The following is a 57671-nucleotide window of genomic DNA, read 5'->3' on the forward strand; positions in this document are numbered from 1 at the left end:
GCTAAATGGAATGAGCCCGGTACAATACCGAGCTCATTATGAAGAGAATTTATAAAGTTATAATTTAACGTCCAACTTTCGGGGGGCACTTCAAAGTGACACATCTCCTTTTTGGTAGGGATATTCAGTAAATGTCCCTGTAATAGAAGATGATATAAAATCTACATAATATCATCATTTTATTATCTTATCTCTGAACACGAAGTTGCCAGAACGCTACCGCCGCCGCGGCCGCCACATTGAGCGAATCAATCCCGTGCGACATCGGGATACGGACTACGTAGTCGGCTTCGGCAATCGTTTCGTGCGGAAGCCCGTCGCCTTCGGTGCCCATCACGATGGCCAGTCGGGGTTCGGTGGCTAAGACGGGGTTATCAATAGAGATGGAATCGTCCGTGAGCGCCATGGCGGCGGTGCGGAAGCCGTAGCGCGACAAAGTGGTGAGAGGGCCATCCAGCCAAGTCCACGGCACAAAGAAAACCGAACCCATGGACACCCGGACCGCACGGCGGTTCAAAGGGTCGCAAGAGTTACGTGTCAGCAATACGGCGTCCATCCCCAGTGCCGCCGCCGAGCGGAAGATGGCGCCAATGTTGGTGGAATCTACCACGCCGTCGATGACCACAATGCGCCGGGCATCCCGGCAGATTTCTTCCACGCTCCGAAGCACGGGGCGGCGCATGGCACAGAGCACGCCGCGCGTCAGAACGTAGCCGGTGAGCGTGGCAAGCAGTTCCCTGTCGCCCGTATAGACGGGCACGTTGCCGCAACGCCTGATTATATCGGCCGCATCACCGGTGATGTGTTTCTGCTCGCACAAGAGGGCCAGAGGTTCATATCCGGCATTCAAAGCTACGTTGATGACCTTCGGGCTTTCGGCTATAAAGAGTCCCTTGTCGGGCTCAAGGCGGTTGCGCAACTGGGCTTCGGTGAGGGTGCTGAACACTTCTACTCCGGGATGCGTCAAAGAGGATATTTCAATAATAGACATTCTTTTTAAATTTCAAATATTAATTATTATCTTTCCCACTCCCTCCAACTTGTTTTCAAAGATGCGGTAAGCCTCTTCTATTTCATTCAACGGGAATCGGTGCGTGATGAGCGGGGTGGTATCAATCTTTCCCTCTTCAATGAGGCGAAGGATTTCGGCGCAATCGCAACCATCCACTCCGCCGGTCTTGAATGTCAGGTTCTTTCCGTACATGTCGGGCAGGGGAAATATCTGAGGGCGGTCGTAAAGGGCCACGATAGTGACAATGGCGTTGGGGCGGGCACACTCCCATGCCAGACGAAAAGTATCTTCGGTTCCGGCCACTTCCAGCACCACGTCCGCTCCGCCGTGGTCGCTATTTCTACGGACAAACTCTCGGCAATCTTCCGGGGCGGTCACCAGCACGTGCGGATAGTGTTGGCGGACAAAACGAATCCGTTCAGGGGATTTTTCGCAGATAATCAAGCGTTTGGGGTGTTTCAAGAGGGCGCAGAGCAAGGTGCAGATTCCCGTAGGCCCGGCGCCGATGATGAGCACCGTGTCTTCTTCGGTAATCTCCGAGATACGGGTAGCCCAAAAGCCCGTGGCAAGCACATCGCCTACAAACAAGGCCTGTTCGTCGCTCACCGTGTCCGGTATGCGGTTCAGGCCTTGGTTGGCATAGGGCACGCGCACGTATTCCGCCTGACCGCCGTCGATGCGGCATCCCAAGGCCCAACCGCCGTGGGGGTCGGTGCAATTGTTCACATAGCCGTGCCGGCAAAAGAAGCACTTGCCGCAAAAGGTCTCCACGTTCACCGTGACCCTGTCGCCGGGGCGGACGGAGGTGACGTCGGGGCCTACTTGCTCTACAATGCCCACCATTTCGTGGCCAACCGTTGTTCCGGGCACAGCGCGAGGCACGCTACCGTGCTTGATGTGCAGGTCGCTGGTGCAGATGCTACCGAGCGTCACGCGGACGATGGCGTCACGAGTGTCTTTCAGCTCGGGTTTCGGCTTCTCTATAAGTTCAAATTTTCCGTGTTCAATATAAGTATATGCTAACATAGTTTTATTCTTAATGCGAATAAGGGTTTAATTCAACTCATTACTACGCGGTTATGAATTAATTCACCACAGATTAACACAGATTTCCACAGAATTTTATTTCTCTGATTTTAAATTGATTAAACTCTGTGAGAATCTGTGTTAATCTGTGGTGGGTAAATTCATTTCTATACAGTTATGAATTATTCGTTTCAATATTTTTCCTTCCTTTCAAACTCCCCTTCTTCCGTATAATATTTCCATGTCCCTTTAGGTTGGTTTTTGGAATACTTGCCGCGGAGTTTCAATTTACCATTCTCATAATATTCGCGATAGCGCCCGTGACGCTTCCCTTCCTTCACTTCCGCTTCACTCTTCAACGCGCCCTCCGGATAGAATTCCCTCAGGACATTGCCTTCAAACTTCTCGACGTAGAAACGCTCCAGTTCGCTCATCATTTCCTTCTCGGTATCAGCTTCTTCATTCAGTATGGAGTCTTCCCCCGTTGCTTCATCTTCTTCATCGGCATCAACCGCCGTAACCGCTTGGGGGGTGTACGGACTATAATCCATCACATATCGCAGGGAGGCTGACCGGCCCTCTCCCGTAATCTGCATGGTCCAGTAGGGAAACGAATACAAAATCTCCTTATCAGCCTGCATTTGCTTCCAAGTGAGCGCATTCACCATCGGCTTCAACTGAGAGTAAAACTTCTGCACATCCGTATACAAGAAAACCGTGGAACTTGAATTCAAATACGAAAACGCTTTCTTAAATCCCGGATTGTCCTTCAACAAATTCTTCTGCTCATAATCTTCCACAAACGAGAGCAGGGATGAAGCCTTATTGCTAAACACCACATAATCGTCCACATACGTATAGTATGGCTTCTCGAATTTATCAAACAACCCTCCGAAGAACAAACGGAAGAAGCCTTTCATCTCTACATAATTGATATCGAAGCCTTTATAATCAACCGTTTTAATCCGGAGCGGGGTGCGGCGCCTGATTTTCTTTTCAATAAACTCCATGTTTTCACGGGCATCTTTCATGTTCTTAGCCCCAATAGCCAGGATAAGTTCGGGGTCATGCCCCAGCAAGCCGGGCTCAGATTGCGTGATGGCAAACTCTCCCGACATCCAACTCAGGAAATTCTCTTCCAGAGATATGCCGAACAGCCCTTCAATCTTCTTCCGTGAGCTTTCATAAGAATCATACAATTGCTTGTCATGGAGGGAAAGTGCATTTTCCAGCTCCTTCATGAAAGTCACCGGATTACTAAAGCCGATATTGGTGTAAAGGGCGGTTCGTGCGGAGAGAATTTCGTGCGCTTTCATTTTATGTTTACCCGAATTCAACAAAGCCGCCACATACGGGTCGGCGGTGTCCTTGCACAAGGTGTAGCCTTTCACCTCCATCCGGTGTCTGTCCGTATCGAAATAAAGTCCGCCAAAGCTCATGGACTTACTAAACAGATCCAAATATTCGTTCCCGGCTCCCAGATAAATAGTCATGAACTGGGGCAGATATTCGTAGTTGACAAATACCTGGACAAGTCCTTTGCCGGAAACCAACTTCCGGGCTTCCATAAAAGAATGGTCGAGCCCTATTTTAGGCGTATTGCGCGAATTGATGGCAGACTCCACCAACCAAGAGGTATAGGAACCTATAAAGTGATTGTCCACAAAGGCACAATAAAAAATATCCTGCGTATCGGGATTATGCATCTCAAGGATATTTATGCCACTATGCATGCGGTTCGTCACCTGATTACCAGCCATCACCAGCACCGTTTCAAGCTGGCTTTTCAATAAATCCAACTTGGAGGCTTTCTGCATATCCATCACAATCAGGAAATCCCAGTCGGTGGCACGCACCTTATGGATTGAAATCAGCATATCCCGCTTGCCAACCAGCGACAATAACATTTTATTACTACGGACCACCTCGTCAAGCGTCTCGACGTTCTTTGCAACCTCTTCAAAGGCTTTCGCATTCTTCAAGCATTGCCACGTGGCGCTCCTGCTGAACTTTCCCCAATCATCAATCGGAGCCGACGATTGAATGATGAATGCCGCATCTTCGGGCACCAGGTAGATTTGCTGAATGTTGCGGTCGGGCAAGATGAACACACAAAACATGGAGTACACAAAGTAGACCGCCAAGGCCAAGCCAGCCCCTACGAAAGTTCTTTTTACTATTTTCCCGGTGCTTTTCTTCTTCCCGGTCTGGCCGCCAATTTCGTTCTTCCCGGGTTCAGGTGGTAGCTCCTGAAATTGTTCTTGTTGCCCATTGACTAATTCGTCCATCCCTATCCTTTTTTCAATATGCTATTCACCACGCGCACCGAAGATACCAGTTTAGCCGTCGAAGTGAACACATCTACATTCCAGACGTGTGAGGAACGGCCTTTATGCACGATAGTCGCCACCGCTCTTACCGTGTCTCCTTCGTGAGCCGAAGAAATATGGTTTCCGCTGACTTGCATGCCGACCACTATTTCGTCCGGCTTGCAAAGTATCATCGAGCCCAGTCCGGCAACCGTCTCCGCCAGTGCCAGGCTGGCTCCTCCGTGCAGGATGCCGAAAGGTTGGCGGGTGCGTTCGTCCACGGGCATGGTGGCCTCTACCCTGTCTTCGGAAGCATAAGTATATTGTATGCCCAGATTTCCCATCAGAGCATGGCGTGCACGCTGGTTGAGTTGTTCCAGGGGTACGTCGGCGGGACGGATTTCGGCAAGGATGGCCTTCTCTACCGCCTCCGCCACTCCGTCTTCGTCATTGGATGCGGTAATCCGGTCGGCACAAACCTTTACAGAGTCTTGTGCGTTTCCCATGGCAATGCCCAGCCCGGCGGATTGTATCATGGAGACATCGCAAACTCCGTCGCCAATGGCGATGACTTCTTCCGGACTGACATCCAGTTTCTCAAGCAAAGCGCCCAGCGTATTGGATTTATCAATGGAGCAGGGCACCACTTCGAGGAAATAGGGTTCTGAGCGAAACACGTCGAGCGCTCCGTTCAATCTCCGGCGCCAGTGGTTTTCCAAGCCCACCAGCGCTTCTTCGTCATCGCTGACCAGCATGCACTTGCATGGGGCAAAGTCCACCGCTATCGAGAACTCCGTTTCCGTCACAATCTTCAGTCCATTCAGTTCTGCTTCGCGGCGTATGTGCTCATTTTCGGGTGTATCGGTGATAAGGGTGTCTTCGTGATAAGTAAAGATGGCAAATCCGTTTTTGCGGGATTTCTTTTCAAGATAAGGCAACATTTCGGGGTTTATCCGGCGCTCAAACAGGAGTTCGCCGTTTTGGGCATTGATAATCTGCCCGCCGTTATAGGAGAGGATGAAGCCTCCGTAGTTGCCCAGTTCCAGAGTTTTGGCAATAGGCATAAGGCCATACGTCGGTCTGCCGGAAGCCAGCACGATACGCACGCCCATCTGTTGCACCTTCAACAAGGCGGCCAACGTGCGCTTACTGATTTTCTTTTCACTATCAAGCAGGGTTCCGTCCACATCAAGAACTAATAATTTGTATTTCATGACTTACCGGTTTTGAGTTAATGAAACAAAGGTAAAGTTATTCGAGAGAAAACACAATAAGTGACGGGGTTTTTCTTATTTTTAGAGAATTCTTTTATACCTTTGTCACACAATCAAGTTATAACATATTCTTCACAAAAATAGAAAGCCCATGAAAACTAACAAATCCGAAATGCAAGAAATTATGGAAAGAATCGTCTCATTCACACAAGAAAGAGATTGGGATCAATTCCATAATGGAAAAGATTTAGCCTTAGCACTTTCGATAGAAGCTTCGGAACTAAATGAGGCTTTTCTTTGGAAAAATGCCCAAGAAGTCAATATTGATAAAGTAAAAGAGGAACTGGCCGATATAATGAATTATGCATTTCTTATAGCACATAAATATGATTTAGACCTTAAAGAAATCATATTGACAAAACTTGCAAAGAATGCGGAGAAATATCCAGTAGACAAGTCAAAAGGAAACGCTAAAAAATATACTGAACTATGATTGTTTACCATGCTTCTAAAAAAGGATTCATAAGAGATGTCTTCAACGGAAACATTGCAGATGAAATAGATCATGCATTTATGGCACATCTCGGAAGACATACTTCTCCAAACGAGGTGAGGTCATGGAGAAATTCAATGATGTATATGTATAAGGTCATTGATACGCCAGACATACCGGACACTTCCAGCATTGCAATTGAATACCAGATACCATTAACTTCTAAACGAGTCGATTTTATTATTTCCGGATTAGATGAGAATCAGAAAGGAAACATAGTCATCATTGAACTTAAGCAATGGGAACAGGCCAAATTATCAAGTAAGTCCGGAGTGGTTCAAACCCGGTTCCAACACGGAGAAAGCGAAGTTACCCACCCATCATATCAGGCATGGTCTTATGCTTATATGCTGACAAACTATAATGAGACAATCAGAGAACAACAAATAGAACTTTCTCCATGTGCCTTCTTGCACAATTATCAATCAGATAATATCATAGCCAATGCATGCTATCGGGAATACATTGAAAAGGCACCTGTGTTCTTTAAATCTGATGCCCAGAAGTTACAAGATTTCATTAAGAAACGCATCAAATTCGGAGCTAAAGACGATATCATCTGGCTTATTGATAAAGGGAAGTTGAGACCTTCCAAGCAATTAGCAGACACTTTACTCTCCATGCTACATGGCAATCAGGAGTTTGTGTTATTGGACGATCAAAAGATTGTTTACGAAACGGCATTAGAACTGGCACGGAATACCGCAAGCGGGAAGAAACATGTTTTAATTGTGGAAGGAGGACCCGGCACAGGTAAAAGTGTTGTGGCCGTAAATCTTCTGATACAACTGACCAAAGAAGGGTTGGTAGCCCAGTATGTATCCAAAAATGCAGCACCGAGAGATGTATACACCGTAAAACTCAGCGGTAGTTATCAAAAGAGTTTTATCAATAATTTATTTGTTGGAAGCGGGAGCTTTATAGATGCGCCGGCAAATGTTTTCGATGCTCTAATTATTGATGAAGCCCATCGGTTAAACCTTAAAAGTGGTCTATACGGCAACCTTGGCGAGAACCAGATTCTTGAAATCATACGTGCCGCTAAATTCTCTGTATTCTTTGTTGACGACAGGCAAAGAGTACATATTAAAGACATCGGTTCCAAAAAGGCTATTGAGAAAGTTGCGGAAAGTTGTGGCGCCATTGCACATTATGCCAAATTAAGTTCTCAATTCCGTTGTAACGGGTCGGACGGATACCTCAGTTGGCTGGACAACACGTTGCAAATAAAAGAGACCGCTAACATTCACCTTTCATCAGAAGATTATGATTTCAAAATTTTTTCTGACCCCAATGAATTACTCGACACAATAAAAGTAAAAAATAAAATAAACAATCGTGCAAGAGTCGTAGCGGGTTATTGCTGGGACTGGAATAGTAAAAAAGACCCTGATGCTTTTGACATAGTAATACCAGAGTTCAATTTCAAGAAAAGATGGAATCTCAGTTCTGATAAAAATCTCTGGATTATCGGGAGCAATTCGGTCAATGAAATCGGATGTATCCATACCTGCCAAGGATTAGAACTGGATTATATCGGGGTCATTGTTGGCAAAGATATGAGATATGAAAATAACAAGGTAAGCACAGATGTAACCCAGCGTTCCAAACATGACCAATCTGTAAAAGGTTTCAAGTCTCTGCTAAAAGAAAATAAGAAACAGGCTTTACAAGATGCTGATGAGATTATAAAAAACACTTATAGAACCTTAATGACAAGAGGTATGAAAGGTTGCTACGTGTATTTTTGCGATTCTGCGTTATCCCAACATTTCATGAACCAACTACAACCTCTGCATGAAGAGAGGAAAGAAATACGCATAGAACCGGAAATTAATGATGACGTCAAGTATATAGATTTCCTTCCTCTTTATTCCATAAAAGCAGCCTGCGGCTATTTTGGAGAAGGGGAAATTGTAGATGAACTTGGCTGGATAAGAGTGGAAGGCATAGGGAAGCTGAACCGAAATATGTATATAGTGCAGGCCACAGGGCATTCTATGGAACCAATCATAAATGATGGGGACTACTGTGTCTTCAGAGCTAACCCCGCAGGTAGTCGGCAAGGCAAAATAGTACTGGCACAACATTACAACTTTTATGATGCTGACTATACAGGAGGCTATTCGATCAAAACATACCATAGTAAAAAGAAACAAGAAGGGCCAGAAAATTGGACACACGAAGAAATTGTACTTGAACCCAAAAATGCTAATTATAACCCTATAATCATCAATGAAGAAAACTCTGAAGAATTCAGAATTGTCGGTGAATTCGTTGGAACAATAAAACCTTGAGTATTGCTAAAATCAAGTTTAAGCTAAATCAATCAAAATATTAAGAAGCCGCACTTCAGCAAACAAAATTTTATCCATACCTTTACAGAGTTCTAATGCGCATATACATACTAAATAGGATTTTGATATGAAGAAACTGATTAGCATGCATTTTATAGGGATATTGGCATTAGCCATATTGTGTAGCGGATGTAGCACCAACCGCATGGCGGCGGGTGACCCGGGCGCCGTATTGGCGGGAGCCGCCATCGGAGGCAATGTAGGAGGCGCCATCGGCGGGCTGATAGGCGAGAACAACCGAGGATGGAGAGGAGGTTACCGTGGTTCTGCCATCGGCACTATTGTGGGAACCATTGCCGGAGCCGCCATTGCCAATGCCGCCACCGCCCCCAAACAAACGGAAGAATACAGCTACCGGGTAGAGAGAACCCAGCCCACCTATAATTCCCGACCGGAAGCGCGCCCCTCCGCCATCAACAACCTGAAGATACGCAATATACGTTTCATTGACGATAGCCGCGACCACGTAATCAATGCGGGTGAGAATTGCAAAGTCATCTTCGAAATTATGAACGAGGGAAACAGGACCGCCTTCAACGTGGTGCCGGTAGTGGCGGAAGTCACGGGCATGAAGCACGTCTATATCTCGCCATCCGTCATGATAGAACAAATCGCTCCCCGCGAAGGCGTGAAATACACCGCCAGCATCAGCGCCGGAGAACGGATAAAGACGGGAGAAGTCATCTTCCGCATTGCCGTAGCCGACGAAAACGGAGAGGAATATGACTGGCAAGAGTTTTCATTGCCCACCCAACGATGAACAATCTCTAATTAAAACAATAAAATCATGGCCGACAACTATTTAGAAAAGCAATACGAAGCATACGAAGCAAGAAAAGCCGCTTGGGAAAAAGAACGCAAATACGGGAAGAAGCCCTCCCCTGCCAAGCGCCCGAAAACGGAGGAAAAGTCAAAAGGGAGTGAAGAAACACCCCCTATCACGTCCCATCCGGAAAGTACTATTTAAATCCCGGAGGCGGCAAATGCATTCCCGCCATTGTCAATCCATTTTCCTTGGCATACCGGAGGAAGTGTTTACGTGACTTCACCGCCGCATCCTTATCCATATCGTAGGAGGCACAGATTTCGGGATGTTCCAATTGAAGAGCGGCTCCGTGAATCAAATCGGCTATCACCAATAGCTTGCCCGCCTGGTACACCGTATGGCCGGGAGTGTGCCCTTCCGCATTCATGGTAACCACATTCCCCGGCAAGGTTTCACCAAATTCAAACAGGTGTAAACGATCCTTATAAGCGTTCATGGTCTTCACCACTTGCGCATTCCTATCGGAAGGCATCTTGAGCCAGGCATCATACTCCACTTTCGATGCATACACCTCGGCATTAGGGAAGACAATGCTATCTCCCTTCATCATCCCTCCGATGTGGTCACCGTGGAAGTGGGTGAGATACAGATACTTGATATCAGCGGGGGTTACTCCCAAAGAGGCCAACCCCGACAATAAACGGCTATCCGGTGCTCCCATTCCCGTATCAAACAAAATCCGGACACCATCCGTTTCTACCAGAAAAGTGCTCATGGACGAAGGTATCCCATCCGCCAACTTCAAGCTATCTATCAGCTCATCACTGGCATCGGCGAAAAGCGTCCTCTCCATAAGACGCTCTTTTGCATTATCCTGTATCCAGGTGACCTTCACTCCATCCAGTTGTAAGGTTTTCAAACCGTCACATGCCATAGTTGTACTATCCATACTTACTTCCTCATTAGTTTGTTTCTTTGCACCGCCGCCACAACCTACCAGCAACAATGCAATTGATGCAACAACCCAATATTTCCATGTTTTGTTCTTCATTGGTCTACTAATTTTTTAGTTCATGAATAATAGTTTTGATTATGCCGACTCGGCACAAGGATGCGTAAACCAGAAACGGCTACCGACGCCTACCTCAGACTCAAGCCCGATAGTGCCGCCAAGATGCTCGATAATACTCCGGCAGATGGATAATCCCAGACCGGTGCCTTTGGAAAAAGTATTAAGTTTCACAAAGCGGTCGAACACCTGCCCCACCGCATCCGGAGCAATACCGATGCCCGTATCTGTTACGGAGAATTCTATCTCATTGGTATCCTCCTTAAAGTGATACTCAAGAGTGATTTGCCCTTCGCTCGTAAACTTAAGGGCGTTATTGATAAAGTTGGTGACAACCTGCATCAAACGCTTCTTATCTGTATAAATACGATAATCGGGCAAATTAGAAGCCAGCAATACGGGCACGGGTTTATCTTCCTTGATTTCATAACCGCGAAGTATGTCTTCACAAAAGTCTTTGATGTTCAGATACCCCATATTGAAGTCGAGCGTCCCCGCCTCTATCTTCGACAAATCCAGAATATCGGATATCAATTGCAAGAGCAACTCTGTGTTCTCCTGCATGATTTCAATATACCCCTGACGTTCTTTCTTGTCATCTTCCTCAACGAGCATACTTGCAAAACCGACAATCGCATTCAACGGAGTACGGATTTCATGACTCATATTGGCCAGGAAAGCCGACTTCAGGCGGTCCAGATTCTCCGCCTTCTCCTTGGCTATCCTTAATTCTTCTTCTATCTTTTTCTGATGGTCGATGTCGACACTGGTGATGACGTGCGCCATTTGTCCGTCTATCCAGGGGAATGCGGCACTGAACACGCGAAACCAGCATTTGTCGAACGGGCGTTGATAGTCCCAGGAGTAAACCCTGGTGGGCTGGCCATTTTCATCAATCAAGTGCCTTTTAGGGCAGAACTCACACTCGCCCGTTTTATCGGTGTAGAGCGCTTGCCAGCATTTCTTCCCTTCGAAATGCCTGATGCCGCCATACGGGGCGGCCATAGACGCATTGGCATATAGCATGTCATGAGAATCGAAAGAGTTCACATAAATGTCCACTCCCATATTGTTCATAATGCTACCCAGCGTGTTGCTTGCCCGCACTTCTCTTTCCTTATATTCCCTGACCGCTATCTCCTTGGAGAGCGAGCCCAATATCAGATGAATCATCTGGAGCTCGTCTTCCGCGAAAGGTATCGAGGCTTCTTCCCTATCCGCAAACCCGATAAATCCGATAATCTTGCCTTCGGAATCTTCGAATTGCCTGATTAGCAAAGAATCCACTCCATAAAAATCCAAAATATCCATATCGGACAAAGATATATTCCCACCCTTACGTGTATAAAAGGGTTTCTTTCCAGCCTCTATACGATCAGAATGTTGTGTGGTCATCTCTCCCATTTCAAAACGAGACCTCAGGGTGCCACCTTCATTTCCGATGGTTTCCTTCAAAAAGAAATAGCGAAAGCCATCCGTTTGATAAACAAACCCTTTCTTGAATCCATAGTAATTACAAATGTCTATCAACGACTTCGTGATTTTCCTTTCAATAGATTCATGGCCATTCAACCGTTCTAAAAACTGAAGTAGAAATACACTTAAACTTTCCTTGCTTTTGGTCATATAGTCTTTAGTTCCTTAAGTTTAGACTACTCGGAACGAATTCTCGTTTTTTCCTCCAAGCATTCAAGCCGCTAATATACAAACTTTTAAAGACAATAGAGCATTTTTTACCAAGTTTTTAAATATTAAATATTTTCCTTTTCACACAAAGCAAGATAAAGGGAAGCCTATTTTATTTTACAAGTACTTCAAAAGCATATACAACTTTCAATCATAGTTTTCGTAGCGCGAACGCAACTTTGCCGGACTTTTGGATGACGGCTCCGGCTTCCCGGAACCCGACTTCTTTTGCCCGGATTGCTGGACAGGTCGAGGTCTTTCGGGACGGTTATTATTCCGCTTGGGCTTTTCGGCAGATACCACCGCCTTTTGAGTGCTTCCGGTTGGTTCGACCGGTCTCTTTCTGTCCTCCCGCCTCCTATTGTTCTGAGGTCTTCCTCCCTGAGTGCGGCTTTGCGATTTCGATGCAATGTTTTGGGTAGAAGAAGTAGTAGGAGAAGCGGCAGGCTCTCCCAAAGAAGGCAAATTGTGCTTTTGTTGCACCAGCTTTATACCCGTAAGTTTCTCTATTTCACGTAGCATGGGGGCTTCTTCGCTTGAGCAAAAAGCAATGGCACGTCCTTCGCAACCCGCACGTCCGGTACGTCCGATACGGTGCACGTAGGTCTCCGGAACATCAGGCAAATCAAAATTGAGAACCAGGTCCAGCCCTTTTATGTCGATACCGCGTGCGGCAATATCCGTAGCAATAATCACATTGGAGCGCCCTTCCTTAAAGTTGCTCAACGCACGTTGGCGGGCATTTTGTGACTTGTCTCCATGTATGCTTTCGCAAGCAATGCCACGACGAGACAGGTAGCGGGCAATGTTATCCGCCCCATGCTTGGTACGGGAGAAAACCAGCACCTGATGGCCTGCCTCTCCGAGCAACAATTGAGCCAACAATTCTTTCTTCTGAGGTTTCTCTACCCGGTAGACGGACTGGCTGATAATCTCCACAACACTGGATGCCGGAGTTACTTCCACACGCGCTGGATTGTGCAACAAACTCTTGGCAAGACGGTCGATACTATCGGGCATGGTGGCCGAGAAGAAAAGGGTTTGCTTCTTGGGCGGGAGCTTGGGCAAGAGGCGTTTGACGTCATGGATAAATCCCATGTCGAGCATACGGTCGGCCTCATCAAGAACGAAGTGGCGAACATCGTCGAGGCGGATAAAGCCTTGCGACATCAGGTCGAGCAAACGTCCGGGAGTAGCCGTCAGGATGTCCGTCCCGGCACGAAGCTCATCGGTTTGAGACTTTTGTTTCACTCCGCCGAAGATAACCGTGTGGCGCAAGGTCGTATAGCGTGTATAGTCCGCCAACGATTCATCAATCTGAATCGCCAACTCCCGGGTTGGGGTCAGGATAAGCGCACGGATGCTACGCGGAGCACCTTTGCGTTGGGGCATAGGGGCGGCAAGCAATTGCTCGATGATGGGTACGGCGAAAGCGGCGGTTTTGCCGGTTCCGGTTTGCGCCAGTCCCAACAAATCACGCCCGGTCAGGGCTTCGGGTATAGCTTGTTCTTGGATAAGTGTAGGGGTAGAATAGTTTTTTTCGAGGAGCGCACGGCACACCGGCTCCGAAATATTCATCTGTTTAAATGTCATCATTTCTTTTTATTACGGCACAAAGGTACGATTTTACAGGGAATTATCACTATATTTGCATGAAAAAGGAATCATGAGAGTACATCACATCGCTATCTGGACCTTCCGCCTGGAGGAATTAAGGAACTTCTATATCCGGTATTTTAGCGGAAAGAGCAACGAAAAATATATCAACCTTAAGAAAGGTTTCGAATCATACTTCATCTACTTTGATGAAGGTCCGTCATTAGAATTAATGAGCCGCACGGACGTGCAAAACACTCTGATAGAAGAAAACAGGTTAGGGCTCACCCACTTCGCCCTTGCCTTTCAAAGCAAAGAAGATGTACTCAAGACTACTGAACAACTCCGGGCAGACGGTTATACCATAGCCGGAGAACCGCGCACTTCAGGCGATGGTTATTTCGAAAGCGTCATACTTGATCCTGACGGAAACCGCGTAGAATGTGTCTATCGGAAAGAAGAAACTTCGGAAGAACCCGACGCCCCAATTGAAACGGAACGGTTGCTACTACGCCCCTTCGTGGAGAGCGATGCAGAGGCCCTCTTTGCCTGTTGCCGAAACCCCAACATAGGAAACAATGCGGGTTGGCAACCTCACGCAAGCCTGGAGGAATCACGGGAAGTACTTCGTTCCGTATTCTTATCCCAGAAAGGGGTATGGGCCATTACCCTGAAAGACAACGGGCAATTGATTGGCTCCATCGGCATCATCGCCGACCCCAGACGCGAAAACCCGCAAGTACGTATGCTGGGATATTGGCTCGACGAGGCTCAATGGGGAAAAGGCTATATGACGGAGGCGGTAAAAGCGGTACTAAACTACGGTTTCGGCACGCTAAAACTAAGTCTTATCACCGCTAACTGTTACCCCCATAACGAGCGCTCTCAACAAGTATTGAAACGCCAGGGCTTTGTGCATGAGGGTACGCTTCATCAGGCCGAAGTGACTTATGACGGACATGTATATGACCATCAATGCTATTACCTGACAAATCCGAAACATCAAAAATGAGTCTATAAAAGGGAAAAATAAGATTTACATTCATATAGTCTTTTTTTAAGACATCATAAATTCAGCGTTACGATACAAACGAAGTTAATTCTCACATTTTTATCCATTTGTGTGGGAATTCAAAATAATCGTGTAACTTTGCGAATGAGATTTTCTTTAGAATCTCCACTGGTAACGGATATAGGCGCGTGCTTTTATGACAAATAATATAGTTCAAAAAAATGACTCTATGAAAAAACGATATCGGATACTCAAAAGGGTATCTGTCATTTTAATTCTCCTTGCTCTATTTACAAAGATGCATGCGCAAAAAGTGCAATATACCCAATACCACCACATCCTCACACACTCTTACGAACAGTTGTTACCCGTTTACAAGAACCTTAATAAGATTCTGAATACAGAAATCAATGCAGAAGAGACTTCGCAGGAGGACTACACCATAATCAAAATACCTTTCCGCATCGAGCATCACAAAACTCTACTTATCGGTATTTTTACCCTGGGCGCCTTTGCCATTTGTTTTTTCATCCTATATCCGTTGTTCCTCTATTTCAGGGAGTCAAAACGGAAACGTGCCACCCAAAGGGAATTAATCAGGGAAAAGGAATTGCTATCATTATCACTTGAAAAGAGCGATATCTATGCCTGGAAATATGTGGAATCCACCAACACCTTCTCATGCGATAAAGAATTCTTTGAGCATCTGGACATGCCTTTCCGCACGTTCACTCTACAAGAGATGACCGAGGCCATACACCCGGAAGACCGAACGGATGTGCTGACCACCTTCTTCCGGGTAAAGAGCCAGGAAGATTCAAAAGCACATACTCAATGCCGGTGCAACTTCAATGGCAAAGGGTACATCTGGTACGAACTTCGCTATGTCAACCCCACGAAAGCCATGGCAGAAACCGCCTCCATCATAGGGTTGGTGACCAATGTGCAACACTTCAAAGATAAAGAAGAAGAGTTGATGAAAGCCAAAGACCTGGCGATAGAGGCAGAGCTTAAGCAATCATTCCTCGCCAATATGAGCCATGAGATACGCACACCGCTCAATGCAATCGTAGGCTTCTCCAACCTGTTGGTCAGTGAAGATGACTTGTCCGATGACGAGAAAGCGGACTTTATAAATACCATCAATAGCAATTGCGAACTTCTTCTAAAACTCATAAACGACATATTGGAATTATCCCGTATCGAATCCGGCAAAATGGCTTTCTCCTTTTCAACTTGCAACCTGAATAGCTGGATTGACAATATGTACATGACTCATTCCTTATTGATACCCAAGGAGATTGAGTTCATAAAAGAAGTGCCCGATGCCACCTTCTTCATCCATACGGACGTGAACCGGCTTAGTCAGATCATTACCAATTTCCTGAACAATGCTGCCAAATTCACCAAGTCGGGATTCATAAAACTGGGATATGAGATAGACTTCTCGAACTATGAAATTTCCATCTATGTGGAAGATACCGGAAAAGGCATTCCGAAAGAAGAACAGCGGATGATATTCGAACGTTTCTACAAGCAAGACGAATTTGTTCAGGGCACCGGCCTGGGGCTTTCCATAAGCATGGTCATAGCTGAAAAACTGGGTGGAAAAATCTCCGTTAGCTCCGAGGCCGGAAAGGGAAGCCGATTCACCTTCACCCTACCCTATCATAATGAGAGTGAAGAACTTTTCTCCGTGGGATAATATATAATCAGAAAGCACGGCACCATGATACGCTTATTATAAGAAATGAGTATCTTTGCGCCATTATGTTGCACCGTTTCAAGACTTCCATAGCAAATATTCCACTTCCGGAAAGGTTTACTTATCCTTTCTGCTACACTCCCCATCCATTATGCGTGATGGCGGCGGAAGAGGTGCAACACTATCTCAACCGGCAACATGAATGGAAAGAAGAACTAAGTCGGGGGAAAATGTTCGGAGTGCTGGTGGTGCAGACCGGAAATGGGGAGATTGGTTACCTGGCCGCGTTTTCGGGCATATTGGCGGGGAAGAACCAACACTCCTACTTCGTTCCGCCCGTATATGACTTGTTGCAACCGCAAGGTTTCTTTAAAGTCGAAGAGGAAAATATCTCCGCCATCAACCGGCGCATCAAGCAATTGGAAGAGGACAAGGAATACACTTCTTTGTTGTCCGAGCTCACCCGGACCCACCAACAAGCCCGGGAAGCACTGGACATAGCCAAACAACAATTAAAAGAAGCGAAAGAGAAAAGAGAATTGCGTAGAAAGGAAGCCGGACTCACTACCGAAGAAGAAGCTGGTCTGATACGCGAAAGCCAATTTCAAAAAGCGGAATACAAACGGCTGGAACGTTCCTGGAAAGAAAAGATAGCCGCTTTGCAAGTGGAAATCAATAACCGGGAAGAACAAATTCAAGAGTTGAAGGTGGAACGCAAAAGCCGTTCCGCCGCCCTGCAACAACAATTATTCGGGCAATTCAGAATGTTGAACTACCGGAAGGAGGTGAAAACCTTGTGTGATATATTCAGCCAAACCGTGCACAAAACTCCTCCCGCCGGTGCCGGAGAATGTGCCGCCCCCAAATTGTTGCAACAAGCCTATCTGCATGGCTGGAAACCCATTGCTATGGCAGAGTTCTGGTGGGGCAACTCTCCCAAAGCCGAAATCCGCCATCATGGTTATTATTATCCCGCTTGTAAAGGTAAGTGCGAGCCTATCTTGCAACACATGCTTCAAGGGTTGGAAGTAGAAGAAAATCCTATGCTACAACTTCCGGAACAGGGCTACGGGAAATTAAAAATAGTCTATGAGGACAAATGGTTATTGGTAGTCAACAAGCCTTCCGGAATGCTCTCCGTGCCCGGTAAGGGTGAAAAGGAGTCCGTATATAGTCTGGCAAGGCAACTCTATCCGGAAGCCGACGGGCCGATGATTGTGCACCGGCTGGACATGGCTACATCGGGACTTTTAATCGTTGCCAAGAATAAAAAGGTGCATCAACACCTGCAAGCCCAGTTCAAGAATCACACCATCCGAAAGATGTATATAGCCCTGCTCGACGGCATCATTCCCCAAGACGAGGGAACCATCGAGCTTCCCATTTGCCCGGATCCGCTGGATCGTCCCCGGCAGGTGGTAGACATGGAGTATGGCAAACCCGCCATCACTCATTATCAGGTTCTTGAGCGGAGGGACAAATGCACACGCATAGCTTTTCATCCGCATACAGGGCGCACTCATCAGCTCCGTGTACATGCCGCACATCCGTCAGGTCTGCATTGTCCTATCATAGGTGACGAGCTTTACGGGAGAAAGGATAAACGCCTCTATCTGCATGCCGAGTCCATCGAATTTACCCATCCCGCCGACGGACGGATCATCCGTATCACGGAAAAGGCTGACTTCTGATGATTGCTTCTTCTCTTTTTCTCCTTCACAAGAGAGAGTCAAAAAGCCTATATAAACTGACAAATAGCTTAGGAATTGAGCCTTTTCATTCCCATCATATCCGGATTTTAATCCCTATTTTTGCAAACGGATAAATCTATCCGATCAAGCACTATTAACCAACTAATGATTAAAACCATGAAATTCGTAACTTTAGCATGTAGTTTACTTTTCTGCCTGTCCTCTTTCGCACAAGAGAATTTTCCTGACGGAACTCCTATTCCCGACTGGTTCAGACAAAACGAAATCGTAAATATTGAAACACTGGGTGACAAGTACAAGATTACAGATTATAGCGTTGTAAATGATAGCACCCTGATTCAAACAGAAAAGATTCAGGCCGTCATCGATCAGGCTTCATCCAAAGGAGGTGGCGTGGTCATCATTCCGAAAGGTACTTACCTGAGCGGTGCGCTTTTCTTCAAACCGAAAACCCATCTTTATCTGGAAGAAGGAGCCGTACTGAAAGGTAGCGATGATATCAGCAACTTCCCTATAATCAATACCCGCATAGAAGGGCAATCACTGAAGTATTTCGCCGCACTGGTGAATGCTGACGGAGTCAATGGTTTCACCATCTCCGGCAAAGGCACAATCAACGGTAACGGTCTGCGCTATTGGAAATCTTTCTGGTTGCGCCGTTCCGTCATTCCTAAATGTACCAATATGGATGAGTTGCGTCCGCGCCTAGTACACATTTCCAATAGCAATGATGTACAGATTTCAGGAGTACGTCTCATCAATTCTCCGTTCTGGACAACGCATATTTATAAATGTAATAATGTGAAATTGCTGAATTTATACATCTTCTCTCCGGCAGCTCCGGTCAAGGCTCCCAGCACGGACGCTATTGATATTGATGTATGTAGCAATGTATTGGTTAAGAATTGCTATCTCTCGGTTAACGATGATGCCATTGCTCTGAAAGGTGGAAAAGGCCCGTGGGCTGATAAGGATTCCAACAACGGAAGTAACACTAACATTATTATAGAAGATTGTACGTATGGTTTCTGCCATAGTGCATTGACTTGTGGTAGCGAATCTATTCATAACCGCAATATTATCCTCCGTCGTTGCACAATCAATCAGGCAAGCCGCTTGCTATGGTTGAAAATGCGTGCCGACACTCCTCAGAATTACGAGTATATCCTTGTTGAAGACATCAAAGGAAATGCCAAGAGCTTCCTCTACGTCAAGCCGTGGACACAATTCTTTGACCTCAAAGACCGGAAGGATGTTCCGATGTCCTACTCAGACCACGTGACGATGCGTAATATTGACTTCGATTGTGATGTATTCTTCAACGTAAGTGCATCCGAACAATACAAATTGTCGAATTTCAAGTTCGAGAATCTGAATATCAAGGCGAAGAATGGAGATTGCGATAAGTCAGTGATCTCATCGTTTGAATGGGATAATGTGAAGGTGAATCAATAAAATTAAGAAATAGCTATAGACAATAATTCCTGCAAAGTTTCCGAGAGAATCGAATTTTGCAGGAATTATTGTTTTTATATAGCATACAAATAACTATTCAAAGCTACGCAACAACTTTATTTCTTCCGCCCAGAGCGTTTCATCCGGTGTTTCCAGAATGACAGGCATGTTGTCGAAACGTTCGTCTTTCATAAAACGCTTGAAGAAATCAATTCCCAACAAGCCTTTCCCGATGCTATCATGGCGGTCTACATGGCTACCCAACGCTTTCTTCGTATCATTCAAATGAATGCCCCGCAAATAATTGAAGCCAACTACCTCGTCGAACTCACGGAACACTTTATCATATTCCCCTACAATATCATAACCTGCCGAATAGGTGTGGCAAGTATCCAGGCATACCCCTACACGTGATTTATCTTCTACCCGGTCGATGATATGCTTCAATTGCCAAAACTCATTGCCTACATTGCTACCCTGCCCTGCCGTATTTTCAATAACGGCCGTTACCCCTTTCGTTTTATTCAATGTAATGTTGATGGACTCGGCAACCTTATCCAGACATTCCTCCACCGAAATCTTATTAAGATGGCTTCCCGGATGGAAGTTCAGGAGTTGCAAACCTAATTGCTCACAACGTTGCATCTCATCCAGAAATGCGGCACGGCTTTTCTCCAATCCTTCTTCTTCCGGATGCCCCAGATTAATCAGATAGCTATCATGAGGCAGGATATAGCGGGCATCAAAAGAGAATTTCTCACAATTGCCCTTGAACTCGCGGATGCTTTCCTCCGTCAACGGTTTGGCCACCCATTGCCGTTGATTCTTTGTGAACAAGGCGAATGCATTCGCACCTATCTCATGGGCATTAACGGGAGCTATTTCTACTCCACCACTTGCACTCACGTGCGCTCCAATATATTTTTTCATATCTGTTCTTTATATGATGATTAAAAACGGAAGCAAGATAGAGAAAAATCCGAAGATGGCAAAATCAATTTAGAGTGCACACGTCCCTTCTCCGGCATAATCCTTTCCTGTTTTTCCATTATATTCGGGATGCCTTTCCAGCCAAACCACGGCATAAGAGCAGGTTGCCACCGGCACCAATCCATTAGCCAAAGCATAGTCATAGGCCGCCTTTACCAAAGCAGAAGCAATGCCTCTCCCGCTGATTTCATCGGGAACAATCGTATGGCGCACATCCAGCGCACCATCAGTGACATGATACATCAGACGGGCAGTTTCCCCATCCACCGTTGTCTGAAAAACTTTTTTCTCGGGATAATGTTCTATATTCATAATCTGTTTCTTTTATTGGGTGAATAAATTAAATAACAAGACTCTCTATATTAAATAACAGATTTCAGTAACTTTGTATCGAACACTTCTAAAAAAAATCTTATGGACAATCATCTTCTCTCTCACGCCATCGCCCTCGCCACCGAGGCTCATAAAGGACAAAAAGATAAATACGGACAGGAGTACCTGCACCACCCCATCCGCGTCATGAATATGGGACGTGACCTGAAAGAAAAGATTGTCGGCATCCTCCACGATGTGGTGGAAGACACGGAATGGACGTGCGAAGACCTGAAGAAAGAAGGTTTCCCGGATGAAATCATCGAAGCCGTGCGGTGCGTCACCAAGCTATCCGATGAAGAAGACTACGAGGAATACATCGGAAGATGCGCCACCAATCCCCTCGCTATTGCCGTTAAGATTCACGACCTGACGGATAATATGGACGTCCGTCGTATGCCCTGCATAGGGGAAAAAGAAATCAGCAGATTGAAGAAATACCTGAAAGCCTATCACCGCCTGATGCCTTTCTATATGAATCATTGATAATATATGCGTTCGTTTTTCATGAAATAGTTACCTTTGCGGCATGAAACAGGAACTAAAGGAAAATCAGGGAATACCGTCGTCCTTACTTTGGACACTCGCCATCATTTCAGGAGTAACGGTGGCTAATATATACTACAATCAACCCTTACTGAACCGTATCAGCCGTGATCTGAACATCAGCGAGTTCACCGCCAATCTGATAGCCATGTTCTCGCAGATAGGCTATGCGCTCGGATTGCTTTTCATCATTCCATTGGGCGACTTATACCGCCGGAGGAACATCATCCTTGTGAATATCTCCGTGCTGGTGGTCTCCCTGCTCACCATTGCCCTGGCTCCCAACATCCACCTGATACTTTTTGCCTCCCTGCTGACAGGTGCATGTTCCGTCATTCCGCAAGTGTTCATGCCTCTTGCGGCGCAATACTCCACTCCCGAAACCAAAGGGAAGAATGTGGGCATCATCCTTTCGGGATTGCTGACCGGTATTCTGGCTTCGCGCGTAGTGAGCGGTATCGTAGGCGAATACATGGGTTGGCGTTTCATCTACTTCGTTGCCGCCGGACTGATGATTGTCTGCCTCATCGTCATCATCAGGATACTTCCGGACCTCCCTTCCAACTTCCAGGGGACATACTTCGGCTTAATGAAATCCCTGTTCTCCTTAGTCAGGAAATACCCCCAACTACGCATCGTTTCGCTACGTGCAGGTTTTTCATTCGGTTCCTTCCTTGCCATGTGGAGTTGTCTGGCCTTCAAAATGGAGCAGGCACCTTTCTTTGCGGGAAACAATATCATAGGTATGTTAGGCCTTTGCGGCATAGCCGGAGCACTGACGGCATCGTCCATCGGCAGATATATACATATTCTCGGAGTGAAACGGCTTACTTACATAGGTTGTACGCTGATTATCAGTGCATGGATCACCCTGTATGTGGGGCAATACAGCTATGTAGGCATCATAGCCGGTATATTATTGATAGATATAGGGATGCAATGCATTCAGCTTAGCAACCAGACAAGTGCATTCGCCCTTTGTCCGCAAGCCTCCAACCGCATCAATACGATTTTTATGACTACTTACTTCATCGGAGGTTCCACGGGGACTTTCCTTGCCGGAACTTCGTGGCAATATTTCGGCTGGATGGGAGTGATAGGGACAGGTATTTTGCTGACGAGTTGCTCGTTGGTTATCAATATCTTTGCTAAGAAATAGATTCTTTCAAGATTTCCCAGCCACATGCCTTGAGGTCGACACATCCGTTTTTTCTGAAAGCGACACCTTCCTTTTCCAATAGTTCGCGCTGTTCCGGCCAGAAAGGTGCCAGTCGTCCCTGGCTGTTTACCACCCGGTGGCAAGGAAGGTTCCGCTCTTCGGAAGCATTGTGCATAGCCTGTCCCACCATGCGCGAGCACTGGGGACGGCCTACAAGATAGGCGATTTGCCCGTACGTCAGTACGCGCCCCGAAGGGATGGAGGCGACTACGCTATACACTTCATTTCGGAATGATACCTGATCCATAACGGCTGATTAAATAACTTCTTCGCACACCCGCATTTCCATACCTTTATATACTACCACAATCTTGTGCAACTGGGTGTTGCCGATGGCACGCTTCACCGTATCTGTATCGGCGTAGCGGTTGGCTTGGGTGATGGCTTCCTGACGGAGTTTTTCCACAAGGGTTTCGGGGTCTTTGTACTTGGCATATTTCAGTTCCACGATGTAGCTGTGCGTCATGTCAGAGTAGATGTCCAGCATCGGGCAGAGGAAGATGTCTACATAGCCCGCTTGCGTGTCCTGTTCGGAGACGGGGCGGTAGAAGCGGTTCTGCGCGGTCATGGCAAGGGTGAAGCCGTGAACAAAGAACTCGCCCTTCTGCTTGTCGCGTTGCGAGGCATACGTCTTCAGGCAGTCGGCAATGTAGCCGAAGTAGGCTTGCCAGTCGCCATCATAAGCGAGTTGGCTTGCCAGTTCACTCTTTTCATAGCTGCTGAAACTCAGGTCTGCATCGTTGTAAGTATTCAACAGATAGGTATAGAGTTGCTCCTGAACCACCAGGTTGGGGATGGTCAGTTTGGTTTTTCCTCTATGCATTCCGCTGATGGTGAGCATGCCGAAATAGTAGAGCAAGCTCACGAAGTTGTCGGGGTTGGTAATGCTGGAGGCGGGGAAGCCACTCTTCAGTTCACCGGTGATATAGCTCTGACTCACCAGCGTCTGAATGACGGAAGCATCGTGGGCAAACTCCTTGTCCTTGCGAATGAGCATGCGCAGTTTCTCGTAGTCGATGCGAATGTTATCTTCCACCATATTTTGTGGTGCCTTGCCACGCATTATATAATTTTTGACGAAGTAGAGCACCATGTTTGAATTATACATCGTGGTTTCACCGTAACACTCCTGTGCGAAGCAATAGTTGTCATACCACGGCTTCATGATTTCTATCAACTCGTCAACGGTGTGATTGAAGGGGCTGGTGGTTGAATAGTAGGTCAACATCTCCCGCACTTCCTCTTCCGTGAATCCCATCATCTGGTTGAACTCCGGCGTGAGGGAATAGTTGGTTCCGATGTTGAATCCACTGGTGAGGTCGTCCATCGTCACGGGGCTTACACCGGTGATGAAGCAACGCTTGATGCTGGAGTAAGTTCCCGCTTTCACTTTGTTGAAGAAAGCACGCAAGTAACCTTCGCCATGCGTTTCGTTGGTATAGCGGTGCAGGCTTTCGGGGTCGGCGAGGATGGCGTTGGTGAAGTGGTCGTACTCGTCGATGAAGAGATAAATATCCCGCCCGGCACGCTCGCACTCATGATAAAGGAAGTCGAACTGGTTGACAGCTCCTTCTATTGCGTCCAACTTTTCTTTGATGCCTTGCGGCAGAAGGTCGGCATACACCTCACAGAAGAAGTCGAAACAGATTTGGCAATGCGCATCCAGTCCTTTGCGGTAATTGTTCAACTCGCCGGTGATGCCGGAGAAGTTGAGGTATAGCACCAGATAGCTGTTGCGGTCCGGTGTGGGATGCTGCCCGATGTAGAGGTCACCAAAGAGTGCCTCAAACTGGTCGCGGGTGCGCACGTCGTAGTAGTGTTGCAGTAGGTTCAGCGTCAAGCTCTTGCCGAAGCGGCGGGGGCGGATGAAGAAGAAGAAGCGGTCCGCCTCCTCTATCATGGGGATGAAGCGGGTTTTATCCACATAATAATAATTGTCGAGGCGAATATCCGCGAAGTTCATCATGCCGTAAGGGAGACGTTTTCTGCCGGGTACTATGTATTTCATTGGGTCCATAATCTGTCCTCCTGCTTTGTTTTTTTATTTAAGCTGTTGCTTTATGATACTTAATGTAACAAAGATACAGGTTTATCCCCAATATACAACAAACCCGATATAAAATAGTTATTCATGCCAATCAGTAGTTGAAATTCATATTAACCTGGTTAATTGCAGTTTGTTTTGGTTACCTTTGCGGCCGCAATATCAATCACTAAAAAAATGATAACAAGAACAATGAATCCCTTCGCACTTAGAAGGGAGATGCAAAACGATATATTTGAAAATATAGTTCCTTATCTCAAAAGAAATTATGATTCTAAAATACGCAGGGCGATTATTAAAAGCCTTCATTTGCCGATGATATTTAATCCGATTCACTATTTCAGCAAGACAACAAATAACGATTGGTTCATATTCTATTATGCAATAACCAAAAAGCTGGCCGAGGATGCCGCATGTATCGCTATATCCCAGGTGCAAACCGAAGAAGGAACTTATGTTTACGAATATATTGTTGCACGCGAGCACAACATTTATATTTTTCCTCCTCATTTTTTCTCCCGCTATCATTCAAGGTTTTTAAAAGGAGCCGCGATTGGCAAACAAGAGCTTATTAACCAATATATAAAAAATAGTTATATAGGCATTATTTTTATCTCAGAAACAGGGCGGGAAAAATGTGCATTAAGCTTTCAAGACGGATATGCGATCGGAGACATTATTAGTCGGAAAGAACGTATTTTTATGTTCAAGACGTTTATCTCTAAAGATTTACTGAGAAAAGATCAAAAGTTTGCGAAGGCATACGACCAACTTCAGGAACAAAATCTAATGAATTACATTATGAGCTTAGAGAACCCTAATGAATTTTTGCTTAACAAATACAGCTCTTACCTGAACTCAAAGCTATAAATGCAAATTGACACATTAATCACATTAGCACATTTGGTTCATAACTGCGTAAAAATGAATCAAACAAATAATCGCTTCCCTACGGCGTTGGAAACAGAAATTATGCTTACCTTTGTACGTAAGCAGAAAAAAAACATAAGTTATGGTACAGAAAGACAGATATATACGATTTGACTGGGCGGTGAAGCGTTTGCTACGCAACAAAGCCAACTTCGGCGTGCTCGAAGGCTTCCTCACCGTGTTGCTGGGCGAGCCTATCCGCATCGTTGAGATACTGGAAAGCGAGGGCAACCAGCAACGTGAAAACGACAAATTCAACCGTGTGGACATCAAGGCACGCAATAGCAAGGACGAAATCATCATCGTCGAGGTGCAGAACACGCGCGAGATATACTACTTGGAGCGCATCCTCTTCGGCGTTGCCAAGGCCATCACGGAGCATATTGAGCTGGGAGAACTTTACTCTCAAGTGAAGAAAGTGTACTCCATCAGCATCCTCTATTTCGACATCGGCAAGGGGAACGATTACCTGTACCACGGTCAGAACTCCTTTGTGGGCGTGCATACGGGCGATTTTCTGGAGGTCACCACCAAAGAAAAGGATGCCATCGTGCGCAAACTTCCTGCCGAAATCTTTCCCGAATATTTCCTGATTCGTGTGAATGAGTTCAACAAGGTGGCCGTCACCCCGCTTGAGGAGTGGATAGAGTATCTGAAGACCGGCATCATCCGCCCCGATACGAAAGCTCCCGGACTGGAAGAAGCACGCCGCAAACTGATTTATTACAATATGGACAGGGCGGAACAACTGGCGTATGACGAACATATCAATGCCGTAATGATTCAGAATGATGTGCTGAGTACGGCGGCAGAGGAAGGTAGACAAGAAGGAAGACAGGAAGGAAGACAAGAAGGGCTTGCAGAAGGGCTTGAGCAAGGAAAGCAGGAGAAAAACATAGAGAATGCCCGTACGATGAAAGCCTTGAATATCTCCTCCGAAGTCATCCAGCAGGTGACGGGTTTAGCCATCAAAGACATAGAAGAATTATAAATAGCAAGATATTATTCATTTTCGTCTCGCCCGATTTTCGTTTTTTGAGAAGCAGGCGGGACGTTCTGTTTTCCAGCGTAGTTTTTTTTGCAAATGCCCCCTGAATGCCACCCCCCGATTCCCATTATTCTTAAACCTGTGTTCATAAAATAAGTCCGGTGACCGCTCCGGACTTTTTCTCATCCCAGCGGATTTTCTTCAATCCCGCCATCGCCGCCATGCGACGGGTCCTGGTCTTCGGTGGTGGCTGAAAGTTCAATCCATTCCAGTTGTTCGCTGTCCACCAGGGCGCGGGTGTAGGCGCCGCTGCTGAGGCGGGTGCGTTCAGGGACGAACTCCACGCGGACGGCTTTCACCTGCTTTTCGAAGTCGAAGTCCTTGAGGTCCTTCACGCCGGTGGTGTCGAGCACGTAGCGGAAGTAGCCCAGTCCTTTGATGTGGACGCTCTTGCCCTGGCTCATGCGGGTGTGCATCACGCCTGCAATGTCGCCCAGCACGGCTTGAACGTCGGAGTTACTCACTGTGGAGATTTTTGCCAGGTCCTTGGCAATGGTCTCCGTTTCCACGGGTTTGCCCTGCACTATCGCGCGGGGGTAGTAAACCGCTTGTTTCTGATTAAGCATCTTTTTCCAAAATGGCATAATTCTGATTGTTTTAAGTGTTAATAAATGAATAAATAAATGAACCGGAACCCGGTTTCCCGTGTCGCCGACTCGACGCGCTCTTGTCGCCGACTCGGGGCGGTCATGTCGCCGACTCGAGAATGCCTTGTCGGAGACACGGGAAAACCGGGGTACCGGATAGAAATAGAAGAAGAAAACAGGATTTAAAAATCCTTATACGCAATGACCACCGGATGAAAAACATCCGGAGTGGCGCGGACTTCCTCACTATAGTTCGATACAGCTTTGCAGTTCTTCTTTTATCATCGGCAAGCAATCATCCGTAGAAGTCAATTTGGCAATTTCTATAAATCGAGGTGTAATCTTAATTTTACAGCCGCCGTTTTCTTCCACCAATTCCAAATCAATGATATTGAGACGTGGCTCATCAATAGAACAGGCACAGCGATAACCGGAATATTCTGTTTTGTTGGCCGGGTCCTTACGATCTCCGATATAAAGTGTCTGCTTCTCTATAGAACGAACGTGCTCATGGCCGAAGAAAGCCGTCACGATTTTTATTGGAGCTTTATCTAAAACATCTTTTAAAGCCTTTTTGTCGGCGTATGTCCACCATCTCTCCGGATTACCATACGTATCACCGTTCACATCACATCCATAGTTGATATGGAACATGGGGATGCCCACCATGTAATCATAACCTGGCTTGCATGCCATCGTCTGCATGCTTGCATTGAGATAGTCCAAGGCGCCGAATGCATAGGTTCCCTCATCATGACCGTGTCCCGTATCTCCCGGATCAGTGCGGTTTGCATTGCCCGGCAAATTGTTTAGCATAAAAAATGCAACCAGCACTTTCTTTCCGTTCTTTTTCAGAGGAAAAAACCATGTGTAGTGATAACCTTTGTTCCCATAATTAGCTGCATTATCCGCAGTACTAATGCCGTATGGAAGAAACAAGCTGCCTTCCGCTATCCGCTTTTTGTTTCTTTGTTGAATATCGCCTTTCACATTCTCACCGCCAAACCCTGTCCATAAGTCGTGGTTGCCCAGTCCGTCGGCAACGGGTATAGACTGTTCTTCCAGTCCGTCAATCAGATTTCCCCATATATCACGCACGGCAGGAAAATGTAGCGGATTAACATCCCCGGCAGGCGCAGTAGGGCAATCCAACAAATCGCCCGGCATGACGATAAATTCAGGACGTTTCTGTAAATTGATCAGCTTATCTACAACAGACGCTTGACTCCCACAATTAGTATCACCGAAATGATAATCGTTCATCACGCCAAACCGACGGGCGGAGAGGCGGAAGAATTCAAATTTGTAACATCCTTTATCATTGACGAAGCCACTCTCTTTCTTGGCATTCTTCGACAATTGCAGATATTTCCCGCGTGATACAAGCACGGCATAATCCATGCCGGAAGATGATGACGGGTAAATGAAAGACCGATAAACAGCACCGGAATGCCGTCCGTCTTCAAGGTCGAAGTCTTGTTGTAACTGTTCCTTTTCCCCGTCAATCGAGATAGTGACACGAAAATGTCCGTGAGCCGTCAACACATGAATACCTTTGGGGGTCATTTCATATTCATCGAGTCTGTAATAGTCATTATCAGAAAGATTGTAAGTTGTTTTATTCATAGCCGGCTTTCCCCATTCTTTCTTGTCCGTAGGTTCAACAGTGATTTCAATCTTATTGAAAGCTCTGTTTATCAATTCTAAGTAACATCCGTAACTCATAATATTCTTTTTTTAATGGTTTATATTTTATTCTTTAGCACCTGCATTAACCTCCTTTCTGATGATGGCAGGTACTGACTTTATTGATTAATCTACTTATAACCAGGTTTATCACACCGTCCTGTAGCTGTGTGTCCTCCTTTCTTTGGCGGGACGGGGGTTAATAAATCGTTTTATCTCGCAGCTTCCGCACGCAGGCCGCTAAAAGGCCAGCACGGCACGGACTTTATAGGTATCGGTTTTGGGCTTTACGCCATAGTCGGGGATGTTAAGATCTACATACCAGACAATTTCTTTAAATTCTTTGCTGCTCCAATACGCCCCGGTAAGCTCATCACCGGACGCCTTATCAATCTGGGGCTTGATTTTATTGAGCATCTGAAGATTCTTGTAATAGTAGGTGGAGCTCTCCTTAGCATAACTGTCAGGCCCACCGAAAAACAGCGTGGCAAGCTCATGCCTGCCCGGTAAGAACCACCCGCTGCTACCTGCGGGCGCAGGGTACGTGGCTGCATAAGTGGCTATCGCATCAAGGGCAGGAAAGGTGGTGTCGCTGTGCCGAGAGCCGTAAAGTGCCATTAAACGGGAACTGCAATAACCGAAATATATATCGGATGCCCGTATTTCTTCCCAATCGGCCTGCTCTCCGAGTGTGAAGCCTTTGAATTCGTTGGCCCAAACATAAGTAGACTTAGTCGCCCCCTGTCCGGTGGCCCACTTCTCCCTCTGAGGGGTATCGCGCATCGCAACGACCATGCCGTGCACACACTCCGGGTGGTCGCGCATCAGCAGGCGGTCGCCTGCTAGGGTGCCGGTCTGCGTCCAGTGTTTCCCCTCGATTTCGCCCACCCAGAAGACTACGCCGAGACAACTCTTCCGTAGTTCATCACGGAACGGCTTGACATCTTCATCCCCGGGCAGGATGCTGCCGTCCTGCATATAGTAGTCACCCGCCTTTAACGGCCGGAACTTTTCTGTCACCTTACTGTCGCCAAGCGTGTGGACGGTGTATTTTCCGGGCTGAAGATTTAATTGGGAATAGTCAAAATTGAAAGTCTCCTTAGCTCCGTTGTAGTAATACTTATACGGTCCCCGAACGAAGAGTATGGGGTCTGTAGTGTTCACCAGCAGGCGGGCCGTACAGGGGTTCTCCTGCCAATATAAATTTTCACTGATCACCGCCGTGTAGCGGTAATAACTCTTAGAAATCTCTCGGCTGTCTATCTTTTCGGTATAGGTATATTTCGTAGCAGGCACCTGAAGGATGAGCAGGGACATGCGGTGTTCCATCGCGAAGCTGAGCGTGTGGTTGTTATACATGCCACGGGCCGTCATCAGGTCGGAGGCGGTGTATTGGGCGTAGGTACTCTGGTTGTCTTTAACAGACCAAGCCTCGACTACAAGCTTAAAGAAGTCTTCGTCGCCGGGCAATACCTTGCCGTTCAAATCTCCATCCTTCCGGTAGGGATAATAGGCATGATAACTCTTATCGGGTGAGTATAAAAGCTGAGAAGTGCCGGCAGGCAGCGTCCACTTGCCTCCCTGTAGGGTAAGGCAGAGGTTTTTCACCTCCAGGGTTCCGTCCTTCACCACGTAGAGGCCGATGCGGTCGCCTTCGGTGAAGACGGTGCTGTAACCGCGTTCCTGGGCGCGGGTTTGCCCGGTGGCGTACATGCCGCCGTCGCTCACGGTGATGGTGAGGGGGCGGGCATCGGGGTCGGTGCCGGCAGGGGGCAGTTCGTCCAGTGCGTCGGACGTGCATGCCGCCAGCATCAGGATGAGGGCGCAGGCCAGGGATGCTGCCGGGGGAAATATGGAATGATGTTGTTTCATACGGTTTCTTTTTTATTGATGAATTTAGTTGCTACTGTTCTACTCGACCGGCTGCCACGTACCTCCTCCTTCTTCCATGTCGATATTTTCGATACCTTCCGAGGTCACGGTGAGGCGGTACTCGTACATCTTGCCACTGAAGAAGTTCGCTTCGCCTGCGGCGGGGGTGTAGTAGAAGGTCTTTCCTCCGATGACTATTTTCACGAACTTCCGTCCCGACATATTTTGGGGAGGAAGCAGGGCGCGCACGGTGCGTACGTAGTCGGCGGCGGCAGGGGTCACTTCGTTGGGGGTGATGTGGTCGGTGCCGGGGCGCACTTGCCCTGCGGTTCCATTGTTGAGATTGATATTCCCTCCCGTGCACGTGAGGTTTTCAAAGGTTACAGTGGCGGTCCGCAGTTCATAGTCGGTCACGCCGTTGCCCGCTTTGAGGTGTACCACCACCTTGGCTGTGACGTGGCGGAAGACGAGGGTCTTATCGGGGGACGTTACGGTGATGCGGAGGGAGGGAGCAACCATGCAGTCGCTATCCTGATATCCTTTATCTCTCTGGTCGGCCTGTACAGAGAATCGTTCAAGATTCAACAACAACGGATATACCCCGTTAATAAACTTTTTCTCATCCGGGCTTGTCCAGTCGATGTTTGTAATCAGCTTTCCATCGGAATCGACGGAGGTGTATATCTCATCCGTACTGCCGGAGATGCTATTTTTAATCCACAGCCTCACCATTTCTCCCCCTTCCCACCTGTTTTCGGTGGTAGCCCGTGTCTGGGCGTTGGCGGAGGAATATCCCTCTACGGCGGCGTAGAGTTCCAGCGGCACGCCGCCTTCGGGCCATGCCGCGTCGTCATCGCCTGTGCAGGCAACCAAAACCAAGGCTGCCCACAGGTACATTATATATATTGGTATGTTCGTCTTCTTCATTTTTTTCTTTATATTTATTGTTTATGGGTTACTCCTGAAATGCAGAGCCTTCTACGGGTGCGCCTATGGTTTCCCAGTCCTCGATTTCGGTTTCCAGCCTCAGTTCCTTATAGTCCACGGTTATCTTATAGATGTACCGCTTGCCGCTTTGCAGCTTCAAGGCATCTCCGGCGGGGATTTTGTAGACGAAATTCGTGTTGTCTGCCAGCTTCACGCGGATGAAGACGGTGCCTGCGGTTAGTTCTTGGGGCACCACGATGGCTTCGGCGTACTGGAGATTGGTGGCGTTAAAGTCTGTCGTCACCAACGTGGGGATGGTAATCGGAGCGGCGGGGTTGGGGTCGGCAGCGAGGGCTATCATCGCCTGGCGTTCGGTCTCGCTACTCATGTCGGCGGCTTTCTTGGGGGTGAAGGTGGCCTTCAGGGCGGTGTTCTCCAGGGTCACGGTGGCACCGATGAGGTCGGGGGCGCCGTTGCCGCGCTTCAGCACTACTTCTACTTTAGATAGCAAATGGTAGAAAGTGAGGTCCACGTTAGAGGCGGTGGGGGCCACGTTCCGCTTGGTGGAATAGAGCAGGTCGGAAGCGGCGTAGGCATCTTGCGTGGTCTGGTCGGCCTTCACTTCGTGGGACACCGATGCGGGGAAGCTGTCTCCCGCCGGGGCAGGGTTGGCATGGATGGCATAGATGTTCACGGGGTCGGGCGAGATGTAGTACATGTCGGTGGCGTAAGTGAAGCCTCCGGTGCCGTCGGCGGTGAGCACGTTGTTCCGGTAGAGGGAGGCACCTTTGCTGTCGTCTACCCAGGCAGATACTTGCAGTCCTGCGCCAAGCTGTGTGTCGAGGCCGTAGGAACGGGTCTGGGAGGTGATGCCGCTGGTGAGGCGGATTTCGCCGTTCCAGTTGTCGGTGATTACTTCGTTGTCGTTGTTGCAGGCGGCAAGCGCAAGGGCTGCTGCGGCAATGATTGATAAATTTCTAAGTTTCATAATCTTACTTTTTTTAGTGTTATTAATAGTGATAATTCATTTAATTGTTCGTTTCCATTCCGGCCGAGCCGCCTTCGCCGCCCTCGCCGTTGCCCGGTGTCCAGTCGGTAATGGTGGCGGAGAAGTCGGCTCCGGTAGGCGTCTCCACTACTTTCCCGCCCAAGGTAAGGGGCTTCCGCTTATCGGCGTTGAAGGCGGCAAGCTCCGTGGTGAGATCGCTCGTGAGGTTCAGGGCTTCGGGGCTGCCGCCCGTGAAGCGGATAATGGCGTTCAGCTTCTGCTGCTCACCCGCTATGCCAAGCAGGCGCACGGTTGCCGCGTACTTCCCGGCATTGGCGCCGGAGGTTATCTTTGCGAACTGCAATTCCACGTTCGTGGGTGTGGCGTAGATGCCGGCGGAGAAATCCAGCGTACCTGCTACGCCCGACAGGTAGCCCTCGATATGCTCTATCCTGTCCGTGGTGCTGCCCGTAGGCTCGATGACGAGCGTCAGTTGCCGCACCTGCTGCTGCATCACGGCGGTGAATGTCTGCTCCGTGTCGGGCTCTATCACGGCATCCACCGCATCCGTAAACAGCCAGCCGGGCATCTCCTGCACGAAGGGGCCCGCACCGTCCACATTGCCCGAAGCCCCGGCGACGGTGGCAGTGATGCCGGAAACGGTGATGTGCTGCGGTGTGTTGTAGATATGCAGGTGGTAGCTGCCCGGTTCAAAAAGAGGTTCGAGCAGGTTGGTGGTGCCGGTGAGGGTGGCGGAGTAGTCACCGGCTTCTACCGTATAGCTTGCGGGTGCGGTCAGTCCCTCGCCGATGCCGCTCCAGTCGGTAACGAGGGTAATTGCCCCTTGCTCCGGGTGCGGGGTGTTGTAGATGGGGTCTTTCACGTCGCAGGCGGCAAGGGATAGCGCTGTGGCTGCTACGATAAGACATTGTCTGATGTTCCTTTTCATATGCGTTGGTTTTAGATGGTTTTACTTGTTGTTTCCGATAGTCCACACGAGGCTGATGCCTGCTTGTGTGGGGCCCCAGAAGTTCTTTGTTCCGTCTTGCTGCTTATGGATGCGCACGCCGTCGGTCATGCCGAAGCTGTCGTAGGCGGAACGGGTATAGCCCAGGCCGAGGTTGAAGTCGAGGGAGAAACTGCGGGAGAGGGATAATTGGTAACCCAGCGTCACGCCCGCATTCCATAGCTTGCCCTGATAGCCGGTGTCGCCTTTCAGCAGTTTGCCGGGCAGATACTTATATATGTTGTACTCGCCGTAGCTGCCGGAGACGCCTGCGTAGAAGCGTTTATCGCGCAGCAGATACCACCGCACTTCGGGATTGACGAGCCACACTTTCTGCACTTTGCCGTGATTGCCGCCCCACCAGGAGAAGCTGCCGTCGAGCTTGAGGCCGATGCTGTGGCTGATGCGCCATTCCACGCCAAGGGTGGGCAGCAGGAAGGTATCATACAAGAGGTTGGTGCGGAGGGAAAGGGATTGTTCTTTCCGGCGGGTGGGCGTTGGCTGTTCCGGGGTTGCCGCTTCGCTCTTCGCTTGCCGGGCAGGCTTCTGGGCTTGCTGAATAGCTTTCTGCTCCTGTTGCACAGCCTTCTGCTCCTGCTGCACAGCCTTCTGCTCCTGCTGAATAGCTTTCTGTTCCTGCTGAACAACCCTTAAATCCGTATCAGCCGCGTCGGGTAAATCTTCTTTCGTTTCGTTGATATCGGCGGGGATACACAGCGTCACGGTCACTACATTCCGCACTCCTTCTGCGTACTCCACGGCATGGTTGGCGGTCACGAAGCAGGCTTCCGTCACTCCTGCCCGTCCGATAAGTTCCGACTTCACCCGGTTGCTGCGCACGGCAGCCATGCGCCGGTTCTCTTCGTCCGGAGCCTGTCCGGTGCAATATCCATCCACGCGCACCGGAATGCTGCCCGAAAGAATGGCCTCCCGGTGTGCACGTAGCAGGGTCAGGAGTGCTTCGAGCTGCGCACCGTTGTCACGCCAGGGGGCATAGAACGCATCTTTTCCTTGCACAAAGCGAAAGATGTAGAGACTGTCCGCCGCTTCTCTGGCGAAACTTGCCACTCCCGGCAGCAGCGCCAGGAACAGAACCAATAGATGTCTTTGTAAGTGTTTCATAGGTTTATCCTCATTTTAAGTATCTTTTCAATAGTTTCCCTTTCCACCTGCATGCGTTCCAGTTCTTTAAACATACGGTCCAGTTCGCGAAGGCTTTTCGCAATGCAATGGTTGCACTTCCGCTCAATCTTCCGGCAATATAGGAAGAGGCAAAAAATGGCTATCACCATACAAAAAATGAATGCCACAATAAGAAGGTACATGTATTCGTTCATCGCTCTTGTTCTTTAGAAATCATGCTGCAAAAGAAGCGATTTACGGATGAGACACTATTGCATTTTGTCCCGACTTTATTGCATTTTGTCCCAATTATATTGCAACACACCATCCTCAGATACTTCTGAGGCATGTGGGCACAAAAAAAGCACGGATGGACCGTGCTTTTGATTTTTGGGGGATTGATAAGTAGATGTTTATAATTTATTTGCCTGTTTCCTGTATTCCGCCGGACTGATGCCATACTGTTTTCGGAACAGACGGTAGAAGGTGCTCGGGATATTGAAGCCGCAACTGAAAGCTATCGCCTCAATCGTAAGTTCGGGATGATGGTCGAGCATCTTGCGTGCCTCGTCCAGTTTCAGCATACGCATATACTCCATGGGAGAGTTCCCCGTCACGGCTCTGACGGCGTCGGTCAGCAGGTTTTTATTGGTGCCGAGCGCGGAGATAATCTCGTCACGGTTCATCTCGGCATTAGAAAGGTTATCACCGGAAAGCAGATACTCGCGCAAACGGGCAACCAGCCGGTGCTGCTCAACGGTGGCGGCAATATCGGATGTCTGCGGCAGGACTTCCGACGATGCAGTACTTTCGCAGGCTTGTGCCATTCTGGAGAGTTCTTCCGCCAACCTGTCCTGTTCCTTGATTCGCTCGTACAGCTTGCGGTTCTTGGTAGAAATAATCCGGTTATAGTAGAAGACGCCTGCCAGGAGCAACACCAAAACCAGGCAAATGCCAAGGGCAAACAGGAAATAATGGAAATTACGCTCTTTCTCGGCAATGTGCTTTTCCACCTCATACTGGGTGCGCAGTTCGTCAAAGCGGGCGTTGACTTCCACATTATTTATACTGTCGTTCGCCGCAATAATTTCGTCCAGCAGACTGAACGCTTCATCATTGCGCCCCGCCCGTGCCAGTATCTCCATCTTTATCTTACGCACGGCATTGAGGTTGAAAGCCGATTCCTGAACCTGTATTACGGCACTGTCGATAACGGCAAGTGCCGTGCGGTAATCTCCCCGCGACTGCAATATCAGCGCCTTTGCCCGCAGCAGTTCGAATTTCAACATGTTGTTGCTGACGCTACCTTCAAGTTTGGAGAGGTATATGCCCGCCTTGTCATATTCTTTAATATCTATATAGGTGTTCATCAGTGCCACATAAAGATTTCCCCGAGCTTCGGGCTGCACCCTGCCGGTGGCTTTCTCGAAGCGGGCGATGGCTTTTTCATATTCGGGCACCAGTTGCAGCAGCTCGTCATAGCGTGCCTGTGCACGAAGCGACACGCACAGGAAGGCATAGGATTGCGTCAGGATATTATCGTAACCGGAAACTTCCCACAACAGGCTGATGCTCTCCCGGAAGCAGTCTTCTTCCTCTTTCGGCCTCCTCTGCAGGTTATAGATGATGCCGGTGGCATAGAGCGCGGTTGCCATTCCTGCCTTGTCCTTGCGCTCCCGGGCACGGGTATACATTTTCCCGGCTTCGGCGGCAGCCAGTTCATAGTCTCCTTTCAGGTTGTAGGCAGTGATAAGCTGCATGTGTATCTGATAATAGAATTTCCACAAGTCGTGCCGGATATAAAAGTCGAGATAGGCGGGCGCCTTTTCTATGACTTTGTCGTGCTCGCTCCTGTTTATATAGGAGATAATCCTATTGCCGTACACCATTCCCTGCATTTGTGTGTTGCCTTGCCTGATGGCTTCGGCTTCCGCCTGCTCAAACAGCGTCATCAGCGTATCCATTTTCTGGTCATCGCCGGCTTCTGCCATATAGATGTAGTACAGTTTGTTGTAAGTCTGCAACTTATCAATGCCTTCCGTATGTTCGAGGGCATGACGTAAAGAGTCTTTCTGGTGTTGAAGAGAATTTTGTGCCGAAGCGGGCAGGATAAGTCCTAAAAGGAAACTGTATAGAAGTGTTGTCAGGTAAGTTCTATATTTCATATTTGTTGTGTGTTAGTATCAATTTTGAATTCAGAATTTACAAAACTACAGAAATTTATCGATTGACAGCCTATTTACACAAAAAAATTGTCCGTCCCGTTTCAATTACCTATCTTTGGGGAATTTGAAAACAATTCAGTCAATACTATATGATTAATATCGTACCTATCTTAAAGAACAAGAAAGAATTCCTCGAACTCCTGCTTCTCGCAGACGAGCAGGAATCTATGATTGACCTTTATCTGGAACGCGGAGAAATGTTTGCCCTCTACGACGGAGACTTAAAAGCCGCCTGCGTAATCACCGATGAAGGAAACGGAACCTATGAAATAAAGAACATTGCAACCTATCCGCACTATCAGCGCAAAGGATATGGAACACAGTTGATAAAGTTTCTGCTGGAGCACTACAAAGACCGCTATCAGACGATGTTAGTGGGCACAGGAGACAGTACTTATACCATACCGTTTTATGAACGGTGCGGCTTCACCTACTCCCACCGGATACCCGATTTCTTCATCAAGAACTACGACCATCCCATGTATGAGGACGGAAAACAATTGCGGGACATGGTTTATTTAAAAATTAGCAAGAATGGATAATTCTTCTTCCAAAGGTTTCCCCTACCTTTGCATCAAAACATAGCAAATGAAGGAAGAAACCACATACGGACATCAGGAATTAATAAATCAAGTCATTGATTATATTCATACCCATCTGCACAAAGCATTGACTTTAGAAATGCTGGCGGCGGAAATGCACATGTCCGTATATCACTTCCATCGGCTTTTCAAATCCCATCTGCAAGAAACACTTTCGGCATACATCACCCGCCAAAGAATGGAAAGGGCTGTGATGTATCTGCAAACGCGAGATTTATCCTTGCAGGAACTCTCCGAAAAGATGGGATATGACACGGCACAATCTTTCTCAAAAGCATTCAAACGATATTTTGGCGTTTCTCCGGTAGCTTTCGGCAATACATTGACCTTTAACACTCCTGAAACAACTCCGATAGAGGATATTGCTTTTATCGGATTGGGCGAACCGGAAGTCCTACTCATTTCCCCAATGTACATAGCCTATATCCGTATTATCGGTCCGTATGGAGAAAAAGAGAGTTACGAGCTCGGTTGGGGAAAACTTTGCGGATTTCTGAAGGAAAACAAGCTACAATCCAAAGCCACCCGCTGGTTTGGCATCAGCTTCGATGATCCGACTATTACAAAGAAAAAGCAATGCCGTTTCTATGCCTGCGCCTCCGTTGCGCAAAGAATAAAACCATCGGGTGCCATCGGAACATTGACGATAGAGAGTGGAAAATATGCAGTCTATACTTACAAGGGAAGCTATTCAGGTTTGCTTCGTGCCTATACTTATATTTATTCCAGAGAAAAAGGAAGATTGCGCAATGCACTCTCTTTTGAAGAATATGTAACGTGGTCGGACAATCCGGCAAAACAGATAACCAAAATCTATATACCAATACAAAAGAAATAATATGGAATTTATCACATTGAATCCGGATAATGTCATGAGCGAACATTTATGTTGCGCCATTTCTGATAAGAAGCACCAAACAGGTGTAAATGATAAGCGGAACTGGTTGTCCGAACGTGTAAAAGAAGGGCACGTCTTCCGCAAACTGGATGCACAAGGCAAGGTGTTTATCGAGTATGCCCCGCTGGAAAAGGCGTGGGTGCCTGTGACGGGGGATAACTATCTGTATATCTACTGCCTGTGGGTGGCAGGCAGCTACAAGGGAAAAGGGTATGGAGAAGCCCTGTTGCAATCGTGCATTGACGATGCCAAGGCACAAGGGAAATCGGGTATCTGTGTGCTGTCTTCCAAAAAGAAGAAGCCTTTCTTGTCCGACAAGAAATTTATGCTGAAATATGGCTTCAAGGTAGTGGATGCCATTAATGACGAATACGAGTTATTAGCTCTTTCCCTTGACGGCAGCCAACCGCAATTTACGGCGGATGCAAGGAAACAGACTATTGAGAATAAAGAGCTGACTATATATTACGGCGTGCAATGTCCTTACATTCCCAACTGCATCGAGCAAATCTATAATTATTGTGAGAATAATCAGGTGCCTTTGCGGTTGATAGAAGTCGACACGCTGGAGAAAGCCAAGCAACTGCCTTGCATCTTCAATAATTGGGCGGTATTCTATAACGGGAAGTTCGAGACTGTACATCTGCTGAATGAAGGATTGCTAAAGAAATTGCTGCAATTGAAATAAGTAAAAAACAAAAAATCGTATCTTTGCGTTATCATGATTAATAAAGACGAGCAATATGGAAAAGCTAAATCAATATCATCGCCAGATTATAGCGAAGAAAATGAAATCCGTTGCCTACTGGACGAAGCATCCGATGTCGCGCGAGGAGTGCTTGAATCAATTCAAACGATTGCGGGAACAACGGTTGTCAAGGGAGTCCAAATTACAAATCTCGAAAGATTCGCAAGAGACAGAGGTTGCTGGATAGACGACATCAGTCAATTAGGAATATTCTCGGACAGAGGGTCTGAGAATGAAGTCTATTTATCAAAAAAGAATAATGCAATTGTTTATAAACTAAATGACTTTCGTTATTCGGATGATAACTTATCCCAATTCTTTGAACGAATAAAGATTCATAACTTCTATTTTCCAGACTGTTCATATAAGCTAATAGGTTTTGCCCAAAATCAGGCCGGTAAGATTTGTGCCGTACTATCACAGCCTTTTATTGCAGCAGTGCGCGAAGCCACCGACTCTGAAATTAACGAAGAACTTAACAAAATGGGATTTAAGCCGGAATTAGATGGTGAATACTTTTCAAACGGCAGATACGATATATTCGATGCTTTGCCCAACAATGTATTAGTGGGAAATGACGGGCATCTTTATTTCATCGATACAATCATTTACAAAAGTCAAGATGGTGGATTTGATATATATAGAAACCTATCTCCACGATATAAATAATAATACATCCTTAAAAATTAAACAATTATGGAAATGAAATTTTGCCAGAGCTGCGGAATGCCGCTGACATCCAATGAAGTTTGCGGAACAAATGCTGACGGTAGCCTCAGCGCAGACTACTGTACTTACTGTTATCAGAATGGAAAGTTCACTCAGGACTGCACCATGGACGAAATGATAGAACACTGTGCTCAGTTTGTTGAGGAATTCAACAAAGACTCGGAACAGAAAGTGACTAAAGAAGAGGCAATTGCCATGATGAAGCAAGAGTTTCCGAAGCTGAAACGCTGGCAGAATTAACCAACAGGAATATCCTTCTTAATCAACCATATCTGTTATGAAAGAACTGAATGATATGTCTGATGAAGAATTATGGACTCTCTTTCCAATTCTCCTGACGGAACATCAAGTAAGACGGAGTTTATCACAGGCATCGTTCAATTAGCCCGCAAAAGATAATATGTCCCGCATCGAAAAGGAAAAGCAAACCGTAGAACAGATGATTCGCCTCTACTGCCGGAAGAAAGAGGGGAACGGAACACTGTGCCCGCAATGCAGGGAATTGTTGGAGTATGCGCAGACACGGCTTTCACGTTGTCCGTTCGGAGACGGGAAATCAACTTGTCGGATTTGTACCGTGCATTGCTATAAGCCGGAAATGAGGGAACGAATGAGAGTAGTGATGAGATGGGCAGGACCGAGAATGTTGTTCTATCATCCGGTGGCGGCTATCCGACATTTGTGGCAGGAATATATTAGGAAGAAATAAGAAGGAGTATCAATTCATATCCCTACAAAAATGAATCAAGATACGTTTTTTGTGTACAATTTTCATCTTTTTTTCTTTCCTGTCTTGTCACCTTCCCTACCCCCTCCCAGACACCTTCTGAATGGGGGTACAATGAGTCAGGGACTGAAAGGCATTCAGTCACTGAGTGAAAGGCATTCAGTCACTGACTGAATCAGGTTCACTCAACGAGTGGGAGGAAGAACTGCGGGAAAGGAAGAAATCCACTCGCTTTTTGTAAGCATAATTACTAATCGGTGAAATATACAATGAATTATCATTTACCTTATGACAGTTTAGAAATGAATTATTTCACCACAGATTACACAGATTAGCACAGATTTAATTTATTAATAATCAGAGACATCTTCCCTAATCTGTGTAAATCTGTGTAATCTGTGGTGCATCAAAACCGCTCAGATATAAGTTAATCCCAATAAAGAAAAGGACACCTCAATTGAAATAATACAAGAACACTGCAATCCCCTCAAGCGCTTTCTTAGGCTGATCCTTTATTTCAATTGTAAACTTAATCTCTGCTTTCGCCACACCACGCAGATTTGCCAGCGAATGTAACTTCGCCACCAGACGCACGCTTTGTCCCGACAACACCGCCTGTCCGAACTTCATCTGCTCCATACCGTAATTAACCATCATCTTCAGGTTGTTTACCTCAATAATCTGGTTCCACAAATGCGGAAGCATAGACAAAGTGAGATAACCGTGCGCAATGGTAGTCTTGAAGTGACTTTCTGTTTTTGCACGTTCCGTGTCTACATGTATCCATTGATGGTCCAACGTAGCATCTGCAAACATATTGATGCGCTCTTGCGAAAGTTCCACATAATCAGAAACGCCAATCTGCTGGCCTACCAGCTTTTCAAATTCCTCGTACGAGTTGATAATTACTTTTTCCATTATTCTCTTTTTATATTTAATAGTTTCTACGGTTGATAATCCCAACCATAATCATTATGATAAATCATTAGTTTACTCATGCCTCCGTCAATCGTAATGTTCTCCCCGTTGATAAAGGAGTTCCGTTCGTCACAAAGGAAAAGAGCTGCACGGGCTATATCAGCCGGTTCTCCTACCCTTTGCGAGGGATGCTGCATGATGTCTCCTTCCGTATATGCCGGCACATAATCCTCTTCATGATAGCTTCCCGTATCAATCCAACCGGGAGCAATAGAATTCACACGGGCAATTCCCGAAAGACTGACCGCAAGCGCATGAGTCAGAGCCGTTATTCCACCTTTGGCTGCCGTATAACTTTCCGTATTGACCTGCGACTGGAAAGCACGAGTAGAAGATATATTCACGATGGCTCCTGCACCACTGAAGTAGTCTTTAAAAGACAGAGCCAGGAAATAAGGAGCCACTACTCCCACACGTTGCACATACAGGAAGTCTTCATACGAACAGTTGCTCAATATACCTCCATTTGTCAGGCAAGCATTATTTATCAGACAGTCGATCTGATCTTCTATGGATAAGACAAAGTCTACAAAATCCCGCAGCGTCTGTTCCTCGGCAATATCTCCGACAAAGCCTGTTACCGAAAGCCCTCTTTCCGACATCTTTCCTTCCGCCAGTTCCACCGCCTCGGGTGTCTTATCAATGAAATATACCGTATATCCCGATTCCGCAAACATCTCGACAATGCAACGACCGATACCGGCGGCTCCACCCGTCACAACACATACTTTATTCATACGCTCATTATTTTTAGGAGAATTACAGCTTTACACATTCTATCCAAAGGTCTGCCATACGCTTGTGCCCGGCGGGAGTAGGATGAATTCCATCCCATATCCAATATGTATCTTTAGATGTTGGAATTGTTTTCAATATTTCATCGAACATCTTGTTGAAAGGAAGATAAACAGCTTTATAATCCTTCGCTATGCGTTCTGTGATCTCCGCACAACGACGTACCAGACTATCACGTTCTGCAAAATCAGCACTCTTACGCATATTTCCGGTATTCGCCACAAAAGGGGCGCCCAATACGATCTTCAAATTAGGATTAGCTTGCAAAGAGCGATCCAACAACGAACGGTAACGTTTTTCCCAAGCCGCAAAATCGAAAGGCTTTTTCTTGTCACTCTGCAAATAGAAATGTATATCATTCGTTCCGACCAGAACGGACAGGACATCCGGTTTCATATCAATCACATCCTCCTCCCAACGCTTTTCCAGGTCTTCCAATGTGTTTCCACTGATGCCACGATTGAGAAATTCATATTCTTTTTCCGGATAATTGCCCTGATAATAAGTAGCGCACAAATACATGTATCCACTGCCGTAGATATGGTTCATGTCCCAAAGCGTACGCTGGGAAGAAGGCTTGGCGGTTCCGCAACTGTTTCCCCAGTTACCGTCCGTTATAGAGTCTCCGATGAACAAGACACGCTGTCCACCGGCAACAGCTGACAGGACTATGAACAAAATCCCGATGGCAAAGGTTATTATTCTTTTCATGGTTGTTTACTTTTAAATCGTGAAAACAGGTAACAAATATACTCCATATTCCAGCAAGTTACAAAAAGTCAAGTACCCTTTTTCTTATTCGGAAAGGTTTTCCTACTTTTGTGACAAACATTACGAAACATGAAACTGAAAGATAAATTCACAGAACTGATGCATAATCAGGCTTTGAAGCGAAAACTATATGTCATCATATTCGAAGCTGACACACCTGCCGGGAAGCTATTCGATGTTACCCTGATCTGGTGCATATTGCTTAGCGTAGGACTTGTTATCCTGGAAAGCCTGCAAGGATTACCGGTATGGCTGAAAACTCCATTCATTGTTATGGAGTATTTACTGACCGCTTTCTTTACTTTCGAATATATCACCCGATTGTATTGTTCGCCTAAACCTTCCAAATATGCTTTCAGCGCTTTCGGAATCATTGACTTGCTGGCTACACTACCTCTTTATCTTGCTTTCCTGTTTCCCGGAGCACGCTATCTGCTTATTATACGGGCCTTCCGCCTGATACGGATATTCCGCGTTTTCAAGCTATTCCACTTCTGGATAGAGGGGCAAATGCTACTGACAGCACTACGAGACAGTAGCAAGAAAATCGCAGTTTTCTTTATGTTTGTGGTTATTCTGGTGATATCTATCGGAACACTGATGTACATGATTGAAGGAGGAAAACCCAATACACAGTTCAGCAATATTCCCAACAGTATTTATTGGGCCTGCGTCACCCTTACTACCGTAGGTTACGGAGATATAACTCCTGTCACCGCCCTGGGGAAATTCCTTTCGGGTTGTGTCATGCTGATAGGTTACACGATTATTGCGGTACCCACCGGAATTGTCTCCGTGTCGCTGATGAAAAGGCATGAAAAGAATGTGGCAAGAGAGTGTCCCAACTGTCACAGAAGAGGGCACGATGAGGGGGCACAATATTGCAAGTATTGCGGTTCATCACTCAATGAAATGAAGAATGAGAAATGAAGAATGAAGAATCTAGCTGCGCTGTAAAGGTACTCCGAAAGGAAATTCTTCATCCTTCATTCTTAATTCTTAATTCTTAATTTAAACAATATATAAAATGGAACAAAGTTTTGTTACTCAAAAAGAATTTACCCTACGTCCCCGTGCACGTGGTTTTCACCTGATAACGGATGAAATAATACGTAATCTGCCCCGATTGCCGCAAGCCGGAATCTTACATCTGTTCATCAAGCATACCAGTGCCGGGCTTAGCATCAATGAAAATGCTGATCCGGATGTCCAGACTGATATGGAGGCCATCTTCAACCACCTGGTGAAAGAACGGGAACCCTACTATATGCATACCTGCGAAGGAGATGACGACATGCCCGCCCATGCCAAATCGACCCTGACAGGCAATAGTCTGAGCATACCTATCACTGACGGCAGACTGAATATGGGTATCTGGCAAGGTATATACCTCTGTGAATTCCGCAATCGTGGCGGTGGAAGAAAAATAGTAGCAACCGTCATCGGACAATAGAATATATGAAAACTAACTACTAATACAGCAATAATGAAACGAGCCATTATCATAGGAGCCACCTCCGGCATAGGAGAAGAAGTAGCCCGGCTGCTGGTTCAGCAAGGCTGGCACATCGGCATTGCCGGAAGACGGGAAGAGGCCTTGAAGAACCTGCAAGCCACCGCCCTCAGGCAAATAGAAATCCAACGACTGGACGTGACGGAGACGGACGCCCCCACCCAACTGGAAACCCTTATCCGGAAACTGGGAGGCATGGATCTGTTCTTCCTGAGCTCCGGCATCGGCAGTCAGAACCCCGACCTGCTGCCCGAAATAGAACTGAACACCGCCCGCACCAATGTGGAAGGTTTTACCCGTATGGTAACCTCCGCCTTCAATTACTTCAAAGCACGGGGCGAAGGACATATTGCCGTCATCAGCTCCATTGCAGGCACCAAGGGATTGGGCATTGCCCCGGCTTACTCCGCAACAAAACGTTTCCAGAACACCTATATCGACGCCCTGGCACAACTCGCCCGGATGCAACACCTGAATATTCACTTCACGGATATACGCCCGGGCTTTGTAGCCACCGACCTGTTGAAAAGCGGTAAATTCCCCATGCTGATGCAAGCCGGACAAGTAGCGACGAGCATCGTCCGCGCACTGAACCGAAAGCAACGGGTAGTTGTTATAGATGGCAGATATCGGGTGCTCGTCTTCTTTTGGAGGATGATACCCCGGTGGTTATGGGAAAGATTACCTATAAAGAATTGAGCATCCTCACTTATAAAGAGCTCCGATTCCTTGCCCCATTCCCGCAAATATCGTATATTCGACCTCCAAATTAAACAACATTCCGAAAATGAAAAAGAACTCTATACACATCCTGATAGTCGCCTCAGTTGCCTTGTGTGCAGGCGCCGCACTCCCTTTCCTGCTGGGACATAGTACGCTGGACCCTGAACAGCAATCCGTTAAATCCGAAGTTCCCTATTGCGTCACCTCCCCTTCCGTACCGGATAAAATCAGCTTTGCCGGACAAGAAATTGATCTGACGCGTTACGACCACCGCGAGCGCATGGATCGCGAACAGATGTCGTTCACCTATATGCACTCCACCACCATGCTCACCATCAAACGTGCCAACCGCTTCTTTCCCATTATCGAACCGATACTGAAAGAAAACGGTGTGCCCGATGACTTCAAATATCTTGCCGTCATAGAAAGTAACCTGAACACCCTTGCCCGCAGTCCGGCAGGAGCCGCCGGAATGTGGCAGTTCATGCAGACCACCGGACGCGAATTCGGCCTTGAAGTCAATCCCAGCGTTGATGAACGTTATCATGTGGAAAAAGCAACCCGCGCGGCATGCAAGTATCTGAAAGATGCTTACCAGAGATATGGCAACTGGCTTTGTGTAGCCGCCGCCTACAATGGCGGACAGGGACGCATTTCTTCCGAACTGAGAAAGCAACTCGTAGACCAGGCCGTAGACCTCTGGCTGGTTGAGGAGACTTCCCGCTATATGTTCCGCCTGCTTGCCGCCAAAGCCGTCATCAGTAATCCGCAACGTTACGGTTTCCTGCTGAAACGGGAACAGCTTTATCCGGCCATTCCTTATACGGAGGTCACCGTTAATACGGGTATCGACAACCTGGCGCAGTTTGCCCGAGACAAGGGCGTCACCTATGCCCAACTGAAGGACGCCAATCCCTGGTTGCGCGACACCTCCCTGCAAAATAAAAGCGGGCGTACATACGTTCTTAAAATACCGACACAGGCGGGAATGCATTACGACCCGAAGCGGACGGTGCCCCATAATAAGAATTGGGTGATTGATTGATGTAGGTTTCGCCTCAATTAAAACAGCTTATCAACGCGAGGATAGATATTTGCATTTAAAACACATATAATTATTTACAAAACAAGAAGTTTGGAGATACAGTCGTAACCTCATCCCCATTCAGTCGGTAGGTGAATATGATTCAGTCGGTAGGTGAATGCCATTCAGTCGTTACTTCATTATGGGCTATATTAACGCTTCTGACTATCAACCAGTTATACGAATCGTATTTAGCAATAATAAATTAGAACAAAAAGGAGGTAATATGGCATTAAATTTTGATTTCGTACTCAGACTATTAGTTGCCGGCATTCTGGGCGCCATCATCGGGCTGGACCGTGAATACCGTGCCAAAGAAGCCGGATATCGCACTCATTTCCTGGTATCATTGGGCAGTGCCCTCATCATGATTGTTTCCCAATACGGCTTTCAGGACATTATTAAAGAAAACAGCGTCTCGCTGGACCCAAGCCGTGTGGCGGCACAGGTAGTCAGCGGCATCGGTTTCATCGGTGCAGGCACCATCATCCTGCAAAAACAGATTGTACGCGGACTGACCACTGCGGCAGGAATATGGGCCACCGCGGGCATCGGTCTGGCTGTTGGTGCCGGAATGTATGTAATCGGCATTGCCGCCACTCTATTGACTTTGGCAGGACTGGAGCTTCTCAGCATCCTGTTCAAAAGTGTAGGGATGAAAAGTTCCATGATAACCTTCTCCACTCCAAACAAGGACATCCTCAAAGAAGTTTCCGACCGGTTCAAATCCCGGAATTATATGCTGGTCTCCTACAAAATGGAAAGGCTCGGCTTCGGAGAAACGGAGAGATATATCGTGACTATGGTCATCAAATCCAAGCGGAGCAATGACGAAGGACACATGCTGTCGCTGATGCAGGAATGGCCGGACGTGACGGTGGAACAGATAGAATAGCTGCCGCATAGGATAGCTGCTGCCGTTATTGCTTCTCCGTCATGTGTTTCCAATAACGTACTGGCATATCTTGTTTATGTTTCCGCGGATTTAGCCGTTCTTTGATGCAGATGGCTTTAAAGTACGTCTTCCAGAGTTGCTGAAAGAGTTTTTCGTCCTTGTCCATCAGGCTTTCGTCCAGCATACCGGTAACAAGATGCCCCTCACGCGAACCTTCTTCAAATGTAACCTGACGTACTTCTTTCAAATCATAATAGAATCCGTAAGCCCGCTTGATGTCATATATCAGCCAGGGCTGGTCGGCAAAACGGTCTTTAAAGTGGTCGATGGCCAAAGGGAGGGCATTCTTTTCCGGTTCCACGGCAGCAAAGAAAGTGCCGTCGGCAGCTTTCTGAAAACGGATAAACTGGAGCATACGAAGACGTTCCCAATCCACCCGCTTCCACATACGTGAAAATTCCAGCACATCAGGGTCGGCAAAGTTCGTCTCAATGGAACGGGGAGCATCAATCGCCTTGCGGATATAGCGGAACAGCAACATCGGCGTTTCTGCTTCTTCCGCCAGCCAACACTGGGCAAGGCACGACAAAGCACCGGAAGAAAGTTTCTTTTGCAGGCCGCGCCACACGCGCTTCGCTTTTTCTTCTTCGGTGATTACCGTGAAGACTTCATCGTGAAACAGGGGCAACGGCTCTCCTTCCGGAAACAATGCGTCAGGAAAAACACGACGGGAATAGGCTTCAAAAACAGAAGTCAGCAAGCCTTCGAAAGTATTATCAAAAACAAATATAATCATGGCTGTTCTTTATTTGAACCGTATCTCTGTACCTCTACTCTGTGTTCAAATCACATATCATTAATCCTGAAAGTCGAGCAACAACTGCCTTTCATCCACTTTCTTCTTGTTCGGTTTTGTAATCAGCAAACTGCGCACAGCCTGCGGGGTCATTTCGTTCACCGTTTTCATGGGGAGTTCATGGCAAGTAATAAAGTACTGCGCTTTCTTCATGACCACCCCTATCTTCTTCAACTCATAAAAGCCCAATTTAGAAAAGCGGCGGGATGCCACAATCAGCCTTGCCGACTTTACTCCGACACCCGGAATACGCAACAGCATCTCATAATCCGCCCGATTAATATCTACCGGAAACTGCTCCGGGTGGCGTAGGGCCCACGACAGTTTAGGATCAATCTCCAAATCCAGGTCAGGATACGAGTCATCCACTATCTCCTCCACTTTGAACTGATAAAAGCGCATCAGCCAGTCTGCCTGATAAAGACGGTTTTCGCGCACCAGCGGTGGCTGCTTCAAAGCCGGTAAACGCGTATCATATGTATTCACAGAGATATAACCGGAATAATAAACACGTCTCATCGTAGGTCCTTTGTAAAGAGCGGATGAAAGGAAAAGAATATCTTTGTCCGTTTCTGCCGTAGCCCCTACAATCATCTGCGTGCTCTGTCCGGCAGGGGCAAAACGTGGTGCATGGCGGTGTTTCTTCCGTTCTTCCGAACTCTCCAGAACACCTTGCTGAATATAGCGCATCGGCGCATATACACTCTTATGGTCCTTCTCCGGAGCAAGAAGTTTCAGATTCTCTTCTTTCGGTATTTCTACATTGACGCTGAGACGGTCGGCGTATAGCCCCGCTTCATTCACCAGTTCACGGCTGGCGCCGGGAATACTTTTCAGATGGATATAGCCATTGAAACGATGGATGGTACGCAAATCTTTTGCCACGCGCACCAGGCGTTCCATTGTATAATCAGGATTTCGCACCACTCCACTGCTAAGGAACAATCCCTCTATATAATTACGGCGATAGAACTCCATCGTCAAATCGACAAGCTCACTCACCGTAAGCGTGGCACGCGGCAAATCGTTGGAGCGACGGTTGATGCAATAGGCACAATCGTAAATGCAATAGTTTGTCAGCATCACCTTCAATAGTGAAATGCAACGCCCGTCCTCAGCAAAACTGTGGCAAATGCCCCAGCCACCGACAGTATTCCCCAACATGCCGGGCTTGTTGGAACGCACAGTACCACTGGACGCGCACGAAACATCATATTTCGCTGATTCCGCCAGTATCTTCAGTTTATTAAGGACGTTTTCGTTCATTGCAGCTATTCTCTCAATTCCAAACAGATAGAATTACTTCGCCAAAAGTACAAATACATCTGCGAAAGAACAAATAAAACATGAAATTACACAGTCTGAATATTTATGCCTATCTTTGCCCAGGCAAAAAAGAACACAATGAATAAGAAAAGACCGGAAATAACGCTGCTAGAAGCCGTAAAAAAAAGCATTTGCAAAAGAGCTCTCTTCATGTACATCCTGCTCGACGGCTACAGAGCGTATCACGACATGGAAAGCGAAAGACATTTATCCATGACGAACATCAGTTACGAAGATGCCGAAAAGCTCTCGGACTCGCTACACAAAATTATGAATCTGGACTGTGAGACGAATGATTTTCTCTACGACAAGGAGGAGCACTTGAATGGTTCGATAGAAGCATACAACAAGCTGCAGGAACACCTCTCCAACTTCGACAATCGCCGACGAAAGGCCGCTCTGGCTTTCTACAAGCATATTTACCACAATTTCATTTCTATCCACTTCGCCTTAGGAGGCTGGATGACATATCCCGATATTCTAATTTCCTACCTGAGTTATGTCTGTGGAACAAGCTCCTGGCAAGAGCTGAAAGACAGCATTATCCAAATTGATATTTTCAAGCGGAAAAGAGAAGCGATAGATTCAATGTATTTCCGCAAAGACATACAAATGCTGGAAAAGCTTTTCTATGAAATATATGCAAAGCAGGCGAAAAGACTGACTAAGAAGTCGGACACTTCCGCGGAAATGCAATAGTGCCCCCTTCGATATAGAGCACAAAAAAGACCACCCCGACGGAGTAGTCTTTCAATTCTTTCAGTAAGCGTGCCTATTATTTAGCAGCTTCCAAAGATGCTTTACGGAAAGCTTTCATTGACTTTTCGATTTCCAAAGAAGCCTTACGTGCACGAGTACCGGCAGCTTTGTTACCATTTTCAATCTGAGCTTTTGCATCTTTCTCGAATGCTGCATACAATTCAGCAACTTTTTCAACTAATTCTTTCATAATCCTTTTCTTATTAATATTACTTCGTTAATAATGTCTGGCAAAAATACATTCTTTCTTGAAATAAATGCAGAAAAACGATATTTTTTTTGAAATAATCCGCAAAAATAGCACAAAAAAGCATCCTCTGGCGTTTTTTACCTACTTTTGCAGGCATGAAACCCCTTACAGATACGGAATACATACACTTGCTTATATCCGAAGGCGAGCACCAAAGGCAGGACTTTAAGTTTGAAATATCCGATGCCCGAAAGATAGCGAAAACGCTCTCCGCTTTTGCCAATACTGACGGTGGGCGGTTGCTCATCGGAGTGAAAGATAACGGAAAAATTGCCGGAGTGCGCTCCGATGAAGAACAATATATGATAGAGGCAGCCGCACAAATGTACTGCCAACCGGAAGTGGACTACACCATGCAGACTTTTCATGCAGAAGGACGCAGCGTATTGGTGGTGCAGATTGAACAAAGTCCGCAGAAACCCGTTTATGCCAAAGATGAGACCGGGAAGCTGTTGGCTTATCTGCGCATCAAAGACGAGAATATACTTGCTACGCCGGTGCACCTGCGGGTATGGCAGCAAAGTGGCAGCCCACGCGGTGAACTGATAACGTACACCGAACGCGAACAACTATTGCTTGATTTGTTGGAAGAAAATGACAGTTTATCGCTGAACCGATACTGTAAGTTGGCACATCTTTCACGACGTGCAGCAGAGCATTTGCTGGCTAAGTTCATCCGGTTCGAAATTGTGGAGCCGGTATTTGAGGGACATAAGTTTCATTTCAGGTTGAAGTAGTGACGAGGAGCTACAAGCTACAAGTTGCTGCGCTATACCTGTAGCTTGCAGCTCGTAACTAATAAATAACTATAAATAAGATGGGTATAATCAACTCTATAAATGAAATTCTCTGGACTTACATCCTCATTGCCTTACTGTTAGGATGCGCCCTTTGGTTCACCCTGAAAACCCGCTTCGTGCAGTTCCGCATGATAGGTGAAATGGTGCGTCTGCTGGGTGATTCGACAGGTACGAACGGGAAGCCCGGCGAGAAGCATATCTCTTCCTTCCAGGCATTTGCCATCTCCATTGCCAGCCGTGTGGGCACGGGCAACCTGGCGGGTGTGGCTACTGCCATTGCAGTGGGCGGACCGGGAGCGGTGTTCTGGATGTGGATCATCGCTTTATTCGGGGCTGCCAGCGCATTCGTGGAATCTACATTAGCTCAGTTGTATAAGGTGAAAGGTAAAGACTCTTTCATAGGCGGGCCTGCTTACTATATGCGGAAAGGATTGAAACAGCCCTGGATGGGAACCGTCTTCGCCATACTTATTACAATCACTTTCGGATTTGCCTTCAACTCCGTGCAAAGCAATACGCTATGTGCAGCTTTTGAACACGCTTTCGGTTTTGACCATGCCATTGTGGGAGGCATCATTACAATAGCCACACTGGTTATCATCTTCGGTGGTGTGCAACGCATTGCTAAAGTCAGTAGTATCATCGTCCCCGTCATGGCACTGGGATATATCGCACTGGCACTGATTATCGTAGCGATGAATATCACCGCGCTGCCAGCAGTCATTAAACTTATTGTCAGTCATGCCTTCGGCTGGCAACAGGCATTGGGAGGTGGTATAGGCATTGCATTGATGCAGGGCATCAAGAGGGGATTATTCAGTAATGAAGCCGGTATGGGTTCCGCACCGAACGTAGCGGCAACGGCACACGTCACGCATCCCGTAAAACAAGGATTGATACAGACATTAGGCGTCTTCACCGATACCTTAATCATATGTACCTGCACTGCATTCATCATTTTGTTCAGCGGCGCGCCTCTGGATGGCTCCACCAATGGAGTACAGCTTACGCAACAGGCTTTGACGAATGAAATCGGTTCAGCCGGAAGCATCTTTGTTGCTGTCGCCCTGTTCTTCTTTGCTTTCAGCAGCATCTTGGGCAATTATTATTATGGAGAAGCCAATGTACGGTATCTTACCCGTCACAAATGGATATTGAACATATATCGGGTGCTGGTAGGCGGCATGGTGTTGTTCGGTGCCCTCGCCACATTGGATGTAGCTTGGAGCCTGGCAGACGTCACCATGGGATTGATGGCTCTCTGCAACCTGATTGCTATCAGCCTCCTCGGCAAATACGCTTTCAAGCTACTGGAGGACTACCGCACTCAGAAACGTGCTGGCATCAAAGACCCTGTTTTTACCAAAGATCGGCTGAAAGATGTAGAAAATGACATAGAATGCTGGTAAGAAGATTGATGATTTATAAATTATGAATTATACAATTGTTGGTGTAAATCAACTTATTTCGTACTTTTGCAACCAAAATTGCCCCGGCAATCATTATCAGAAATCATAAATTATAAATCATATGGGTATATTTGCCAAATTATTTAAAAAGAATACAGAAGGAGCTTCTTCTAAAAACGTGGAAGATTTCGTGTCGCTGACACGTGTTTACTTCCAGTCCGTAATTGCCGCCAACCTGGGCATTACGAATATCCGTTTCGTGCCGGATGTAGCCAACTTCAAACGCCTGTTCAAGATACCTACACAGGGCGGACGACTGGGACAAGCCGAGAAAACCGCTTCACGCAAGATGCTGATGCAGGATTACGGTCTGAGTGAAGGTTTCTTTAAAGAAATTGATGCTTCCGTAAAGAAGCATTGCCGTACACAGAATGACGTACAGGCTTATCTGTTTATGTATCAGGGCTTCTCGCAAGACTTGATGATGCTGATGGGCAACCTGATGCAGTGGAAATTCCGCGTACCTTCTTTCTTTAAAGGTGCGTTGCGCAGCATGACGGAAAAGACCGTACATGACATTTGTACCAAAACCGTATGGGAAAAGGACGATGTGCACAAGACAGCGATGGCAGTCCGCCAGTATAAAGAGCGTCTGGGATATTCCGAACAATGGATGACGGAATATGTGTACAACGTGGTGCTGCTGGCTAAAAAAGAGCCGAAAAGCAAAGCTACGGAAGAGAAATAAACCTGAAATACAGACAGAGTAAAAACTGTCAACGAAAGAAAAAACTTCCTAAAGAAACTACAGGAAGATAAGGCGAGAGATATTTTCCTCGCCTTTTTTTGTTATTTTTATGCATCTTTATTTGTTCGGAGGAACAAAAACATTCTATGTGAAGAAACTGTTGTAGAATAATAAATGATAATTTAGCGGCGTGCATTTCCTAAGCCTATAAGGCTTTTATCTTACAGCCCAGGGTAACACCCTGGGTAATGGATGATCCCACAATTTTACGCCCTGTAAGGGCAAAAGCCCATGTGGGCTGTTATGCCCTTACAGGGCGCAAAGAGAAACACATGGCAATCCCCCAGGGCGTTGCCCTGGGCTATAAGATAAAAGGCTTTCAGCCTACCAGGTACTATCATGTCAATGAGTATGCCGAAAGGAAACCTTGATCCAGCGCTACGCCGCTAAATTATCATTTAAAGAACAACCCGGAACAATAGACAAACTCAGTATTAATCTCTAAAAAACAATTGCTTATGAAACAAAAGAAAATGCTTGCACTCACTTTATCTCAGTTAAAACAACTTTATCGAAATGAACTTCCGGAAATTGTACGCATCGCCGAACAGAGCGACGGTACGGAAAGCTTCAAGCAAGGTCTTTCGGAATTCATCACAGGTCAGACTGATGCAGAGAATGAGGCTGCCAGGCAAATTCGACTTCTGATTGAATATGACGGCCAGGAAGTCCATGAACTTTCCACCGATGAACAAATGACTGTTTCTACTCTGTCACTGCTATACGAATTTCTCACCGGAGATTTGGAAGAAGATGTAGAGACTGACGTGTTCCTGGATATTTTCCAGCAATTCAAACGATTACAGTTCCTCGCCACCCCACTCCCACCTCCCCAACGCGTCAAAGCATGGACCGAGCGCTGGCCCAGCGGACTGAACGAAGACGTGCAACTCATCCGCGCCAAAAACAAAGAACGCATTCTGCACGCATTGATACAAAAGATAGAACACCGGAAAAACACCGTTTCCCGTTACCACTTTGAAGAAGGCATCAGCTACGAGGAAAAATTCCATCTTGTTGAAGAATGGTGGAACGATTTCCGTTTCCACCTCGCCATGGCAGCCAAAAGCCCTACGGAACTGAACCGTTTCCTGGGTAATTCACTTTCTGCCGAAACGATGTATCTGCTTTCCCGTGCCCGTAAGAAGGGAATGCCCTTCTTCGTCACGCCTTACTATCTGTCTCTGCTGAATCCGCGCAACGAAGGATACAACGACGATGCTCTGCGCAGCTACATCCTTTATTCTCCCCAACTGGTGGAGACTTACGGGCAAATCCGTGCCTGGGAACGCGAAGATATAGTAGAGGCTGGCAAACCGAACGCTGCCGGCTGGCTCCTGCCCGACGGGCATAATATTCACCGCCGCTATCCGGAAGTGGCAATCCTCATCCCCGACACTATGGGACGCGCCTGCGGAGGACTTTGTGCTTCCTGCCAGCGCATGTATGATTTCCAAAGCAAACGACTTAATTTTGAGTTCGACAGCTTACGCCCCAAAGAAACATGGGAAAAGAAATTGCGCCGACTGATGACTTACTTTGAGGAAGACACGCAGCTACGTGATATTCTGATTACAGGCGGAGACGCACTCATGAGCCAGAACAAGACTTTAGCTACCATTCTGGAAGCTGTTTACCGTATGGCTGCCCGCAAGCGGAAAGCCAACCAGGAACGCCCGGAAGGAGAAAAATACGCCGAACTGCAACGTATCCGGCTCGGTTCACGTCTGCCTGCATATCTGCCCATGCGTATCAATGATGGATTAGTAGAAATTCTGCGGACTTTCAAGGAGAAAGCTTCCGTCATCGGTATCCGCCAGTTTATCATTCAGACGCATTTCCAGACACCACTGGAAGTAACGCCCGAAGTAAAAGAAGGTATTCGTAAATTACTGTCGGCTGGCTGGCTGATAACCAATCAGTTGGTGTACAACGTAGCCGCTTCACGTCGCGGACACACCACTCGCCTGCGCCAGGTACTCAATGAACTGGGAGTTGTTTGCTACTACACATTCTCCGTAAAAGGCTTTGAAGAGAACAATGCCGTCTTCACCCCCAACAGTCGTTCCATGCAGGAACAACGGGAAGAAAAGCGTTTCGGAAAACTGAATAAGGAAGATGCATTCAACTTATCCGCATCGCTCGAAACAGCACTCGACCCTGCGGCTTGCATCCGCCAGTTCCTGAAAATTCATCATCTTCCGTTTCTTGCCACAGACCGCAGTGTACTAAACCTGCCTGCCATTGGCAAGAGCATGACTTTCAATCTGGTAGGAATAACCGAAGAAGGTAAACGCATCCTCCGCTTCGACCATGACGGAACGCGTCGGCACAGCCCGATTATCAACCAGTTGGGACAAGTTTATATCGTAGAGAATAAGTCCATCGCTGCCTATCTGCGACAATTGCGTGCCATGGGAGAAGACGTGGAAGATTATGCCAGCATCTGGAATTACACCGAAGGTAAAACCGAATCACGATTCAGCTTGTATGAGTATCCGGACTTCCCTTTCCGCATCACGGAAGAAATGAGTAATCTGGAAATAGCGGAATAATTTCCGGAAATAATCTGTACTTTTGCAGTCCGATTATTTTTCCCTACTGGCAAAATATTTTTCTCCAGTTGGGAAAATAATTATTTCTTTCTCTGTCGGATCATCATTTAAAAGATTATAAGAATGGAAATTGAACAACACCCTTTAGAACCTTTCCTTCCCGCCAATGCCCGTTTGCTGATGCTGGGAAGCTTTCCGCCTCAAAAAAAGCGGTGGTCAATGGAGTTTTACTATCCGAACTGGAACAACGATATGTGGCGAATTGTAGGGCTTCTCTTCTTCAATGACAAAACCTACTTTCTGAACGAAGCGGCAAAAGCTTTCGACAAAAAGCGCATCATCCGCTTTCTTCAGGAAAAAGGGATCGCCCTGTTCGATACAGCTACTGCCATACGCCGGTTGCAGGACAATGCATCCGATAAATTTCTTGAAGTCGTAGAGCCTACGGACATTGAGGCGATGCTTCGCCGATTACCGGAATGCAAGGCGATTGTCACTACAGGTGAGAAAGCAACGGAAACTTTATGCACCCAGTTTTCTCTTGAAAAGCCCAAGGTAGGAGATTTTGCAGAGTTCGTTTTTGATGGAAAGCCGATGCGCCTCTACCGAATGCCCTCTTCTTCGCGCGCTTATCCGCTTGCCTTAGAAAAAAAAGCAGCGGCCTACCGCATTATGTATCAGGACTTACAGATGTTGTAACAGGGAGGACCGTTAAAATAATTGCGTAGACTTCTTGCAAATTTGAAACTTTACATTACCTTTGCAGCCGCAAACACGGGAGTAGCTCAGTTGGTAGAGCACTGGTCTCCAAAACCAGGTGTCGGGAGTTCGAGCCTCTCCTCCCGTGCAACAATAAACCGATATAAATCATTGATTTATGTCGGTTTTACCTATTTAAGTCGGACGAAAGTCGGACAATTTGAAATTTGAATTGTTAAACATCATACGTTTTCATACCTGAAAAACGTATAAAAAAAATGTTTTCCAGACAAAGAAAAGGCTCTCCGTTAGCCGCAATAGTTAGCTACACTCTCCCCAAGTTACACACCGGAAAGAATTGGTATGTGGATTTCACCTGTTATGATCCTGCCGAACAAAAGATGAAACGGAAAAAGTATATGCTTGACGGCATTGCTAAAGTAACGGAACGCCGAAAAATGGCAGCGGACATCATCACCAGTGTAACACAACGTCTACGTTCCGGATGGAATCCCTGGGCTGAATTGTCTAATTCGAGACAATACGCCAAAGTGGATGACGTGATTAATATATACGTCAAATACCTGAAGAAGCTACATGCAGCCGGAAGTATCAAAGACAGTACTCTTGTTGACTACAATAAAAGGCTACATGTATTGTGCGATTACATGCAAAACCACACATTACCTATTATGTATATCTATCAGTTCAA

Annotated in this window: 57 protein-coding genes and 1 tRNA gene (1 of these 58 running past the window's edge); 32 read left to right on the top strand and 26 right to left on the bottom strand. The window is 46.9% G+C overall.

From position 1 onward, the window contains the following. Positions 1-187: 187 nt before the first annotated feature. The 4 genes from BUC01_RS19860 to BUC01_RS19875 all read right to left on the bottom strand — a co-directional run bounded on the left by BUC01_RS19860 (position 188) and on the right by BUC01_RS19875 (position 5561). Positions 188-991 (bottom strand): TrmH family RNA methyltransferase, encoded by an 804-nt coding sequence (locus BUC01_RS19860; protein WP_025832841.1) that lies wholly within the window; start codon positions 989-991, stop codon positions 188-190. Between the two features lie 12 nt (positions 992-1003). Beyond that, positions 1004-2038, bottom strand: a complete 1035-nt coding sequence (locus BUC01_RS19865; protein ID WP_025832842.1) for an alcohol dehydrogenase — start codon at positions 2036-2038, stop codon at positions 1004-1006. 191 nt (positions 2039-2229) lie between these two features. Further along, the gene (locus BUC01_RS19870; protein ID WP_025832843.1) at positions 2230-4326 is read right to left on the bottom strand and encodes a toxin-antitoxin system YwqK family antitoxin; all 2097 of its coding nucleotides are present in this window, start codon (positions 4324-4326) and stop codon (positions 2230-2232) included. 2 nt (positions 4327-4328) lie between these two features. Further along, positions 4329-5561: a Cof-type HAD-IIB family hydrolase gene (locus BUC01_RS19875; protein WP_025832845.1), complete on the bottom strand. Its 1233-nt coding sequence runs from the start codon at positions 5559-5561 to the stop codon at positions 4329-4331. Positions 5562-5712: 151 nt separating this feature from the next. On the opposite strand from BUC01_RS19875, the gene BUC01_RS19880 reads away from it, so the two are divergent. The 4 genes from BUC01_RS19880 (at position 5713) to BUC01_RS19895 (ending at position 9438) form a co-directional block, all read left to right on the top strand. Further along, complete coding sequence (locus BUC01_RS19880; RefSeq protein WP_025832847.1) at positions 5713-6054, top strand: nucleotide pyrophosphohydrolase; 342 nt, start codon at positions 5713-5715, stop codon at positions 6052-6054. Further along, the gene (locus tag BUC01_RS19885; RefSeq protein WP_073314628.1) at positions 6051-8411 is read left to right on the top strand and encodes a DNA/RNA helicase domain-containing protein; all 2361 of its coding nucleotides are present in this window, start codon (positions 6051-6053) and stop codon (positions 8409-8411) included. The genes BUC01_RS19880 and BUC01_RS19885 overlap by 4 nt, the downstream gene beginning before the upstream one ends. 127 nt (positions 8412-8538) lie before the next feature. Next, positions 8539-9231: a COG1361 family protein gene (locus tag BUC01_RS19890; RefSeq protein WP_025832849.1), complete on the top strand. Its 693-nt coding sequence runs from the start codon at positions 8539-8541 to the stop codon at positions 9229-9231. A 27-nt stretch (positions 9232-9258) separates the two neighbouring features. Next, a complete protein-coding gene (locus BUC01_RS19895; protein ID WP_007665972.1) occupies positions 9259-9438 on the top strand; it encodes a hypothetical protein in 180 nt (59 codons plus the stop codon). On the opposite strand, the gene BUC01_RS19900 is transcribed toward BUC01_RS19895, so the two are convergent. From BUC01_RS19900 to BUC01_RS19910, 3 genes are all read right to left on the bottom strand, one after another. After that, positions 9431-10288 carry an MBL fold metallo-hydrolase gene (locus BUC01_RS19900; protein ID WP_073314630.1) on the bottom strand — a complete coding sequence of 286 codons (858 nt, stop codon included), beginning with the start codon at positions 10286-10288 and terminating at the stop codon, positions 9431-9433. The genes BUC01_RS19895 and BUC01_RS19900 overlap by 8 nt on opposite strands. A 39-nt stretch (positions 10289-10327) precedes the next feature. Beyond that, entirely contained in the window at positions 10328-11932 is a 1605-nt protein-coding gene (locus BUC01_RS19905; RefSeq protein ID WP_007665975.1) for a sensor histidine kinase, read from the bottom strand. A 207-nt stretch (positions 11933-12139) separates the two neighbouring features. Further along, positions 12140-13585 carry a DEAD/DEAH box helicase gene (locus BUC01_RS19910; protein ID WP_025832855.1) on the bottom strand — a complete coding sequence of 482 codons (1446 nt, stop codon included), beginning with the start codon at positions 13583-13585 and terminating at the stop codon, positions 12140-12142. A 73-nt stretch (positions 13586-13658) separates the two neighbouring features. On the opposite strand from BUC01_RS19910, the gene BUC01_RS19915 reads away from it, so the two are divergent. From BUC01_RS19915 to BUC01_RS19930, 4 genes are all read left to right on the top strand, one after another. Beyond that, positions 13659-14600 (top strand): VOC family protein, encoded by a 942-nt coding sequence (locus BUC01_RS19915; RefSeq protein WP_025832857.1) that lies wholly within the window; start codon positions 13659-13661, stop codon positions 14598-14600. Between the two features lie 229 nt (positions 14601-14829). Beyond that, on the top strand, positions 14830-16305 hold the full coding sequence (locus BUC01_RS19920; RefSeq protein WP_025832859.1) for a sensor histidine kinase: 1476 nt from the start codon (positions 14830-14832) through the stop codon (positions 16303-16305). A gap of 65 nt (positions 16306-16370) precedes the next feature. Then, complete coding sequence (locus BUC01_RS19925) at positions 16371-17996, top strand: RluA family pseudouridine synthase (RefSeq protein ID WP_025832861.1); 1626 nt, start codon at positions 16371-16373, stop codon at positions 17994-17996. A gap of 177 nt (positions 17997-18173) precedes the next feature. Further along, positions 18174-19472, top strand: coding sequence for a rhamnogalacturonidase (locus tag BUC01_RS19930; protein WP_021967811.1), 1299 nt, complete (start codon positions 18174-18176; stop codon positions 19470-19472). A gap of 93 nt (positions 19473-19565) precedes the next feature. Here the strand turns inward: BUC01_RS19930 and nfo are convergent, their stop codons facing one another. Together nfo and BUC01_RS19940 are read right to left on the bottom strand one after the other, a co-directional pair. Then, positions 19566-20402, bottom strand: a complete 837-nt coding sequence (gene nfo / locus BUC01_RS19935) for a deoxyribonuclease IV (protein WP_025832864.1) — start codon at positions 20400-20402, stop codon at positions 19566-19568. A 69-nt stretch (positions 20403-20471) separates the two neighbouring features. After that, on the bottom strand, positions 20472-20774 hold the full coding sequence (locus tag BUC01_RS19940) for a GNAT family N-acetyltransferase (RefSeq protein WP_021967813.1): 303 nt from the start codon (positions 20772-20774) through the stop codon (positions 20472-20474). A gap of 102 nt (positions 20775-20876) precedes the next feature. Here BUC01_RS19940 and BUC01_RS19945 point away from each other — a divergent pair, with 102 nt between their 5' ends. Both BUC01_RS19945 and BUC01_RS19950 read left to right on the top strand, forming a co-directional pair. After that, on the top strand, positions 20877-21320 hold the full coding sequence (locus BUC01_RS19945; protein ID WP_009128806.1) for an HD domain-containing protein: 444 nt from the start codon (positions 20877-20879) through the stop codon (positions 21318-21320). Positions 21321-21363: 43 nt separating this feature from the next. Next, positions 21364-22539: an MFS transporter gene (locus BUC01_RS19950; RefSeq protein WP_025832868.1), complete on the top strand. Its 1176-nt coding sequence runs from the start codon at positions 21364-21366 to the stop codon at positions 22537-22539. On the opposite strand, the gene BUC01_RS19955 is transcribed toward BUC01_RS19950, so the two are convergent. Together BUC01_RS19955 and BUC01_RS19960 are read right to left on the bottom strand one after the other, a co-directional pair. Further along, positions 22529-22846, bottom strand: coding sequence for an MGMT family protein (locus BUC01_RS19955; protein ID WP_009128808.1), 318 nt, complete (start codon positions 22844-22846; stop codon positions 22529-22531). The two genes, BUC01_RS19950 and BUC01_RS19955, sit on opposite strands and share 11 nt — an antisense overlap. Before the next feature lie 9 nt (positions 22847-22855). After that, positions 22856-24616: an AAA family ATPase gene (locus tag BUC01_RS19960; RefSeq protein ID WP_073314634.1), complete on the bottom strand. Its 1761-nt coding sequence runs from the start codon at positions 24614-24616 to the stop codon at positions 22856-22858. A gap of 204 nt (positions 24617-24820) precedes the next feature. Here BUC01_RS19960 and BUC01_RS19965 point away from each other — a divergent pair, with 204 nt between their 5' ends. After that, on the top strand, positions 24821-25513 hold the full coding sequence (locus BUC01_RS19965; RefSeq protein ID WP_225663002.1) for a hypothetical protein: 693 nt from the start codon (positions 24821-24823) through the stop codon (positions 25511-25513). Between the two features lie 142 nt (positions 25514-25655). Next, positions 25656-26564, top strand: coding sequence for an Rpn family recombination-promoting nuclease/putative transposase (locus BUC01_RS19970; RefSeq protein WP_073314636.1), 909 nt, complete (start codon positions 25656-25658; stop codon positions 26562-26564). A gap of 179 nt (positions 26565-26743) precedes the next feature. Here the strand turns inward: BUC01_RS19970 and BUC01_RS19975 are convergent, their stop codons facing one another. The 9 genes from BUC01_RS19975 to BUC01_RS20015 form a co-directional block, all read right to left on the bottom strand. Beyond that, positions 26744-27205 carry an HU family DNA-binding protein gene (locus tag BUC01_RS19975; protein WP_007665996.1) on the bottom strand — a complete coding sequence of 154 codons (462 nt, stop codon included), beginning with the start codon at positions 27203-27205 and terminating at the stop codon, positions 26744-26746. Between the two features lie 249 nt (positions 27206-27454). Continuing rightward, positions 27455-28933, bottom strand: a complete 1479-nt coding sequence (locus tag BUC01_RS19980) for a metallophosphoesterase family protein (protein ID WP_073314638.1) — start codon at positions 28931-28933, stop codon at positions 27455-27457. Between the two features lie 201 nt (positions 28934-29134). After that, on the bottom strand, positions 29135-30622 hold the full coding sequence (locus tag BUC01_RS19985; protein ID WP_244895774.1) for a fimbrillin family protein: 1488 nt from the start codon (positions 30620-30622) through the stop codon (positions 29135-29137). Between the two features lie 183 nt (positions 30623-30805). Further along, complete coding sequence (locus BUC01_RS19990; protein WP_025832877.1) at positions 30806-31693, bottom strand: fimbrillin family protein; 888 nt, start codon at positions 31691-31693, stop codon at positions 30806-30808. A 28-nt stretch (positions 31694-31721) separates the two neighbouring features. Then, a complete protein-coding gene (locus tag BUC01_RS19995; protein ID WP_025832879.1) occupies positions 31722-32681 on the bottom strand; it encodes a fimbrillin family protein in 960 nt (319 codons plus the stop codon). Between the two features lie 40 nt (positions 32682-32721). After that, a complete protein-coding gene (locus BUC01_RS20000; RefSeq protein ID WP_073314642.1) occupies positions 32722-33630 on the bottom strand; it encodes a FimB/Mfa2 family fimbrial subunit in 909 nt (302 codons plus the stop codon). 21 nt (positions 33631-33651) lie between these two features. Further along, entirely contained in the window at positions 33652-34584 is a 933-nt protein-coding gene (locus tag BUC01_RS20005; protein ID WP_244895775.1) for a DUF3575 domain-containing protein, read from the bottom strand. A 221-nt stretch (positions 34585-34805) separates the two neighbouring features. Further along, positions 34806-35024, bottom strand: coding sequence for a hypothetical protein (locus tag BUC01_RS20010; protein WP_025832881.1), 219 nt, complete (start codon positions 35022-35024; stop codon positions 34806-34808). Between the two features lie 198 nt (positions 35025-35222). Further along, the gene (locus BUC01_RS20015) at positions 35223-36974 is read right to left on the bottom strand and encodes a helix-turn-helix domain-containing protein (protein ID WP_073314646.1); all 1752 of its coding nucleotides are present in this window, start codon (positions 36972-36974) and stop codon (positions 35223-35225) included. Positions 36975-37123: 149 nt separating this feature from the next. Between BUC01_RS20015 and BUC01_RS20020 the strand changes: the two genes are divergently transcribed. The 6 genes from BUC01_RS20020 (at position 37124) to BUC01_RS20045 (ending at position 40720) form a co-directional block, all read left to right on the top strand. Beyond that, positions 37124-37576 carry a GNAT family N-acetyltransferase gene (locus BUC01_RS20020; RefSeq protein WP_007666007.1) on the top strand — a complete coding sequence of 151 codons (453 nt, stop codon included), beginning with the start codon at positions 37124-37126 and terminating at the stop codon, positions 37574-37576. Between the two features lie 46 nt (positions 37577-37622). Then, positions 37623-38474, top strand: a complete 852-nt coding sequence (locus BUC01_RS20025; RefSeq protein WP_025832884.1) for an AraC family transcriptional regulator — start codon at positions 37623-37625, stop codon at positions 38472-38474. Between the two features lies 1 nt (position 38475). Further along, complete coding sequence (locus tag BUC01_RS20030) at positions 38476-39222, top strand: GNAT family N-acetyltransferase (RefSeq protein ID WP_025832886.1); 747 nt, start codon at positions 38476-38478, stop codon at positions 39220-39222. Between the two features lie 33 nt (positions 39223-39255). Beyond that, on the top strand, positions 39256-39951 hold the full coding sequence (locus BUC01_RS20035) for a putative polyvalent protein kinase domain-containing protein (protein ID WP_025832888.1): 696 nt from the start codon (positions 39256-39258) through the stop codon (positions 39949-39951). A 27-nt stretch (positions 39952-39978) separates the two neighbouring features. Then, a complete protein-coding gene (locus BUC01_RS20040; RefSeq protein WP_007666010.1) occupies positions 39979-40251 on the top strand; it encodes a zinc ribbon domain-containing protein in 273 nt (90 codons plus the stop codon). Positions 40252-40411: 160 nt separating this feature from the next. Next, positions 40412-40720, top strand: coding sequence for a nitrous oxide-stimulated promoter family protein (locus BUC01_RS20045; protein ID WP_025832891.1), 309 nt, complete (start codon positions 40412-40414; stop codon positions 40718-40720). 471 nt (positions 40721-41191) lie between these two features. Here BUC01_RS20045 and BUC01_RS20050 read toward each other — a convergent pair whose 3' ends face one another. From BUC01_RS20050 to BUC01_RS20060, 3 genes are read right to left on the bottom strand one after another with little or no spacing between them, the layout of a single operon-like run. Next, a complete protein-coding gene (locus BUC01_RS20050) occupies positions 41192-41656 on the bottom strand; it encodes a MaoC family dehydratase (protein WP_007666016.1) in 465 nt (154 codons plus the stop codon). Positions 41657-41682: 26 nt separating this feature from the next. Continuing rightward, positions 41683-42453: an SDR family oxidoreductase gene (locus tag BUC01_RS20055; RefSeq protein WP_025832894.1), complete on the bottom strand. Its 771-nt coding sequence runs from the start codon at positions 42451-42453 to the stop codon at positions 41683-41685. A 22-nt stretch (positions 42454-42475) separates the two neighbouring features. Further along, a complete protein-coding gene (locus BUC01_RS20060) occupies positions 42476-43222 on the bottom strand; it encodes an SGNH/GDSL hydrolase family protein (RefSeq protein ID WP_025832895.1) in 747 nt (248 codons plus the stop codon). A 129-nt stretch (positions 43223-43351) separates the two neighbouring features. Between BUC01_RS20060 and BUC01_RS20065 the strand changes: the two genes are divergently transcribed. The 5 genes from BUC01_RS20065 to BUC01_RS20085 all read left to right on the top strand — a co-directional run bounded on the left by BUC01_RS20065 (position 43352) and on the right by BUC01_RS20085 (position 47497). Then, positions 43352-44212, top strand: a complete 861-nt coding sequence (locus tag BUC01_RS20065; protein WP_025832897.1) for an ion transporter — start codon at positions 43352-43354, stop codon at positions 44210-44212. A gap of 97 nt (positions 44213-44309) precedes the next feature. Next, positions 44310-44735, top strand: coding sequence for a secondary thiamine-phosphate synthase enzyme YjbQ (locus BUC01_RS20070; protein WP_007215748.1), 426 nt, complete (start codon positions 44310-44312; stop codon positions 44733-44735). Positions 44736-44768: 33 nt separating this feature from the next. Beyond that, positions 44769-45494, top strand: coding sequence for an SDR family NAD(P)-dependent oxidoreductase (locus BUC01_RS20075; RefSeq protein ID WP_025832901.1), 726 nt, complete (start codon positions 44769-44771; stop codon positions 45492-45494). A gap of 88 nt (positions 45495-45582) precedes the next feature. Next, on the top strand, positions 45583-46563 hold the full coding sequence (locus BUC01_RS20080; protein WP_025832902.1) for a lytic transglycosylase domain-containing protein: 981 nt from the start codon (positions 45583-45585) through the stop codon (positions 46561-46563). A gap of 265 nt (positions 46564-46828) precedes the next feature. Continuing rightward, positions 46829-47497 carry an MgtC/SapB family protein gene (locus BUC01_RS20085; protein WP_025832905.1) on the top strand — a complete coding sequence of 223 codons (669 nt, stop codon included), beginning with the start codon at positions 46829-46831 and terminating at the stop codon, positions 47495-47497. A 25-nt stretch (positions 47498-47522) separates the two neighbouring features. Here the strand turns inward: BUC01_RS20085 and BUC01_RS20090 are convergent, their stop codons facing one another. Together BUC01_RS20090 and BUC01_RS20095 are read right to left on the bottom strand one after the other, a co-directional pair. Continuing rightward, positions 47523-48293 carry a TIGR03915 family putative DNA repair protein gene (locus BUC01_RS20090; protein ID WP_025832907.1) on the bottom strand — a complete coding sequence of 257 codons (771 nt, stop codon included), beginning with the start codon at positions 48291-48293 and terminating at the stop codon, positions 47523-47525. 60 nt (positions 48294-48353) lie between these two features. Next, the gene (locus tag BUC01_RS20095; RefSeq protein ID WP_025832909.1) at positions 48354-49619 is read right to left on the bottom strand and encodes a putative DNA modification/repair radical SAM protein; all 1266 of its coding nucleotides are present in this window, start codon (positions 49617-49619) and stop codon (positions 48354-48356) included. 138 nt (positions 49620-49757) lie between these two features. On the opposite strand from BUC01_RS20095, the gene BUC01_RS20100 reads away from it, so the two are divergent. Then, complete coding sequence (locus tag BUC01_RS20100; protein WP_139261898.1) at positions 49758-50378, top strand: hypothetical protein; 621 nt, start codon at positions 49758-49760, stop codon at positions 50376-50378. Positions 50379-50454: 76 nt separating this feature from the next. Here the strand turns inward: BUC01_RS20100 and BUC01_RS20105 are convergent, their stop codons facing one another. After that, on the bottom strand, positions 50455-50628 hold the full coding sequence (locus BUC01_RS20105; RefSeq protein ID WP_007213067.1) for a histone H1: 174 nt from the start codon (positions 50626-50628) through the stop codon (positions 50455-50457). Between the two features lie 155 nt (positions 50629-50783). On the opposite strand from BUC01_RS20105, the gene BUC01_RS20110 reads away from it, so the two are divergent. The 8 genes from BUC01_RS20110 to BUC01_RS20145 all read left to right on the top strand — a co-directional run. Further along, positions 50784-51425 carry an AlbA family DNA-binding domain-containing protein gene (locus tag BUC01_RS20110; protein WP_025832915.1) on the top strand — a complete coding sequence of 214 codons (642 nt, stop codon included), beginning with the start codon at positions 50784-50786 and terminating at the stop codon, positions 51423-51425. Positions 51426-51505: 80 nt separating this feature from the next. After that, a complete protein-coding gene (locus tag BUC01_RS20115; protein WP_025832917.1) occupies positions 51506-52897 on the top strand; it encodes an alanine/glycine:cation symporter family protein in 1392 nt (463 codons plus the stop codon). 121 nt (positions 52898-53018) lie between these two features. Next, a complete protein-coding gene (locus tag BUC01_RS20120; RefSeq protein ID WP_025832918.1) occupies positions 53019-53645 on the top strand; it encodes a hypothetical protein in 627 nt (208 codons plus the stop codon). Positions 53646-53893: 248 nt separating this feature from the next. Beyond that, a complete protein-coding gene (locus tag BUC01_RS20125) occupies positions 53894-54076 on the top strand; it encodes a hypothetical protein (RefSeq protein ID WP_073314648.1) in 183 nt (60 codons plus the stop codon). An 87-nt stretch (positions 54077-54163) separates the two neighbouring features. Continuing rightward, positions 54164-56260 carry a KamA family radical SAM protein gene (locus tag BUC01_RS20130; protein WP_073314650.1) on the top strand — a complete coding sequence of 699 codons (2097 nt, stop codon included), beginning with the start codon at positions 54164-54166 and terminating at the stop codon, positions 56258-56260. A 123-nt stretch (positions 56261-56383) separates the two neighbouring features. After that, positions 56384-56959 carry a uracil-DNA glycosylase family protein gene (locus tag BUC01_RS20135; protein ID WP_034524829.1) on the top strand — a complete coding sequence of 192 codons (576 nt, stop codon included), beginning with the start codon at positions 56384-56386 and terminating at the stop codon, positions 56957-56959. Between the two features lie 75 nt (positions 56960-57034). Next, positions 57035-57107: transfer RNA gene (locus BUC01_RS20140), tRNA-Trp, on the top strand. A 130-nt stretch (positions 57108-57237) separates the two neighbouring features. Beyond that, positions 57238-57671: the beginning of a tyrosine-type recombinase/integrase gene (locus tag BUC01_RS20145; RefSeq protein WP_073314652.1), read on the top strand. 733 nt of this gene lie beyond the right edge of the window; only the first 434 of its 1167 coding nucleotides appear in the window; the start codon lies at positions 57238-57240; the stop codon falls past the right edge of the window.

This window comes from Bacteroides stercorirosoris, from assembly GCF_900142015.1.
GTDB lineage: Bacteria > Bacteroidota > Bacteroidia > Bacteroidales > Bacteroidaceae > Bacteroides > Bacteroides stercorirosoris.

Coding starts and splice junctions, on each gene's coding strand:
- BUC01_RS20055 (WP_025832894.1), bottom strand. CDS start 42,453: ATGAATAAAGTATGTGTTGTGACGGGTGGAGCCGCCGGTATCGGTCGT.
- BUC01_RS19995 (WP_025832879.1), bottom strand. CDS start 32,681: ATGAAACTTAGAAATTTATCAATCATTGCCGCAGCAGCCCTTGCGCTT.
- BUC01_RS20035 (WP_025832888.1), top strand. CDS start 39,256: ATGATTAATAAAGACGAGCAATATGGAAAAGCTAAATCAATATCATCG.
- BUC01_RS20090 (WP_025832907.1), bottom strand. CDS start 48,293: ATGATTATATTTGTTTTTGATAATACTTTCGAAGGCTTGCTGACTTCT.
- BUC01_RS19875 (WP_025832845.1), bottom strand. CDS start 5,561: ATGAAATACAAATTATTAGTTCTTGATGTGGACGGAACCCTGCTTGAT.
- BUC01_RS20085 (WP_025832905.1), top strand. CDS start 46,829: ATGGCATTAAATTTTGATTTCGTACTCAGACTATTAGTTGCCGGCATT.
- BUC01_RS20045 (WP_025832891.1), top strand. CDS start 40,412: ATGTCCCGCATCGAAAAGGAAAAGCAAACCGTAGAACAGATGATTCGC.
- BUC01_RS19990 (WP_025832877.1), bottom strand. CDS start 31,693: ATGAAGAAGACGAACATACCAATATATATAATGTACCTGTGGGCAGCC.
- BUC01_RS20065 (WP_025832897.1), top strand. CDS start 43,352: ATGAAACTGAAAGATAAATTCACAGAACTGATGCATAATCAGGCTTTG.
- BUC01_RS20025 (WP_025832884.1), top strand. CDS start 37,623: ATGAAGGAAGAAACCACATACGGACATCAGGAATTAATAAATCAAGTC.
- BUC01_RS19980 (WP_073314638.1), bottom strand. CDS start 28,933: ATGAGTTACGGATGTTACTTAGAATTGATAAACAGAGCTTTCAATAAG.
- BUC01_RS20075 (WP_025832901.1), top strand. CDS start 44,769: ATGAAACGAGCCATTATCATAGGAGCCACCTCCGGCATAGGAGAAGAA.
- BUC01_RS19915 (WP_025832857.1), top strand. CDS start 13,659: ATGAGAGTACATCACATCGCTATCTGGACCTTCCGCCTGGAGGAATTA.
- BUC01_RS19900 (WP_073314630.1), bottom strand. CDS start 10,288: ATGAAGAACAAAACATGGAAATATTGGGTTGTTGCATCAATTGCATTG.
- BUC01_RS20110 (WP_025832915.1), top strand. CDS start 50,784: ATGAAACCCCTTACAGATACGGAATACATACACTTGCTTATATCCGAA.
- BUC01_RS19905 (WP_007665975.1), bottom strand. CDS start 11,932: ATGACCAAAAGCAAGGAAAGTTTAAGTGTATTTCTACTTCAGTTTTTA.
- BUC01_RS20125 (WP_073314648.1), top strand. CDS start 53,894: ATGGATGATCCCACAATTTTACGCCCTGTAAGGGCAAAAGCCCATGTG.
- BUC01_RS20070 (WP_007215748.1), top strand. CDS start 44,310: ATGGAACAAAGTTTTGTTACTCAAAAAGAATTTACCCTACGTCCCCGT.
- BUC01_RS20015 (WP_073314646.1), bottom strand. CDS start 36,974: ATGAAATATAGAACTTACCTGACAACACTTCTATACAGTTTCCTTTTA.
- BUC01_RS19895 (WP_007665972.1), top strand. CDS start 9,259: ATGGCCGACAACTATTTAGAAAAGCAATACGAAGCATACGAAGCAAGA.
- BUC01_RS20060 (WP_025832895.1), bottom strand. CDS start 43,222: ATGAAAAGAATAATAACCTTTGCCATCGGGATTTTGTTCATAGTCCTG.
- BUC01_RS19885 (WP_073314628.1), top strand. CDS start 6,051: ATGATTGTTTACCATGCTTCTAAAAAAGGATTCATAAGAGATGTCTTC.
- BUC01_RS20050 (WP_007666016.1), bottom strand. CDS start 41,656: ATGGAAAAAGTAATTATCAACTCGTACGAGGAATTTGAAAAGCTGGTA.
- BUC01_RS20120 (WP_025832918.1), top strand. CDS start 53,019: ATGGGTATATTTGCCAAATTATTTAAAAAGAATACAGAAGGAGCTTCT.
- BUC01_RS19975 (WP_007665996.1), bottom strand. CDS start 27,205: ATGCCATTTTGGAAAAAGATGCTTAATCAGAAACAAGCGGTTTACTAC.
- BUC01_RS20040 (WP_007666010.1), top strand. CDS start 39,979: ATGGAAATGAAATTTTGCCAGAGCTGCGGAATGCCGCTGACATCCAAT.
- BUC01_RS20010 (WP_025832881.1), bottom strand. CDS start 35,024: ATGAACGAATACATGTACCTTCTTATTGTGGCATTCATTTTTTGTATG.
- BUC01_RS19950 (WP_025832868.1), top strand. CDS start 21,364: ATGAAACAGGAACTAAAGGAAAATCAGGGAATACCGTCGTCCTTACTT.
- BUC01_RS19930 (WP_021967811.1), top strand. CDS start 18,174: ATGAAATTCGTAACTTTAGCATGTAGTTTACTTTTCTGCCTGTCCTCT.
- BUC01_RS19865 (WP_025832842.1), bottom strand. CDS start 2,038: ATGTTAGCATATACTTATATTGAACACGGAAAATTTGAACTTATAGAG.
- BUC01_RS20100 (WP_139261898.1), top strand. CDS start 49,758: ATGAATAAGAAAAGACCGGAAATAACGCTGCTAGAAGCCGTAAAAAAA.
- BUC01_RS19860 (WP_025832841.1), bottom strand. CDS start 991: ATGTCTATTATTGAAATATCCTCTTTGACGCATCCCGGAGTAGAAGTG.
- BUC01_RS19940 (WP_021967813.1), bottom strand. CDS start 20,774: ATGAATATAGAACATTATCCCGAGAAAAAAGTTTTTCAGACAACGGTG.
- BUC01_RS20135 (WP_034524829.1), top strand. CDS start 56,384: ATGGAAATTGAACAACACCCTTTAGAACCTTTCCTTCCCGCCAATGCC.
- BUC01_RS19960 (WP_073314634.1), bottom strand. CDS start 24,616: ATGGACCCAATGAAATACATAGTACCCGGCAGAAAACGTCTCCCTTAC.
- BUC01_RS20095 (WP_025832909.1), bottom strand. CDS start 49,619: ATGAACGAAAACGTCCTTAATAAACTGAAGATACTGGCGGAATCAGCG.
- BUC01_RS20130 (WP_073314650.1), top strand. CDS start 54,164: ATGAAACAAAAGAAAATGCTTGCACTCACTTTATCTCAGTTAAAACAA.
- BUC01_RS19970 (WP_073314636.1), top strand. CDS start 25,656: ATGGTACAGAAAGACAGATATATACGATTTGACTGGGCGGTGAAGCGT.
- BUC01_RS19910 (WP_025832855.1), bottom strand. CDS start 13,585: ATGACATTTAAACAGATGAATATTTCGGAGCCGGTGTGCCGTGCGCTC.
- BUC01_RS20080 (WP_025832902.1), top strand. CDS start 45,583: ATGAAAAAGAACTCTATACACATCCTGATAGTCGCCTCAGTTGCCTTG.
- BUC01_RS19880 (WP_025832847.1), top strand. CDS start 5,713: ATGAAAACTAACAAATCCGAAATGCAAGAAATTATGGAAAGAATCGTC.
- BUC01_RS19925 (WP_025832861.1), top strand. CDS start 16,371: ATGTTGCACCGTTTCAAGACTTCCATAGCAAATATTCCACTTCCGGAA.
- BUC01_RS19920 (WP_025832859.1), top strand. CDS start 14,830: ATGAAAAAACGATATCGGATACTCAAAAGGGTATCTGTCATTTTAATT.
- BUC01_RS19945 (WP_009128806.1), top strand. CDS start 20,877: ATGGACAATCATCTTCTCTCTCACGCCATCGCCCTCGCCACCGAGGCT.
- BUC01_RS20115 (WP_025832917.1), top strand. CDS start 51,506: ATGGGTATAATCAACTCTATAAATGAAATTCTCTGGACTTACATCCTC.
- BUC01_RS20020 (WP_007666007.1), top strand. CDS start 37,124: ATGATTAATATCGTACCTATCTTAAAGAACAAGAAAGAATTCCTCGAA.
- BUC01_RS19955 (WP_009128808.1), bottom strand. CDS start 22,846: ATGGATCAGGTATCATTCCGAAATGAAGTGTATAGCGTAGTCGCCTCC.
- BUC01_RS20030 (WP_025832886.1), top strand. CDS start 38,476: ATGGAATTTATCACATTGAATCCGGATAATGTCATGAGCGAACATTTA.
- BUC01_RS20000 (WP_073314642.1), bottom strand. CDS start 33,630: ATGAAAAGGAACATCAGACAATGTCTTATCGTAGCAGCCACAGCGCTA.
- nfo (WP_025832864.1), bottom strand. CDS start 20,402: ATGAAAAAATATATTGGAGCGCACGTGAGTGCAAGTGGTGGAGTAGAA.
- BUC01_RS19870 (WP_025832843.1), bottom strand. CDS start 4,326: ATGGACGAATTAGTCAATGGGCAACAAGAACAATTTCAGGAGCTACCA.
- BUC01_RS19890 (WP_025832849.1), top strand. CDS start 8,539: ATGAAGAAACTGATTAGCATGCATTTTATAGGGATATTGGCATTAGCC.
- BUC01_RS20105 (WP_007213067.1), bottom strand. CDS start 50,628: ATGAAAGAATTAGTTGAAAAAGTTGCTGAATTGTATGCAGCATTCGAG.
- BUC01_RS19965 (WP_225663002.1), top strand. CDS start 24,821: ATGATAACAAGAACAATGAATCCCTTCGCACTTAGAAGGGAGATGCAA.